We start from the raw sequence: 56,349 nt of genomic DNA, 5'->3' as shown, positions 1-56,349 counted from the left end.
ACGTCGCCTGCGACGACGACATGACCGCCAAGGCAATCGCCAACGGCATCAAGGCGGTCGATCCCAATTTGATATTCGTGGTGCTGGCGAATTCACGCCTGGTGAAGGCCGGCGAAGCCGCGAACCTGCCGATGGTGCATGAAGTGTTCGCCGACCGCGCCTATGAAGACGATGGTTCGCTGGTGTCGCGCCGCAAGCCGGGTGCCGTACTGCACGATGCCGGGCAAATCGCGCAACGGGTGCTCCGGATGGTGCAGGACGGCGCGGTGGTGTCGGTATCCGGCAAGGTGATCAAGATGCGCACCGACACCGTGTGCATTCACGGCGACACGCCCGGTGCCGTCGATATCGCTCGCGGCGTCCGTCAGGCCTTGAAGGATGGCGGTATCGAAGTGGCGCCGTTCAAGAAGGCGCGTTAGCAAACCGTTTCAGAACGGGTGATACGACAGCGTGCCGAACACGATGGCGGCGATCACGGCGAATGCGCCATAGAGCGCCGCCGCATGGAGCCGTCTCGTAGTTCGTCTGGACAGGGAACGCGCGTACAGGTGCAGACGGGCTTCCGCTGACAATTCGCGCATCATCGTTCTCCACCGCGCCATCAGGTGTAGTGGAACGCGGTTGGCGGTCGGACACAAGATGGTGGAAGAAATAACGATACGCGCGCTTCGTTTGACTCCCGCAGCAGATAAAAATTCTCCGCGATAGATTCAGACGAGAATTTTTTTCGTCCCAATTTGAACTGACTGGAACCGGGTCAGTACACGTCCTGCTGGAACCGCCCCTTCTTCTTGAGCTCCCCGACAAAGCTCACGGCCTCATCGGTCGACCTCGCCCCGAACTGCGCGACGATATCGACCAGCGCGCGCTCGACATCCTTTGCCATTCGTTTGGCATCGCCGCAGACATACACGTTCGCGCCCTCGGCCAGCCATGTCCACACTTCGCGGCCGACTTCGCGCATCCGGTCCTGCACATAGAATTTCTTGTCGCCGTCGCGGGACCACGCCAGCGACAGCCGCGTCAGTAGTCCCGCCGTTTTCATGGCATTGAGTTCGTCGGAATAGAAGAAATCAGAGCCGCTGCGCTGATGACCGAAGAACAGCCAGTTCTTGCCGGTTGCCCCGGTTGCCCGGCGGTCAAGCAGGAAGGCGCGGAACGGCGCGACACCGGTGCCGGGCCCGATCATGATGATCGGCGTTTTCGGATCCTGCGGCAGCGCAAAGCCATGGGCCTTCTGCACATAGACCTTCAATTCATCACCGGGATTGATGCGTTCGGCAAGGAAGGTCGAAGCAAGACCAAGCCGCTTGCGCTTGCCGATCACGTAGCGCACGCAATCGACCGTCAGCGACAGTTTTCCCGGCGTTGCATTGTGCGATGACGAAATCGAATAGAGCCGCGGCTGCAACGGCTCCAGCGCTTCAACGAAGGCTTCCGGATGCGGCCGCACGCCGGAGAATTTCTGTAACGCCGCCATTACGTCGAGGGTCGCGGCATCGCCGTCGGGATCCTCGCCCTGTGCCAGCGCACGGGCTTTTTCGCGCTGCGCGCCGCCCGATATGAACGAGATCAGTTCGAACAGCTTGTCCGGCGCCGGCGCCAGCGAAACGTCGTCGATCAATACGTCGCGCAGGGTCTTGCCGTTCACGTTGGTGGTGTGAGAGGCACCCAGCAAGGCAATGATCTGATCGACATGGCCCACTTCGTTCTTGGCGAAGATACCGAAGGAGTCACCGACGACATAGTCGAGGCCACAGCCGCTGAGGTCGAAATCGATATGCCAGGTTTCCTTTTCCGACCCGGTCTTGTTGAGCAGGCGACGCGACAGGAAGGTTGCCGCCACCGGATTATCGCGCGACCGTCCAGGTTCACCCAAGATCGCCGGCGCCGCCGCGGCCGTCGCCACGGCCGGAACGGAAGCGGCGGCGGGCGCCTTTTCCAGTTCCTCGTGCAGTGCCTTCAGCATGCGCGCGGTTTCCTTGCCGCCGGGCACGCAGAGATTGAGCCGCGCTTCGCTCTTGCTCGCGATCGCGTCGGAATAATCGTTGCAATTGTAGCCGCACTGGCCGCAATCCTGCTGCGCCATCGCCGCCATCATCCGCCGTCGCATCGGGCGGCCTTCCGCGAGCTTCATGCGATCGGCAATCGGCATGGTCTGGTCGTGCCAAGGCGCTTCGCCATCATCGCCATCGCCGGCCACGCCCTGCAACACGGCCGCCCCTTGCTCGGGCGACAACGGCACCGAGCCGTCGAGCTGCAAGAGCCCGACGAGGAATCCGTTGAGCCAGGAGCGCTGGGCCTCCGAGAACGGCGCGCTCTCCGGAATGACCTCAAGCCTTGGCGGCGAAGTGATCTGGTTCATGTGCTGCTCTCCGCTTCCGCCATCTTCCGCAAGGTTTCCCCGTCGTGGCGGCGTGAAAATGCGAGAAACGTCTCGTCGTCGGACGCACGATTGGCGACGTAGGCTTTCAGCAGCTTCTCCACGGTCTTCGGCGCATCCTCGGCCTTGACGTCGTGATAGACCTCCCGCCCGATATCGGCATCCGGACCAAAGCCGCCGCCGGCGAAGAGGTGATAACCCTCCACCGTGTCGTCATCGTTCCCGACCGGCACCTTCGCTGCGATCAGTCCGATATCCCCGATATAATGCTGCGCGCAGGAATGATGGCAGCCGGTGAGATGGATGTTGAGCGGCGTCTCGATTTTCACGCGCGTTTCGCACCAGTCGCCGATCTCGGCGGCATGCCGCTTGGTATCGGAGGCGGCGAACTTGCAGCCGGCATTGCCGGTGCATGCGACAAGCCCGGCGCGGATCGATGACGCCTCGACGTCGAGACCGAGTGCTTTGATCGCGGCCGTTGCGAGCGCGAGCTTGTCATCCGCGACGCCCGAAATCAGGAGATTCTGCCACACTGTCAGGCGAATATCGCCGTCGCCCAGATCGTGCGCGATCTTTGCAAGGCCGCGCATCTGGTCACCGGTCAGCTTGCCGATCGGCAGCACGACACCGATCCAGTTCAGGCCCGCCTGTTTCTGCGAATGTACGCCGACATGCGCCATGCGGTCGAACACAGGTCGCGGCTCCAGCGCTTCCGGCGGCACACGGGTGAAGGCCTTGCCGTATTTCGCTTCGACGGCGAGCAGGAATTTGTCCATTCCCATGTCGTCGATCACGTATTTCATCCGCGCCTTGAGGCGGTTGGTGCGATCGCCGGTTTCGATGAACACCCGCACGATGGCATCCGCGACCATGGTCGCGTCTTCCGGCTTGACGATAATCCCGGTTTGCTTGGCGAAATCCCTGTGGCCGGTGATGCCGCCGATCCCCAGACGAAACCAGACGCCGGGCGCCGCGCCAAAACCGTCCTTCACCTCGACCGCCGCGAAAGCGATGTCGTTGGTGTCTTCCAGCACGGCGATCCTGCCCGCGCCGTCAAACGCGACGTTGAACTTGCGCGGCAAGCCGGTCAGCGAGCGGTCGTTGAGGATGTGGTAATGCCATTCGCGGGCGTATTCGCGCGTATCGATCAATTCAACCGGATCGATCCCGGCGGTCGGCGTCCCCGTCACGTTGCGAATGTTGTCGGCGCCCGATCCGCGCGAGCACAATCCGATGTCCTGAATTCCCTCGATCAGTCCGACGGTGTGCTTCGGCGGAATCTCCCTGAGCTGGATATTGGCGCGGGTGGTGACATGCGAATAGCCGCCGGCATAGCGTTCGGCGAGATCGGCGACGCCGGCAAACTGCCAGTGCGTGAGGATGCCGTTGGGAATACGCAGCCGGCACATATACGAGTCCTGCGTCGGCGCGACATAGAACAGGCCGTAATAACGCCAGCGGAAATTGTCCGCAGGCGTCGGCGGCGTATTGCCTTTCGCCTGTTCCTTGAGGCGCTGATAGGCGTCGAACGGATGCTGTTCGCGTTTGAATTTTTCAGGGTCGGACAGCTTCTTGCCGTCGGCGAGAACCTTGTCCTGGGCCTTGAGGCCGGCCGCGTCCGGACCGACCGGCTCTGGATTTCCCTTGGCGGCAGGCGCACCTGATCCGGCGGCGAGACCGACGTTTCGGCCGACGCGCCCGACCTGCAGGCCTGACATGAAGCCTTCCAGATAGCGCTTTTGCTCGTCGCTGAAATCGGCTGAGGTTGTTTCAAGTTTCATGATGCGCAACGATGGCCATTATTCAGCGGGAATTTGCGGTGCGAGCTGCGCTGCGACCGGCGCCGATTGTTCCGCCGGCTTGAAGGTCGCGTAGAGTGCAAGGCCGGTGAAAACAAAGCCGCCGACGAGATTGCCGAGCGTCACCGGAATCTGGTTCCACACCCACCACTGATAGACACTCACCTTTGCGCCGAGCAGCATGCCGGTTGGGATGATGAACATGTTGACGACGGCGTGCTCAAACCCCAGGGCGAAGAACGTGAAGATCGGCAACCAGGTCGCGGCGATCTTTCCGATCGTCGAGGTGGACGTCATTGCCATGACGACGCCGAGGCAGACCAGCCAATTGCAGAGAATGGCCTTCACGAAAACGCTGACCATCCCGGCCATGCCGAGCGCCTCATTGGCGACGGTCTTGGCTTCGGCAATCTGGATGATACGCGCCGCGACACCTGCGGGTGCCGCGGTACCCATGTTGGTCAGGGCGATCGCGATCAGGATGCCATAGGCGATGCTGCCGAGAAGATTTCCGAGGAACACCCAGGACCAGTTTGCGGCGATGGCGCTCCAGGTCGCCTTGCCCTCGAGCCGCGCCAGCGGCAACAGCCCGAAACTTCCGGTCACGAGTTCGAGTCCAAGTAGGACGATCATCACCAGACTGACGGGAAAGATGATCGCTCCGACCAGCGGCTGGCCCGTCGTGAAGGCGCCGCTAAAGGCGAGAGTGGTCGCCGCGCCAAGCAGTGCACCGGAAAGCGCGCCGCGGATGAGCAGGTCCCGCGGGGCAAGCGCCAGTTTCTTGAGACTGGCATCGACCATCGAGGAGACGACGTCGGTGGGCTTGGCGTAATCCATGTCAAAGCTCCAGTCGCCACGGAGGCGGCTACAACGAGAAAAGGGTGTGATGCTCGGAAAGCCCGTCGAGGGGGCAGCGCCGTATCGGAAAATTTCTGAGCGGTCCGATCAGCTTCGTTGCTGCCGAAAATCCATCGTCGACGATGGTCAGCAGGCGACTGCGGCGGCTGACCACCACCTCTATTCAAGTCGTGTGCCACTGCAGCATTTTTTGGAAGTTCTTATAAATTCAGTGCCTTATGGGAGCCTTTGACTCCATACTGGCAACGCGGAATCTTGCGGTTCCTGCTTGTCGAGGCGGCAGCAGCCTAAAAATTATGCTTCGAATCGATTTGCTCGGAACTTAGTCAATCGCTCCTGAAGCTGAATTCAGGATCAAAACGAGCCGAGATATCCGGCAATATCGGCAGGGTCAAAACGCGGCCCGGCAAAGGCATCGACCGTACCCAGCCCTTCGCTGTAGGCGTCACTGCGCAGCCCCAGTGCGGCGTCGTAAAGATCGGGACGGAACACCGCCATGGCGGTGCTGAGGGCTTCTGGAGCAATCGAGGCCTGTCCCCCACGCACCATCTGGGCATAAAGCCAGGCGGCTTGGACAGGCTCCGGCCGTGATGCGCCTTCCCGCCCGACCAGCCAATAGCGACTGCTTTCGCGCATGGTTCCATCGGGAGAAATCTTGAGCCTGCCGTTCAGCGTGCGCAGGATCACATCCGCGTCGACGCCGATGCGGTCCGGCTGCGCCAGAATGCGCGCCGCCTCGGCACGGTTTTGCGGTTCTGCGATGAATTCAGCGGCACGATGCGAGGCCCGGATCAGGGCCGCAACGACCTGCGGATTTTTCTCCGACCAGCTCTGCCGCATCGCGAGCACCTTCTCCGCGGCGCGCGCCAGGATTTCTGAGACGAAATGCAGGATATGGCCAACACCAAGATCGACCGCGACCGAATTCCAGGGCGCGCCGACGCAGAACGCATCGACCTGGCCATTGGCCAGGCTATCCACCATGTACGGCGGCGGCAGCACCACCAGACGCACATCCTCGTCGGGATCGACGCCGCCGGCAGCCATCCAAAAGCGCAGCTGGTAATTGTGGGTGGAAAACGGAAAGGTCATGCCGAAGGTCAGGGGTTCGGCGCCTCTTTTGCGCCGCGCGGCGACAACGCGCGCCAGCGCCAGCGCCGTCGCCATCGGGTCCAGCCGATCGCCCTCGATCTCGCTGAGGATCGCCGCATGTAGCGCCGGCGACACCGTGATCGCGTTGCCGTTGAGACCGAGATTGAACGGCGCCACGATCGGCACCTTCACGTGCCCGAGCCCGAGGCTGGAAGCGATCGCGACCGGCGCCAGCAGATGCGCCGCATCGAACAGGCCGATATTGAGCTTGTCGCGGACATTCGACCACGACACCTCGCGCACCAAAGTGACATCGAGCCCTTCGGCGGCGGCAAAGCCCTTGTCGACGGCGACGATCAGGGCTCCGGCATCGACCAGCGGAATGAAGCCGATATGAAGCGGTGTGCTCATTTCAGCAACTCCGATGCGGTCAGGATCGATTGAGCGATCTCCCCGATTTTCTTTTTCTCACGCATTGCCGTCGACCGCAGCAGCACATAGGCCTCGTCTTCCGTCAGCCCCTTCAGCTTCATCAGGATGCCCTTGGCGCGATCGATGACCTTGCGATCCTCGAGCGCGGATTTGGCGCGGTCGAGTTCATCCTGGAGCTTCGCGAAGGCGTTGAACCTGGAAACGCAGAGGTCGAGGATCGGTTTGATGCGTTCCTTCTTCAGTCCGTCGACGATGTAGGCGGAGACGCCGGCGTCAACCGAGGCCTGGATCGACGCCGCGTCGCTCTGATCGACGAACATCGCGATCGGCCGGCGAACGGCGCGGCTGACCTGGAACATTTGTTCCAGAATATCGCGGCTCGGATTTTCCAGATCGATCAGAATGATATCCGGATCAAGCGCATAGATTCGGGCAAGCAGGCTCTGCATCTCGCTGATATGGACGACGCTCGTAAAACCCGCCTCCCGCAATCCTTCCTCGAGGATCGCGGCGCGGATCGGGCTTTCGTCGACAATGACGATTTTGGGAGACGTCTCAGCAACCATCCATCACTCGCATTTCGGACAAACTATCCATAGCACGCCTTAAGACCGCTCAAAGCCTTGTAATTATGAGCAATTGGGACTAGCTCCTGCGCATCAACCAGTGCGGTGGATTTGACATTCGCCCTGCCGGGGCCGCGAGTCCTCGTGGCGAATGTCAAATCCAGGGCCGCACTAGAGTCATTTTTGCTCGTGTCCCTTCGGCTCTAACATTCGCAAAGAGTCTGCCGCAACGGGATGCGAATGCCAGAGCCGGGACACGAGGCAGGTTTAGAGATGCAGCAGGCGGCCGCGCCCAAAGTCAGCTTTGTTTCGCTGGGATGCCCCAAGGCATTGGTGGATTCCGAGCGCATCATCACGCGGTTGCGGGCGGAAGGGTATGAACTGGCGCGCAAGCACGATGGCGCCGATCTCGTCATCGTCAACACCTGCGGCTTCCTCGACAGCGCCAAGCAGGAATCGCTCGGCGCCATTGGCGAGGCGATGGCCGAAAACGGCAAGGTCATCGTCACCGGCTGCATGGGCGCCGAGCCCGAGCAGATCGAAGCCGCCTATCCCGGCGTGCTGTCAATTACCGGGCCGCAGCAATATGAGAGCGTGCTCGATGCAGTGCATCGCGCGCTGCCGCCGGTCCATAATCCGCATCTCGATCTGGTCCCGCCACAGGGCATCAAGCTGACGCCGCGGCATTACGCCTATCTGAAAATATCCGAAGGCTGCAACAACCGCTGCAGCTTCTGTATCATCCCGAAGCTGCGCGGCGACCTGGTGTCCCGCTCCGCCAACGACGTGCTGCGCGAGGCCGAAAAGCTTGTTAACGCCGGCGTCAAGGAATTGCTGGTGATCTCGCAGGACACCTCGGCCTATGGCGTCGATCTGAAATATGCCGCGAGCCCCTGGCGGGATCGCGAAGTCCGCGCGAAATTCTATGACCTTGCGCAGGAGCTCGGCGAGTTCGGCGCCTGGGTTCGGTTGCAGTATGTCTACCCCTATCCGCATGTCGACGAAGTCATCGGCCTGATGACGCAAGGCAAGATCCTGCCCTATCTCGACATTCCCTTTCAGCACGCAAGCCCCGAGATCCTCAAGCAGATGAAGCGTCCCGCGGCGCAGGACAAGACGCTTGGGCGGATCAAGAAATGGCGCGAGGAGTGCCCGGAGCTGACGCTGCGTTCGACATTCATCGTCGGCTTCCCCGGCGAGACCGATTCCGATTTTGCCTATTTGCTCGACTGGCTTGAAGAAGCCGAAATCGATCGCGTCGGCTGCTTCAAATATGAGCCGGTTGCGGGCGCTTCCTCGAATGCGCTCGGCCATGCCGTGCCCGGCGAGGTCAAGCAGGAGCGCTGGAACGCGCTGATGGCGCGGCAGCAGAAGATCTCCGCGCGCCGGTTGAAGCGCAAGGTCGGCTCGCGGCAGCAGGTCATCATCGACGAAGTCGGCCCGACCGTATCGAAAGGCCGCTCCAAGGCCGACGCGCCGCAGATCGACGGCGCGGTCTATGTTTCGAGCCGCCGGCCGCTCCGCGTCGGCGAGATCGTTACGGCGAAAATCGAGCGTGCGGACGAATATGACCTGCACGGCAGCGTCGCCGGTTTCTAGATCTTAGCTCTACCAAAAAGCGCGATGCACCCTTGACAGCGCCCGCCCTTCGGCTGTATGGCCCCGTCATGACATTGAACCGGACCCAACTCCGCGCAGCTTTCCGTCGTCGCTCGTTCGACGATGATGGGTCGCGCCGTGTCCGACGACAACGCTGAACAGATAGATCAGCAAAGTTTTCGAGAAGGCCGCACCCGCAAAGTGCGGCCTTCTTTCGTTTCGGCCGACTTTTTCACCCAACCGCAGGAGAGTTTGACATGGGCATTGCCACACATCCGTTCGACGCGTTGATGGACATCACCGCCCGCCCCAAGACCGTATTCGTCAAAGGCGAAGGTTCATGGCTGTGGGATGACACCGGCAAGCGTTATCTCGACTTCATCCAGGGGTGGGCCGTCAACTGCCTTGGCCATTCACCTGATGTTGTCGCCGACGCGCTGGCGGCGCAGGCGAGGCTGTTGCTCTCGCCGAGTCCTGCCTTCTACAACGCGCCAAGCCTCAAACTCGCCAACGCGCTGGTCGAGCATAGCTGCTTCGATCAGGTCTTCTTTGCCAATTCCGGCGCGGAAGCCAACGAAGGCGCGATCAAACTCGCCCGCAAATACGGCGCGCTGCACCGTAACGGCGCTTATGAAATCATCACGTTCGAAGGCGGCTTCCATGGCCGCACGCTGGCAACGATGTCGGCCTCCGGCAAGAAAGCCTTCGAGCCGCTGTTCGAACCGAAAGTGCCAGGCTTTCGCAAAGCGTTGCTGAACGATCTCGCTTCCGTCCGGCGGCTGATCAACAGCAAGACCGTCGCCGTTATGCTGGAGCCTATCCAGGGCGAAGCCGGGGTCTGGCCTGCGACCGACCAATTCCTGAGCGAGTTGCGGGCGCTGACGAAAGAACATGGACTTCTGCTGATCGTCGATGAAATCCAGACCGGCATGGGCCGCACCGGCAAACTCTTCCACTACGAGCACGCCGATATCGAGCCTGACATCATGACGCTCGGGAAAGGCATCGGCGGTGGCGTGCCGCTGGCTGCGCTACTGGCCACGGAGCATGCTTCCTGCTTCGAACATGGCGACCAGGGCGGCACCTTCAACGGCAATCCACTGATGTGTGCCGCGGGGCTTGCTGTTCTCGAAAGCATCGCTGCGCCCGCGTTCCTGAAAGCGGCTGTCGATGCCGGGCTGTTTCTGGAAAGCGAGTTGCAACGGCTCTCCGCGCGGCACGGCCTCGGCGAAGTGCGCGGCCGAGGACTGCTGCTGGCGCTCGACCTGAAACTGCCCATGGGAGCGTCGATCCTGGCGCAGGCATTCGAGGCCGGCGTGTTGCTGAATTCGCCGCAGCCGGACGCGCTGCGTTTCATGCCGGCGCTCAACGTCACACGCGATGAGATCGGTGCGATGATCGACTGTCTCGATGCGATCCTGACAAAGGTAGGCGCTGCGAGACGGGTTGCGTAGGCTACTTCTTCCGTCATTGCGAGGAGCGCCAGCGACGAAGCAATCCAGATCTCGACGTGCATGCTGGATTGCTTCGCGGAGCCCGTCAACGGGCGCGCGTTCGCGCGACCCGTTGGCCTCGGAATGACGATGGAGACTAAGGCTTCAGGATCGACGCGCCCGTGGTGGCCCGGCCTTCCAGGTCGATATGGGCCTTGGCCGCATCTTTCAGCGCGTAGGCGTGGTTGATCGGGACGTGGATTTTGCCGTTGATGACGGCGGCAAACAACGTGTCGGCGCCTTCCAGTAATTCCGAGCGCTTGCCGATGTAATCGTTGAGCTTCGGCCGGGTCGCAAACAGCGAGCCGTGATTGTTGAGTTCGGCAATCGCAAAGGGCGGCACCGGCCCTGAAGCATTGCCGAAACTCACAAACAAGCCGCGCGGCCTCAGACAGGACAGCGAACCCGGAAACGTTGTCTTGCCAACGCCGTCATAGACGACATCGCAGAGTTCGTTGCGGCTGATCTGCTTCACGCGCGCCACGAAATCCTCTTCGTTGTATAGGATGACGTGATCGCAACCGTTGGAGAGCGCGAGGTCGGCTTTCGCTTTGCTGCCCGCCGTGCCGATGACATGCGCACCGAGCGCCTTCGCCCACTGACATGCGAGCAAGCCGATGCCACCTGCCGCAGCATGGATCAGCACCCGATGCCCCGGCTCGACCTTGAAGGTCTTGTGCAGCAAGTACCAGACCGTCAGCCCCTTCAACATCAGCACGGCGCCCTGCTCGTAGGTGATGTGGTCGGGCAGCTTGACCAGCTTCTCCCAGGGAATGTTCCGTTCGGAGGCGTAGGCGCCAAGGTTGTGATAATAGGCAACGCGATCGCCGGGGTGAAAATTGGTCACACCAGGTCCGACCGCCACGACTTCGCCCGCCGCCTCGTTGCCGGGGACGAACGGCAGTCCCGGCGCCTTATAGAGGCCGGTGCGGAAGTACACGTCAATGAAGTTGAGGCCGACCGCATGCTGGCGGATACGCACCTCACCGTGTCCCGGCTCGGGTACATCCACAGCCTCATAGACCAGAGCTTCGGGCCCCCCCACCTTGTGCACGCGCACAGCCTTGGTCATCGCGGGTTCTCCTTCAATATATCCTGGCCTGCTCTCGGGACGAAGCGAAAGCCATCGAGGCTGCGTTGTCAACTCGATGGTTCCGGGAACGTCTCCAATCGATTAACGGCCGGCTTTTTTACGGTTGCGTTTGGCGAGCACATTGAAGAGTTCGACGACGGCCGAAAACGCGATGGCAAAATAGATATAGCCGCGCGGGATATGGAATTTAAACCCGTCGGCGACCAGCGCCACGCCGATCAGCACCAGGAATGCCAGCGCCAGCATTTTGGTGGTGGGATGCTCGGCCACGAATTTCGCGACCGGGCCGGACGATGCGTACATGATGACACAGGCGATAACGACGGCTGCAATCATGATTTGCAAATCCTGCGCCATGCCGATCGCGGTGATGATTGAATCCAGCGAAAACACCATGTCGATGACGATGATCTGGACAATGACCCAGAAGAACGCGCTGGCTCTCGGCTCAACGTCATCAGCCCCGTCATTCGCCTCGACTTCAGTGTGAATTTCGTGCGTTGCCTTCGCGATCAGGAACAATCCGCCGCCGATCAGAATGATGTCGCGCCAGGAAAAGGCGAAGCCTTTTAGCGTGAGCACGTCCTGGGTCAGGCCGATCAGCCACACCAGCAGGCTGAGCAGCAGGATGCGGAATATCAGTGCGAGCGCCAACCCGATCTGCCGCGCTCGTTTCGCCTGCCGTGGCGGAATGCGCGAGACGATCACCGAGATGAAAATGACGTTATCGATGCCGAGAACGATCTCAAGCGCCGTCAGGGTCAGCAACGCCGCCCATGCCTCCGGACTGGTCCACAGTGCAATCATATGCCGAACGCCCGTGCGAGGCGGATCGCCGCATCGCTTCCCCCGATGTAGATGGCGATCGCACACAGCGCGATGGTGACAGGCATGCCGACGTCGAAATCGCTCGCCAGGGCGTAGATGGCAAGCGCCGCCCAAACTCCGATCAACGACAGGGTCAAGGTGCGCAGCCGGGCCACGCGCACGGGGTGCAGCACATAGAAGGGAATGAACGTGAGCACGATGAGAATGGCAACCGCCAGGCTCGAAAGGCCGGGCGGCCAGTGCAGCAGGAATAGATAGAATGCCGCGGCGTTCCACAGCGCTGGAAACCCGCGAAAATGATTGTCCTCGGCCTTCATGCGCCGATCGGCGAAATAGAGCGCGCTCGATACGACGATGCCGATGCCGAGCAGCGGCGCCGCCAGCGGCAGCAATAAGCCGCTCGCCGTAATGGCGTAGGCTGGCACAAAGACGTAAGTGACAAAATCGACGACGAGGTCGAGCACCTCGCCCGACCAGTTCGGCTGCACATTGGTGACGTCCAGCCGTCGCGCGATCGGACCGTCGATCGCGTCGATTACTAGCGCGATCCCAAGCCAGGCGAACATCGCCGCCCAGTGCTCGCGGACCGCCTCTAGCTGTGCGATCAGAGCGATACCCGCCCCCAGTGCCGTGAAGACATGCACCGAAAACGCGGCGGCCCGCCTTCGCGACGACGCTGACAACGAATCCTGCTGATTTTCCTGGTCCATCTAGCCGGCAGTGCTATCAGGAATCGGACGCCTTTGCATATCGGCGCTTGCGGCGTTCGGCCGCGCAAATCGGTGGGAAACGGAGATGCGGCACGGGCTTGAAAATGCCGCCGGGAACGTCAATTGTCCTGATATGAACGATGTCTCGGCACCATTCGATGTGGTCGTTATCGGCGGCGGACCTGCGGGCGTTGCAACTGCAATCGCGCTGGCGCAGACCGGCGCGAAGACGGCCCTGATCGCCCGGCGCGCACCTTATGCCGACAATCGCACCACGGCTCTGCTCGGTGATTCCGTTGGTTTTTTGCAAGGACTGAACGTCTGGTCCCGCTGCAAAGACAAGGCGGCCCCGTTGCGAACCATGCGGCTGGTCGATGACACCGGCCGGCTGATCCGCGCGCCCGAGGTCAGGTTTTCGTCCGACGAAATCGGCCTCGAGGAATTCGGCCACAATATCGAGAACCGGGCGCTGATGTCCGCATTGGAAGATCGCGCCGCGGAGCTTCCGCGGCTGACCCGGCTCGACGACGAAGCGGATGCGATCGGTCCGGAAGATACAATTGTCGCCATTCGCACCGCTGGCGGACAATCGCTCTCGGCGCGTCTTGTGGTCGGCGCCGACGGACGGCAGTCGCGCTCCAGGAGCGCGGCCGGCATCGAGGTCAGGCGGCGCGAACTCGATCAGGCGGCCCTCACCTTCAACGTCAATCACTCGCGGCCGCATCGAAATATCTCCACTGAGTTTCACACGCCGCAAGGTCCATGCGTCTTCGTACCGCTGCCGGGCAGCCGCTGCAGCGTGGTGTGGGTTGCGGCGCGCAAGGAAGCCGAGCGGCTGATGGCGCTTACGGATGACGAATTATCCGAGGCCACTGAGGTGCGATCGCATTCCATTCTCGGCCGCGTCCATATCGAGCCGGGGCGTCATTTGTTTCCGCTCGCGATCGAACAGTCCCACCGATTTGCGCAGCACCGCATCGCGCTGGTCGGCGAAGCCGCCCATGTGCTGCCGCCGATCGGTGCGCAGGGGCTGAATATGGGGCTCCGCGACGCCGCTGATATCGCCGATATCGTGCGCGACGCGATGGCGGCCGGCGGCGATCCCGGCGCAGCGCCCGTGCTGGATCGCTACCATTCGGCCCGGCGGGCTGATGTTGCAAGCCGGACGCTGGCGATCGATCTGGCGAACCGTTCGCTGCTCAGCGATTTCCTGCCGGTCCAGTCGCTGCGCGCGGCCGGTCTGCATCTGATCGGCTCGATCGGGCCGCTTCGCCGTATCGCCATGCGCGAGGGTCTGGCGCCTTCATGGCGGCCGACGCGTCGGGTGAGCTAGCCGTTCTCAGGGAAATACAAGCCTTCCCGTCTGCAGCAGCCACATCACGCTGGTGAGCGTGACGACAGAGGCGAACGTTCCGATCAGCACCGCAACCGATGCCGGTTCAATCCAGGTGTCGTTCTGCCGGGCGATCACAAACACATTCAGCGCCGGCGGCAGTGACGCCATCAGGACGGCCGTTGCTGCCCAAGGCTGCGCGAAGGGACCCACCAGGAACATCAATCCGAACACGACCAGCGGATGGATCAGGAGTTTAACCGCGATGACGCCGGGAACCTCCCACGGCACGCGGCCGAATGGCCGCAGTGCAACGGTCACGCCAAGCGCAAACAGCGCCACGGGGGCCGCGGCGTTCTGGAGAAACAGCAAGGTATTATCGATCGCTACCGGAGGCCGAAGGTGGAGCGATGCCGCCAGCGCGCCGGCACAGGCCGACATGATCAGCGGATTGAAAACGATCTGCCGGGCCACGATCCCCAGCGTGTGCAGCAAGGATGGATGCTGGCGATCCGTGAGCGCGATCAGTAGTGGCACGATCGAAAACAGGAAGATGCTGTCGCAGCAGAAAATCAGCGCGGTCGGCGCCGCGGCCTTCGTTCCCAGCACGGCCAGCGCTAGCCCGGGGCCCATATAGCCGATATTGCCATAGCCGCCGGAAAGGCCCGCCAGCGTGGCCTCGCGAAAGGTCAGCCGCCCGATGAACCGTCCCGCCAACAGCGCGAGGGCGAAAGCGCTCGCCGTACCGAGCGTGGTTGCGACCAGAAATGGCGGGTTATTGAGTTCCGCAAACGGCGTCTTGGACATGATGCCGTACAGCAGCGCGGGCAGCGAGACATAGAGCAGAAAGAAATTCATCCAGGCGAGGCCCGCCTCCGGGATAGCCTTGGCCTTGCCGCAGGCAAAGCCAATGAAGATCAAGCCGAAATACGGCAGCGCCAGATTGAGAACGTCGATCATCGGGAAGCGTTTTCTTCATCATGATAGCCCCGGTCGACGCGCCGGACAGGCGGCCACAGCAAGGGTTAATTCGCCCGTTTGCCTCTAGCATCGGCCACAATCATGGTCTATTCGACGAGACATGATAAAAGCGCGTACCGCCAAATTTCAGATCGGGCAGATCGTCCGCCATCGGATCTTTTCGTTCCGGGGCGTGATCTTCGATATCGATCCGGAATTCAACAATACCGAGGAATGGTGGCTGTCGATCCCTGAAGAGAATCGACCGCACAAGGATCAGCCGTTCTATCATTTGCTCGCCGAGAATTCGGAATCGGAATACATCGCCTATGTTTCCGAACAGAACCTGTTGCCCGATGACTCGGGCGAGCCGATCCGGCATTCGCAGGTGGCCGAGATTTTCGTGAAGGACAAGTCGGGCGGTTACCGGCCCCGGAACCCTTCATTGAATTAGACTTTCCGCTGAACCAACCCAATAGCCTGGCCAAGAACTGGCCAAGAACAAGAAAAAAGGCGCCCGATCGGGCGCCTTTTGTTTGCTGGTGATGGCCCTTATTTCGCGGCCGGAGCCGGAGTGGCCGGAGCCGCACCCGCGGGCGAGTTCGCCTGCAGCTTGGCGCGGGCTTCTTCAGCACGCTTCTGCAGTTCTTCCTGCAGCTTCTTCTGGGTCTCTTCGAATACCTTCGGGTCGGTCGGCGGCCCGTCATAGGCTTTGGCGAATTCCGCCAGCGGCAGCGGCAAGGTGAGCGGTGCGCCGTTGGAATTGATGGCCTGCACCACCAGATTCTGACCCTTCTTCATGTTGGCCAGCAATTCCGGGGTCACCTCGTAATCCGACATGCAACCATTGGCGAAGCAGATCACATAAGGGGACTGCATCGGCGGGTTGCTGTCGACGATCACGCGCGTGCCATGAATGAGCTGCATGCCGAGCGGCAGCGTGACGCGCAGGATCTTCTTCGGTTCGCCTTCCGGCTCGATGATAACGGCGGCAATCACCGGTTGCCCGGACTCGATGCGACCATCCTTGCCGGTGAAGCAGACCTGCTTGGCATTGGCATCCTGACCCTTCAGGCAGAATTTGGTCCAGGGCGCATAGATCAGCTGAACTTGCTGGTCCTGCGGCTGAGCCCCTGCGGCCGGGGCACCCGCGGCGGGCGCGCCTGCCGCTGGCGGCGGTGCTGCCTGCTGAGCGGTCGGAGCCGGCGCTGCCGGTGCAGCTTTCGGCGCGGCCTTGGGCTTGGCCTTGGGAGCGGCGGGTGCCGGAGCCGGGGCTTGGGCCTGCACCTCGGAAGCAAGAAACGAAGTGGCCAGAGCGGTCGCCGCCAACAAGGCAAAAACCCGCCCACGCGGCCAGATCGGCGCGGCCAAGATACGGAAATTCATTGCGGAAAACCCTTTCTGAACGGGAGCGCCCGAAACCGCTGCAGGGCACCGAGACCTGACCGTTTGCGCGGCTGTCTCCCTGCCAATTGAGGCGGATACGTGACAGGCTCTTTCGCCTCGGTCAATTGCACGCCTTCATACAGCGGCGTGCGAAAAGATCAATGCCAACGGGCACCTTTGATGCATGCGGGGCCTGATGCGAACGGCTGTGATAAAGCTCCGATGTGAGCGATATCGAATCAAATCGACACGATGCACGGCGGGCTTGGAGACGCTGCTGCGTTCGCGCTTTTCTCTGCGGTTTCCTCGCGCTTGGCGCGTGGCTGACGACGGACTGCCACGCAGCATCGGCAGACCCAAGCTATGCCCTCGCCATGCACGGGGTGCCGGCGTTATCAGCCAACTACGGCCACATGCCCTATGCCAATCCCGACGCACCGAAAGGTGGCCGGCTGGTGCAAGGTCTTTTGGGAACCTTCGACAGCCTGAACCCGCTGATCGTCAGGGGTCTCGCGGTGCAGCAGATCAGGGGTTATGGGTTCGAGCGGGGCTATGTCTACGAAAGTCTGATGGCGCGTGGCGATGATGAGGCCTTCACGTTTTACGGCCTGCTGGCCAGGAGCGTGGAAACCGACGACGTCAGGAGTTACGTCACCTTTCATCTCGACCCTTTGGCGCGTTTCTCGGACGGGCAACCCGTGCGCGCCGAGGACGTGCTGTTTTCCTGGGCCCTGCTGCGCGACCACGGCCGTCCCAACCACCGTCAGTATTATTCCAAGGTCGCAAAGGCCGAAGCACTCGACCCGCTGACGGTGAGGTTCGATTTCGGCGGCGTGCAGGACCGTGAACTGCCGCTGATCCTCGGCCTGATGCCGATCCTGCCGAAACACGCGACCGATGTCGCGACCTTCGAGGAAACCTCGTTGTCGCCGCCGATCGGTTCCGGCCCTTATCGCGTTACCGAAGTCAAACCCGGCGCCAGTGTTACCTTCATCCGCAATCCCGATTATTGGGGCCGCGACCTGCCGGTGAACAGGGGCTTATGGAACTTCGACGAGATCCGGCTCGATTTCTACCGGGAGGCGAACGGCCAGTTTGAGGCCTTCAAACGCGGCCTCTACGACTTTCGTGTCGAAACCGAACCGCTGCGTTGGCACGACGGATATGATTTTCCCGCCGTCCGCGACGGCGAGGTGGTTCGTGACACCATCAAGACCGGGCTGCCGCAGCCATCGGAATTCCTGGTGTTCAACACCCGGCGCGAGGTGTTTTCCGATATCCGTGTGCGCCAGGCCCTGACGCTGCTGTTCGATTTCGAATGGATCAACCGCAATTACTTTTTCGGGCTTTACACCCGCTCGGCAAGTTTCTTTGCCGGGTCCGAATTATCGGCCTATGGCCGCCCGGAGGATGCGCGTGAGCGCGAACTACTGAAACCGTTCACATCGCACATAGCGCCGGATATTCTGGATGGCAGCTATCGCCTCCCCGTCAGCGACGCTTCGGGCCGCGATCGCACGACGTTGCGCCGTGCATTGAATTTGCTGTCCGAGGCCGGCTACGACCTCGAAGGCACGGTGTTGCGGAAGCGTTCGACCAAAGTGCCCCTCACCTTCGAGATTCTGGTGACGACGCGCGATCAGGAGCGCATCGCGCTGGCCTATGCGCGAGACCTGAAGCGAGCCGGCATCGAGGCGACCGTGCGGTCGGTCGACGCCGTCCAATTCGACCAGCGGCGGCTCGGCTATGACTTCGACATGATCCAAAACCGTTGGGACCAGTCGCTGTCGCCGGGCAACGAGCAGTGGTTTTACTGGGGAAGCGCAGCCGCGGACAGCCAGGGCACCCGCAATTACATGGGAGCAAAGGATCCCGCGATCGACGCCATGATCGCAGCCATGCTGGCGGCACGCGAACGTCCCGACTTTGTCTCGGCCGTGCGGGCGCTTGATCGGGCCTTGATGTCCGGCTTCTACGCTATTCCGCTGTTTAACGTCGGAGAGCAATGGATTGCGCGCTGGAATCGGATAGAACGGCCCACGGCCACCGCGTTGACGGGATATCTCCCGGAGACCTGGTGGCAAAGACCGGCGGCCCCAGCAAAGTGAATCCGTGATCCAGACCAATCCATCGCCAACACTTGAGGCACTGTTTCGACGGGTTCTGACACGTCAGCCGGACGCGCTGGCGCTGCTCGATCCGGTCAACAAGGCGCGCGTCACGGGCCTTCCGCCAAAACGCCTGACCTTCGCGCAAGCCGATCGTGCAATCACGGCGCTGGCGGCGCATTTCATCGAGGCAGGCCTGCCCGCGAATTCCGTGATCGCGATTCATTTGCCCAACACCGTCGAGTTCATGCTGACGGTGCTTGCGGCGCATCGTGCCGGGCTGATCGTGGCATTGCTCCCGATGCTTTGGCGTCAGGCGGAATTGACGGTCGCGCTCAATCGCACCGGAGCCCGGGCGATTGTGACGATGAGCAAGATCGATGGCGTCAGCCATGCCGATCTCGCCATGAACGCGGCTGCCGAAGCATTTTCAATCCGTCATGTCTGCGGCTTCGGCAATGACCTGCCCGAGGGCATGGCGTCGCTCGATCAGGCACTCATCAGTGGATCCGAAACCAGCCGCGCGATCATGCATGATGGCCGCAAGGCCGCGATCGTTTCCTTTGACGTGACCGCGGATGGCTTTTGCGCAGTCCCGCGCACGCATCTGAACCTGATCGCCGGCGGCCTCGCGGTGTTCCTCGAAAGCAACGTGCCGCAGGGCGCGAAAATAATGTCGGCCTTCGCGCCGTCATCGTTCGCGGGCCTGACCTCGTCACTCCTGGTCTGGCTGCTGTCCGGGGGAACACTTGCGTTGCATCATCCGTTCGACGGCGACGCGCTCGAACAACAGATCAACGAGAATGGCTGCGATACGCTGGTCGCGCCCGCCCAACTGGTGCAGCGACTGGCCGAAGCCGACATGCCGTCACGGCTGCCGACCTTGCGCAACGTGATCGGCCTTTGGCGCGCGCCGGAGCAGATCACGTCGTCACCGCCCTGGACGATCGCGAGTGCGACCCTGACGGACGTTTATCTGTTCGGAGAAGCCGGACTGTTCGGCGCCCGTCGCGCGGCCGACGGCACGCCGGCACCGATCCTTCCGGGATCGCACGGTGCGCCGCGTGATGTGCCGGGCTCGTCGATCGCGGGCGAAACCCTGATCACGCCAAAAGGTACGCTCGGATTGCGGGGACCGATGGTGAGCGTGGCGGCCTATGCCCCCCCCGCCCCGCCAAGCGACTCGTTGATGGCACCGCCGCCTCGCGACTATGTCGATACCGGCTACGCCGTGCGGCTCGACCGTTCGACCGGCGCGGTCTGCATCACGGCACCGCCATCCGGTATCATGGCCGTCGGCGGCTACCGCTTCCTGTCGCAGGATTTACAGGAATGGGCCAAGCGGCTCGGACAAGGCGCGCTGCTGACGGCGCTGCCCGATCGGCTCAGTGGCTACCGTCTCGCCGGCCGCGCCCAGGATAACGCCCGGGCGCGCGACGCGCTTGGAGAACTCGGGCTTAACCCCTTGATGGTAGAAGCATTTCGAGATCGGGCCGGTCGCGTCTAATTCATATCGAACGACGTCGTTGACGCGCCATTAAGGCTGGCCAACTAGGGTCGGGCTTTCCATTGATCGCTTTGGCCCGAATACCCCGATGTCGCAGCAAGGTCCGATCCTCATCGTATCGACCGCCGAACGGCCCTCGTTCGCGACGGCGCTTGACGATGCGAAGTTGTTCCCGGTCATCGAAACCCGCTGGGCCGACGCGCCGCGTGCCATCGAGCAATTACACCCGGCTGCGGTTCTGGCCGCAATCTCAGAGACATCGGAGCAAGACCTCGATGTCCTGGCCAAGCAGATCGCCGGCACAAAACCCTATCTTCCCCTGATCGCCGTCGATCCGCAGATCCTGCTGCCGGGAAACGCTATTCCGTTCTCGCACGTCGGCGGCAATTTCGATCGCCTCATCGCGCGCCTGCGCGCGGCGCTGCGTGTCAGGACGCTGCATGCCACCGTACTGCGGCGGCTGAGCGACGCCCCGGCGGCGCCGACACCATCGGACACCGATCCCGTGCGTGACGCCACCGTTCTCTTGATCGGACGCGGCGCAGCCTATCCTGCGCTGTCCGTGGCGCTCGGCGAGCGGATGGGAATTGTCGGCGCGCTCAGCATTGAAGCGGCGGCAAAACATCTCAACGATCGAGACATCGACGGCATCGTGCTTGGCGAAGGTTTCAGCCCGCGGGTGGTGGACGCTTTCCTCACGGTGCTGTCGGAGGATTCCCGTTTTCGTCATCTGCCTGTCGTCGTGACATCGGACGGGCTGGCGCCAAGCTATGACCTGTCGAACCTCGAAATCATAACCGGTGAACCCGCCTATATCGCGGCCAACGCCGTGCCGCTGATCCGCCAGCATGCGTTTGAGGTGTATCTGGGCCGTACACTTCAGTCGATCGATGAAGGCGGCCTGCTCGATCCGCAAACCGGCCTGCTGACGCCGGTTGCCTTCAACCGCGATTTTGCGACGACGGTTTATCAGACGCTGTCGCGTGGTGGCGGGCTTTCGGTCGCGCGCTTTGCCTTCGATCCCGCGCATGCACGTGCGCAGCGCGACGGCGCGCGAATCATCAGCCGCCTGAAACGAAAAATGGATTTCGGCGCGGTCCTGCAAGACGGATCCGTCATCGTGGCGTTCGCTGAAACCGATTTACGGACCGCACACGCAATTGCGCGGCGTCTGTCCAGCGTGATGCGGCACACCAGCCACGGCAAACGCGAGACGCGGTCCGAGCCGGTGATCACAGTTGCAACCATGCTGCCAACGGACTCGGCGAGATCGTTGCTCGCGCGACTCTATGAGGAAGGCCAACGCGCCGCCTCGTGAATGTTTCCGCCACGCTTCGGAACAACCATTCCAGCCCTGCATTGTAGATCAGCAATTCTGCACTGGAGGACGAGGACGACATGAAAAAGATTGCACTGATCGCTGCTTCGCTGGCCGTTTTGGCTGCACCCGCATTCGCTGAAGACGCCAAAACCGTCGGCACCGCTCCTGCCGAAGCTAAATTCTCAACGGTACAAAAGGACGAGATGTTCAGCTCGAAACTGAAGGGCTTGAACGTCTACAACCAGAAAGATGAATCGATTGGCGAGATCACCGATCTTGCGATCAAGAACCATCAGGTCGATGCACTGATCCTGTCAGTCGGCGGCTTCCTCGGCATGGGCGAGCACTATGTCGCGGTATCGCCGTCGTCGGTTAACGTTCGCTATGACAGCAAGGACGATAAATGGCTGGCGTCGATGAACACGACCAAGGAAGCGTTGAAGGCCGCGCCTGAGTTCAAATATCCAAAATAAGCCGCCTTTATTGGAACAAAAACAGCCGTCCGCAACGATGCGGGCGGCTGTTCGTTATCAGCTACTCGCTACGCCGCTTTCTTGTTCTCGGCGAGATTGGCGAGCTGGCGCAGGATTTCGGTCGTGCCCATCAGCCGTTCTTCCGGCGTCTCCCATTCCTGAAAGAACACCACCTTCATGTCCGGCCGCACCTTTGCAGCCTGGCCATGCTGGCGGATGAAATAGACCAGCCGGTCCGGCTGCGCGAACTTGTTGTCGCGGAACGTAATGACCGCGCCCTTCGGCCCGGCATCGACCTTCTCGACATTGGCTCTGCGGCAATAGGCTTTGATCGCCGCGACCTTGAACAGATAGCGCACCTCATCCGGCAACACGCCGAAACGGTCGCGCATTTCGGCGGCAAAATTGTCGATCTCCTCGTCGGTATCGAGATCGGCGAGCCGCCGGTACAGTGAGAGCCGCACCGCGAGGTCGGCGACGTAATCTTCTGGGATCAGCACCGGCATGCCGATGGTGATCTGTGGCGACCAGCGATCCGCGGCGGGTTCGACGACGCCTGCCTTGAGGTTGAGGATCGCCTCCTCGAGCATCGATTGATACAGCTCGAAGCCGACTTCCTTGATATGTCCGGACTGTTCCTCGCCAAGCAAATTGCCGGCGCCGCGGATATCCAGATCGTGCGACGCGAGCTGGAAGCCGGCGCCCAGATTCTCCAGCGACTGCAGCACCTTCAACCGCCGCTCGGCCTGCGCCGTGATCTTGTGCTGTGCCGGCAGCGTGAACAATGCATAGGCGCGCAGCTTGGAGCGGCCGACCCGGCCGCGCAACTGATAGAGCTGCGCCAGGCCGAACATGTCGGCGCGATGCACGATCAGCGTGTTGGCGTTGGGAATATCGAGGCCGGACTCGACGATCGTCGTCGAAAGCAGGATATCGTACTTGCCGTCATAGAATGCCGACATGATGTCTTCGATGACGGTCGGCGCCATCTGCCCATGCGCGACCGCGACCTTCATCTCCGGCACATTCTTGTCGAGGAAATCCTTTACGCTCGCGAGATCCTCGATGCGCGGCACCACGTAGAAGGCCTGTCCGCCGCGATAACGTTCACGCAACAATGCTTCGCGGATCATCAGGGGATCGTGGGGCGCAACGAACGTGCGAACCGCCAGACGATCGACCGGGGGCGAAGCGATGATGGAGAGATCGCGCACGCCGGTCAGAGCCAGTTGCAGCGTGCGCGGGATCGGCGTCGCGCTTAGCGTCAGCACGTGGACCTGGGCGCGCAACTGCTTCAGCCGCTCTTTGTGGCCAACACCGAAATGCTGCTCCTCGTCGACGATCAGAAGCCCGAGATCCCTGAACTTGATCGATTTGCCGAGCAGGGCGTGGGTGCCGACCACGATGTCGACCCCGCCTTCGGTCAATCCCTTCTTGACCTGTGTCAGTTCTTTCGGCGCGATCAGGCGCGAGGCCTGCGCGACATTGACCGGAAAGCCGCGAAAGCGCTCGGTAAAGGTCCGGGTGTGCTGCCGCGCCAGCAGCGTCGTCGGCACCACGATGGCGACTTGCTTGCCATCCAGCGCGACAGCGAACGCCGCGCGCAGCGCCACCTCGGTCTTGCCGAAGCCAACGTCGCCGCAGATCAGCCGATCCATCGGCCGGCCGCTTTCGAGGTCCTTCAAGGTGGCATTGATGGCGCCAAGCTGGTCCTCGGTTTCCTCGTAAGGGAAACGCGCGCAGAACTCGTCATAGACATGCGGCTGCACCGGCGTTTTCGGCGCCTCATGCAGATGCCGTTCGGCGGCGATCTTGATCAACTCGCCGGCGATCTCGCGGATGCGGTTTTTGAGCTTGGCCTTGCGCGCCTGCCAGCCGCTGCCGCCCAACCGGTCCAGTTCGACATGGGCATGGTCGGAGCCGTAGCGCGACAGCAGTTCGATATTTTCGACCGGGAGAAACAGTTTTGTTTCGGCGGCATAATGCAGTTCGAGACAGTCGTGCGGCGCGCCGGCGACTTCGAGCGTCTGCAAGCCGATGAAGCGGCCGATGCCGTGCTCGACGTGAACCACCAGATCGCCGGCGGCCAGGCTCGTGACCTCGGAGATGAAATTGTCGAGCTTGCGGCTGGATTTGCGCGGCCGCACCAGCCGGTCGCCGAGAATGTCCTGCTCGCTGATGACGGCGACCTGGTCGGTCTCGAAGCCGGACTCCATGCCGACCACCGCCAGCATCGCCTCGTTGCGCGGCGTCGCCTGCACCGTGCGCCAGCTGTTGACGCTGGTCAGGTTGAGCAGCTTGTGATCACGCAGCATGCTGCTCATGCGGTCGCGCGAGCCTTCGCTCCACAGCGCGATCACCACCTTCTTGCGCTGCGCCTGCAGCGCCTGCACATGCGCCACGACAGCCTCAAACACGTTGACCGAGCTGTCGGTCCGTTCCGGCGTGAAGTTGCGCCCTTGCCGGGCGCCGGCATCGACGACGCCAGTGCTGCCGTCGGGCACGGCGAAAGGCGTGAGCCTCGCCAGCGCGGATTCATCGAGACGCTTCGTCCATTCGTCCTCGGTCAAATAGAGTCGGTCAGGCGGCAACGGCTTGTAGATGGCGCCGCCGCCGGGATGCTCCAGCGCCTCGCGCCGCGCTTCATAATAATCTGAGATCTGCTTGAAGCGCTCGCGTGCGGCGTCTTCGCTCTGCGGCTCGATCGCGACCGGCGCATTGCCGAGATAATCGAACAGCGTGTCCATTCGCTCGGAAAACAGCGGCAGCCAATGTTCCATGCCGGGATGGCGGCGGCCTTCGCTGACCGCTTCATAAAGCTGATCGTCGCGTTCCGGCGCGCCGAACGCTGCAACATAGCCCATCCGGAAGCGGCGGATGGTCTCGGTGGTCAGTTGAAACTCGGATATCGGAACCAGATCAAGCGCGCGCATATCCAGAAGCGTGCGCTGGGTCTCGGCGTCGAAGGTGCGGATCGATTCAAGGGAATCGCCGAAGAAATCGAAGCGTACGGGTTGATCGAGGCCCGCCGGAAACAGATCGAGGATGCCGCCGCGAACCGCATATTCGCCGGGCTCGCGCACCGTCGAGGAACGATTATAGCCGTTGTGCTCGAGCCAGGACACGATGGAGTCCATCGGCACGACATGTCCGGGCGCGACCGACAGCGCCTGGGCGGCGACGCCTTCGCGTGCCGGCACCCGCTGCACGATGGCGTTGACGGTCGTCAAAACGATCAGCGGCTTGTCGCTGCCTTGAATACGCGCCAGCCGCGCCAGCGTGGTCAGCCGTTGCGCCAGGACGCCGCCATGCGGCGACACGCGGTCATAGGGCTGGCAATCCCAGGCCGGAAACTGCATGACCGGCAAATCCGGCGCGAAGAATTCCAGCGCGCGCGCCAGTTGCTGCATCCGCGGGCCGTCGCGGCAGACCACCGCGAGGCTGATCGCAGGCGGCTTCGGCCGGGCCGCGATCGCGCGCGCCAGATCCGAGACGACCAGACCTTCGGCACCCTCGGCGACATTGGCGAAGGTCAGCGCACGACCGGGCGCGAGCAGTTGCGCGGGCGATTGTACCGGCGCCTTCATGCCTCGTGATCCACGGCTCGAAATGCTTTGATGTGCTCAAACAGCGGGCCCGCATATTCAGGTGCAAGTGGCTTGTCGCCGGTCAGCGCGGCGTAGAGATCGGGATCAGGCACCTCGATCAGACGCTCCAACTCGGCCAACTCAAGGTCGTCGAGGTGCGTAATCTCGGCGTCCGCGAACCGGCCGAGGATCAGATCCATCTCGCGGGTACCGCGGTGCCAACAGCGAAACAGCAGCCGCTTGCGGCGGTCATCGAGGCCGCCGCTCGATCGTGTCGATCCGGTCATTCTTTCATTTCCATCCGAACGCCAAAAGCCCGGACGTGCCGGGCGGGGTTGGTATAGCGTCGGGATCGGGCAATGTCAGTAGCTGATCGCCCTGCAAAATCGGCTGACTGGCCTGTTGACACAGCTTTGCGTTCCCGCGGCGCGAGGCGCCCGAGCTTTGACGATCGTTTCACCCGGCAGAGGGCGTGGGGAATGCCGGGTGCCCGCCGCACCCGCAGCCTCGTGTGTAAAAGTAGAAAACACACGAGTTAGTCACCACAGGTTCACCGGAATCACCCGGCATTCCCGCACGCAATGGTTTTAACGGCTTATTTCGCGCTCTCCCCGGTGACCGGGCTTTGTTGCCACCGTCATCGGCGGAAAACCGCCGACTTGACGCCAGCATCGGGGCGTCAGGACCACACGACTTCGTCGTCCGCGTCAGCGCCGCTCGTCTGCAACGCTATCAGCGTCCATCGCATCCCGCCCCGCGTCCGTGACGATCGCGAGCCGCCCCTCATGTGGGACGAGACGGCGGCGGATATGGAGGTGATTTGAGGCAGGCGTGAACAGGAATATTTTTGAAAATGGGGGTGGACAGGCCGCATTGGTGGGAGCCCGTCGGGCAAATCACGTCCGACGAAAGCAGCGGCAGCGGCATCGATCGAAACCGCCGTCGCGGGTTTGACCCCGTATTCCAGCGCTTACGCCTGGTGGTCTCGCCGCCGCAACGCGCAGGGACGCCCGGGGCCTTCGGTCAGATGCCCTCTCCGCAAGGGGGCATTGTATGTCACAAAACCAGCGGGATAGACTTCCCGTTGCAAGGGAGCGGAAATGATCCGCAATTCGCCGTCCCTTGAGCATCAGCGGTCAGCCGTTGAAGGGACATACGTTCATGCAACTGGTCTATTTGGACGAAGCCGGGATTTCGAATGAGGCTCAGGAGCCATTTATAGTCGTGGCCGGCGTAATCGTGAACCCCGACCGTCGTTGGCGCGATTTGGAGTCTCATTTTGCTCAACTATCGAAGAAGTATTTTCGCAAGCATTCCGGTCCGCCAATCGTCTTTCACGCCAAGGATATTTGGCACGGTCACGGGCTTTTTCCCCGCGCGACATGGCCTCTAAAGAAAAGGCTGACGTTGCTCGGCGAACTTGCCGAAATACCCGCACTGTTCGGCCTGCCAATCGTAGTTGGCTATGAAAACCGAGGCGCGGTGCGTCAATGGCTTCTCCACGTCAACCCCGGCCTGAAGGAAAAGGACATTAGAGTGATGACCTTTGCCGGCGCGTTTTTCGCCGCGATCCGTCGCGTGGAACGCTGGATGCTAGAAAATACCGATGAAGTCGCAATGCTTATTGCCGAAGATACAGCCGAAGTTAAGTCCTACATCCATCGTCGATATCAAGCTCATGAGCGGTTTGCCGGAACCGCGCGCCATTATGTTGTGATCGGATCGTAAGCGCGGCTTGACCGGTAAACATGTCATGGCCGCCGGTTATTCCAAATCGATGTCCTCCAGCTTCAGCCCGCGTCCGGCAAGCAGACTGCTGCGCGCTTGATCGATCCGATGCAAGAAGCGGGGATCGTTTTGCAGTCGATACTCGAACCAGTCTTCCTCCGATTCGAAACCGATCAGCACGCCAGCCGGCTTGCCGTGGCGTGTGATGACGATCTCCTGCGTTTCGGCTTGGCGAAGATACCAGGATAAATCATCCTTGATCTCGGACAGTGCAACTTCCTTGGTCGCTTTCACTCCGGATTTGCGAATTGTGCGAGCCATACGCTTGCCTCCTGTTTGGAAACGATCGCCAAAACCTGGACGGTCGTGTCTGTCACATCATAGAATATTCTTACATCGCCGACGCGAAGCCGATATTGGGGCTGACGGAGTCCACGCAATCGCTTGATCCGGCTTCGGCTCAGTTTTTCCGGCTCGTGCCGCAGATGCGTTTCCAGCGCGGCCCGTATCTCGGCCCGTACGCGCGCGCTCAGCCGCTTATAGTCCTCGACAGCCTCCGGGGCCAAGACGATCACGAAAGCCATTCTGGCTATAATATAGCCAGAATTTCGAGATCGTCAAACTGCTGTTCCGCGGCCAACTGCAGACCTAGTTCGCTCAGCGATCGAAAAAAAAACGTGGATGCCCGACGTAAAGCCGGGCATGACGAGCGGAAACGGTCTTAGGCTTTTGTGATGCGCCCTCCTCTGCTCAACCCGCTGTTTGCACCGGTCACGAGCCTTACTGGCGTCGGGCCGAAGCAGGACAAGCTATTCCGCTATCTGCTCGGCCGCGATGAGACGCCTCGGCTGGTCGATCTCTTGCTGCATCTGCCTTCGAGCGTGATCGATCGCCGTGCGCGGCCGAAAATCCGCGAGGCCGTGGCCGGAACCATCGTGACGCTGGAAGTCACTGTGGACCGCCATCGGCCGGCGCCGCCCGGACGCTCGCGCGCGCCGCATCTGGTCTATGCCAGCGATGATACCGGCGATGTGGTGCTGACCTACTTCCGGGCGCAGCCGGGCTATGTCGAGAAACTGCTGCCGGTCGGCGCCAAGCGCTACGTCTCCGGCACCTTGCAGATGTTCGACGGAGTGCCGCAAATCGTGCATCCGGATCGCGTCGTGGACGAGGCCGCTTTCGCACAACTCTCCGGCATCGATCCCGTCTATCCGCTCACCGAGGGACTGGCGCTGGGCTCGTTGCGGCGGGCGATGGCGCAGGCGCTGCAAAAGCTGCCCAGTCTTCCCGAGTGGATAAGTCCGGAGATTGTCCGGCGCTGCAAATTTCCTGACATCGCCGAGGCGCTGAACCGCGTCCATATCCCGATTGAGATGACCGATATCCTGCCCGACGGTCGGTTCTGGTCGCGGCTGGCCTTCGATGAACTGCTGGCCGGCCAATTGGCGCTGGCGCTGGTGCGCGCGCAGTTGCGCCGCCCTGCGGGAGACCGCCATGCCGGCGACGGCCATTTGCGCAACAAGATCATCGACGCGCTGCCCTATGCGTTGACGCTGTCACAGCAACAGGCGGCAGCCGCGATCTCTGACGATCTGCGCCAGCCGATCCGCATGCTCAGGCTGCTGCAAGGCGACGTCGGATCGGGCAAGACCGTGGTGGCGCTGCTTGCGGCCGCCGCCGTCGCCGAAGTCGGCAAGCAGGCCGCGCTCATGGCGCCGACCGAGATTTTGGCGCGCCAGCACATCAAGACAATCACGCCGCTGGCCGAACGCGCCGGGTTTCGCGTGGCGATCCTCACCGGCCGCGAAAAGGGCAAGGAGCGGCGCGAGATATTGGCACAGCTTGCGGCCGGCGAGATCGATTTTCTGGTCGGCACACATGCGCTGATCCAGGATGATGTGGTGTTCAAGGCGCTCGCGCTGGCCGTTGTCGATGAACAGCACCGTTTCGGCGTGCGCGAACGGCTGGCGCTGACCGGCAAAGGCGAAGCCGTCGACGTGCTGGTGCTCAGCGCGACGCCGATTCCGCGCACGCTGGTGCTGACCTATTTCGGCGATATGGACGTCTCGGAACTGCGTGAAAAGCCGGCAGGACGGCAGCCGATCGACACCCGCACAGTACCGAATAGCCGCCTCGAGGAAGTCATCGATGCCGTCGGCCGCGCGCTGTCGGCCGGCAAGCTGGTCTACTGGATCTGTCCGCTCGTGGAAGAGTCCGAGGCGGAAGGCACAGATCATTTGACCAACGCCAACGAGCGATTCGAAAGCCTGCAAAAGCGCTTCGGCGATCGCGTCGGTCTGGTGCACGGCCAGATGAAGGGCACCGAGAAGGACCGCGTGATGGCGCAGTTCGCGGCCCATGATATCGGCCTGCTGGTGGCGACCACCGTGGTCGAAGTCGGCGTCGACGTTCCCGCGGCAACCATCATGGTGATCGAAAACGCCGAGCGCTTCGGGCTGGCGCAATTGCATCAATTGCGCGGCCGCATCGGCCGCGGTTCCGAGGCCTCGACCTGTCTGCTGCTCTACAGCGAACCGCTGAACGAGATGTCCACGGCGCGGCTGAAAGTCATCCGGGAGACCACCGATGGCTTTCGAATTGCGGAGGAAGATCTGAGGCTGCGCGGCGAAGGCGATGTGCTCGGCGTCCGCCAGAGCGGCCTGCCCGGTTATCGCATCGCGCGCCCCGACGTTCACGGCCAGCTCATCACGCAAGCGCGCGACGAAGCGCTGCGCATCATGAAAGACGATCCGAAACTGAAGGGCGAACGTGGTGAAGCGCTACGATGCCTGCTCTATCTGTTCGAGCGGGACGAAGCGTTGCCGTTGATCGGAGCGGGGTAATAGCCTCTGTCATTCCGGGATGCGCGAAGCGCAGACCTCAGGCGGGCAATTGCGCATCGGGGAATCTCGAGGTTCCGGGTTCGCTCATTTCATTCGCGCCCCGGAACGACAATCTTACGTCAATCCACCTTCGCCGATACCGGCTGCAGCGTCGACGCGTTCGCGACCCGCGCAGCATTCGCCATCCCGGCTAGCGCGGCGACCTTCTTCTGTTGATCGGAGCCGGGCTGCACCACGCCCGCGGACATGATCAGGGTCGCGGCGTCTTCGGCGCTCATCTCGACCTCGATGATCTTGCTCTTGGGCACATAGAAGAAAAAGCCCGTGGTCGGGTTCGGAGCACACGGCAGGAACACCGAGATGTGCTCCTCCTGGCCCGGAAGGCTGTTGGCGATCTCCACGCTTGGCGCCTGCGAAATCAGCACTATCGACCACATGCCCGGCGAGGGAAATTCGACGAGGCCAACCCGGCGAAAGCTCGACCCTTGCCCCGAAAACAGCGTCTCGAACACCTGTTTCAGGCCGCGATAGATCGCGCGCACCACCGGCATGCGGCCGAGTAATTTCTCGCCGAGATCGACCAGCGTCCGCCCGATCAAATTGTGGGTCAGAAAGCCCAGCAGGGTCAGCGCAATCACGGCGACGACGAGCCCGGAACCCGGCAGACCAAACGGCAGATAGGTTTCCGGGCGATAGGCGACGGGAACAAAGGGCCGCACCAAACCATCGACCCAGGTCACAAACCACCAGGTCAGGTAGAAGGTGATCGCGATCGGACCGGCCACGATCAGCCCGGTCAGGAAGTAGTTCCGGAATCGGGCGGTGAAGCCCCGCGGGGCAGCCGGTGGGAGTTCCGCCGGTGGCACGGTCGGGGTTAGATCGTCGCGGTTCATCGGGTTCCCAGGGGTCAATCGGAGCGGCAACTACTCAGCTAAGCCATTCTAGCTGACTTTTGAAGACCCAGCGTAGCCGCAGCGCCGGTCTTAATCCGGATTCGCTGGATCAGACTCCCGGCTTATCTATCTGTTTAGCCGTGATCTTTGCCAAAAAATCGGCTCCCGATTTCTTGGGATCATGCCCTCCTTCGCGGACAGGCTTATTCGACCGTTACCGATTTAGCGAGGTTTCTGGGCTGATCGACGTCGGTGCCCATGACGACAGCGGTATGATAGGCCAGCAATTGCACCGGTACGGCATAGACCATCGGCGCAAATGTCGCGGCCATGTCCGGCAATACAATCGTCACCAGCGACTCCACGGTCGCTTCCGCCGCGCCCTTGGCGTCGGTCATCAGAATGATGTTGCCGCCGCGCGCCGCAACCTCCTGCATGTTGGAGACGGTCTTCTCGAACACCCGGTCATACGGCGCGATCACCACGACCGGCATGTTCTCGTCGATCAGCGCGATCGGCCCGTGCTTGAGTTCGCCCGCCGCATAGCCCTCCGCGTGGATGTAGGAAATTTCCTTCAGCTTCAGCGCGCCTTCGAGCGCCAAAGGATAGCTGGTGCCGCGGCCGAGATAGAGCACGTCGCGGCATTTCGCGATCTCGCGCGCCAGTTTTTCGATCTGCGGTTCGGTTGCGAGCGCCGCGGCCATCAAGCGAGGAATTTCCACCAGGCCGTGCACGAGTTTAGCTTCCTCGGCGTCGGTCAATTCGCCGCGCGCCTTTCCTGCGGCAACCGCGATCGAGGCGAGCACCATCAGCTGGCATGTGAACGCCTTGGTCGAAGCGACCCCGATCTCGGGTCCGGCCAGCGTCGGCAGCACGGTCTCGCTTTCGCGCGCGATCGTCGACGTCGGCACGTTGACCACGGACAGCGTGTGCACGCCCTGCGACTTCGCGTAGCGAAGTGCGGCGAGGGTATCGGCGGTTTCGCCGGACTGCGAAATGAAGATCGCCAGATCGCCCTTGCGCAAGGGAGCCTCGCGGTAGCGGAATTCGGAGGCGACGTCGAGTTCGACCGGCATCCGGCCGAGCCGCTCGAACCAGTATTTGGCGACGTATCCCGCATAACTCGCGGTGCCGCAGGCAACGATCGAAATGCGCTGGATGTCCTTGAAATCGAACGGCAGCTCGAGCGGCAGTTTCACGCGTTCGCTCGCCATGTCGATATAACGCGCCAGCGTGTGCCCAACCACCTCGGGCTGCTCGTGAATTTCCTTGGCCATGAAGTGGCGATAATTCGCCTTGTCGACCAGAAATGACGAGGCGCCGGATTTCAGCACGTCGCGATTCACCACCGCACCATGCTCGTCATAGATCACGCCGACTTCACGCGTCAGCACCACCCAGTCGCCGTCTTCGAGATAGCTGATGGTGTCGGTGAAGGGCGCCAGCGCGATCGCGTCGGAGCCGAGATACATCTCGCCGTCGCCATGACCGATCGCCAATGGCGAGCCCTTGCGGGCGCCGATCATCAGATCACTGTGCCCCCTGAACAGGAACGCGAGTGCGAACGCGCCGCGCAATTGCGGCAGCGACGCTTTTACTGCCTCCTGCGGCGAGGCTCCCTTGAGGATGTAGGAATTGACGAGATGCGCGACGACTTCGGTGTCGGTTTCGCTGGTGAATTTCGCACCCTGCTTTTCGAGCTTCTCGCGCAGTTCGCGGAAATTCTCGATGATGCCGTTGTGGACCACGGCGACATTGTCGGTCGCGTGCGGATGCGCGTTGCTCTCGTTCGGCTTGCCATGGGTGGCCCAGCGCGTATGACCGATGCCACTATGGCCGGAGAGCGGCTCGGCTCTCAGCCGGGCTTCGAGATTCCTGAGCTTGCCTTCGGCGCGCCGCCGGTCGAGATGATCGCCCTCCAGCGTTGCGACGCCAGCGGAATCATAGCCGCGATATTCAAGGCGCTTGAGCGAATCCACCAGTTGCTCCGCCACTGGAGCGCGTCCCAGAATGCCGACAATGCCGCACATGCGGATCAATATCTCCAAATCGAACGAAAATTGCCGAAACGGCGCCAGCTTCTCTTAACGAGAATCGCAAAGGCCCAGATACTCAATAATTATTGCGGATTGAGACAGCGTTAAGCGGAAGGCTTAACAAGACTGCCGTTAACCGCCCTTCGGCTTCTTGTTGCGCGTTTTCAGCTCGCGGTAGCGCTTGGCCCCGCCCTCGCGATTGTTCTGCTGATTGCGTTCCACGGCCAGCGCATCGTCGGGGACATCGCGGGTGATCACCGAGCCCGATCCGATATAGGCGCCGCGGCCGATTTTCACCGGCGCCACCAGCGACGAATTGGTGCCCACGAACGCGCCGGCGCCGATTTCCGTCTTGTGCTTGCTGATGCCGTCATAGTTGCAGGTGATGGTGCCCGCGCCGATGTTGGCGTTAGCGCCGATATGGGTATCGCCGATGTAAGAGAGGTGATTGACCTTGACGCCTGCTTCGAGCTCTACGGCCTTGGTCTCGACGAAATTACCGATCCGCACGCCCTCGCCCAGCGATGTCCCGGGCCTCAAGCGCGCGTAGGGACCGATCGAGGCGTTCTTGCCGATCGACGCCTGCACGATATGGGAAAATGAATGGATCACCGCGCCGTCGGCGATCGAGACGCCTCGACCGATCACCACAAACGGCTCGATGGTCACGTCGCGCCCGAATGTGGTGTCGGCGGCGAGGTAAACCGTCTCGGGCGCAATGATCGTGACGCCGGCCTCGAGCGCAGCCTTGCGTAACCGCGTTTGCATGACCTGCTCGGCTTCGGCGAGCTGGGTTTTGGTGTTGATGCCGCGCACTTCATCCTCGCTGGTTTCGATCACAACGGCCTCCAATCCCAAGCTTCGAACGATCGTTACGGCATCGGTCAGATAATACTCGCGCTTGCTGTTGGCGTTACCGATCTTTTCAATGATTTCCAGCGCCCTGCGGCCGTCGAAGGCCATGACACCGGCATTGCAGAGCGTGATCTTGCGCTCCTCGGCGCTGGCGTCGGCTTGTTCGCGGATCGCCACCAACTGATCGCCCTCGACCACCAACCGGCCGTAACCGGTGGGATCGGCGGCGCGAAAGCCCAGCACGGCAAGCGCCGCGCCGTTTTTCAATGGTGCGCGCAGACGCGCGAACGTCTCCGCCGAAATCAGCGGCGTATCGCCGAATGCGACCAGGAGATCGTCTGCGCCGCGCGCAATGGCGTCGCGGGCCGCCAGCACCGCATGCGCGGTGCCGAGCCGCTCACGCTGAACGAATGTCACGGCATCGCCGCGCGCACGTCTCGCTTCCAGCGCCACCGCCTCATGATCCGGCCCCACCACCACGGCCAGCGAGGCGCCGGCTCCGTCAGGGGCGGCACTAAGCACATGCGCCAGCAGCGACTGGCCGGCGACCGGATGCAGGACCTTCGGTATCGCGGATCGCATGCGCGTGCCCTCACCGGCGGCGAGCACGACAGTCAGGCTGGATCGAGCGGTCATCCGAATCCTTGCATTTCGGGCCAAGAGTTACGCCGCCGTCATAAAGCGTTTTGGCGCGGAGGGGAAACCGGCTCACCCGAAAAACGCCGGAATTCAGGATCGCGGCGCATTTCCTGTTAATCTCCATCTGTGATTCGGCGGGGGCCCCGGGAGGGCCGAATAAGTCGTATGGCGAAAAATAGCGACAAGCCGGCTGGCGGCCGCGGTACGCAAAACACGGGCGGCATGCTGACCGGTTTTTTGGCCGAGGAGGAACATCTCGACCGGCGCGCGCTATTACGGCTGGGGACGTGGGGCGCTGCCTCGGTCGGCGCCGTGATCATCGCTGTGCTCGCCAACCAGTCATCCATAAGATTGCGGCACGACGAGACCGCAGCCGTGGACATGGCGCGCCAGTCGCAGCAAATCCAGTCGGTCGCCAAGGAAAGCCAGAACGAGACGCGACGGCTCGCCTCCGCCATCGACACGCTCAACGGCGATCGGGACCGGCTCTACGCCCGCGTCACCGTTCTGGAACAGGGGCTCGATTCGGTAACCGGATCGATCGCGCGGCAAAATGTGGTCGCAGCCGCTCCGCAGGCTACGCCGCCAGTTGCACCACCCGCTCCCGCAGCGGCCCCCTCGCCGCCAGCGGTCGCGCAGAACCCTGCACCCGCGCCTGCCCCTGTGACGGCTCCGGTAGCGGCGCCGGCCGCCGCACCGGAAAAGCCGCTAGCTGAGGTCAAGCCTCCTCAGCCTCCCGCCATGACGGTCGCAGCCGCGACACCTGCGACATCAGAGAAACAGCAACCGACGCAAAATCCGTCGCAACCGACAACTACGGCAAATACGCAGCCATCGACAAATGCCGCGCCGCCGGCGCCGCTGATGGCATCGAAATCGATGATGGGTCCGCCCGATCCAGCAGCCCCAAAGCTGATCGAACCGCCGACGCCTGAGAAGACCGCTGCAAAACCGATCGACCAGACGCCAGCGAAGACCGCTGCGGTCAAACCCGCGCCGGAAGTGGTTGCCTCAGCGGCTCCCGACGAGAAGGAAAAGAAAGCGCCGGATGCAGCGCACTCGGCGCCTCCTCAAATTGCCGTCAACCGGACTGAATTTGGGGTGGATGTCGGCGGCGCGAATTCGGTCGGCGGTTTGCGCGCATTGTGGCGGGGATTGCTCAAATCGCGATCGAACGCGCCGCTGGCGGCGTTGCAACCGATCATCATGATCAAGGAAAGCAATAACGGTCTTGGCATGCAGCTCAGACTGGTCGCCGGACCGCTCAACGATGCCGCTGCTGCAGCCAAGATCTGCGCCACCATTTCAGAACATGAGCGGCCCTGCGAGACCACGGTATATGACGGCCAGCGCCTTGCCATGAAGGCTGAGGATGCGTCCGCTTCTGCAGATGCTGGTTCGGCCAGATCTGATTCCGGGAAATCCGATTCTGCACAGTCGGAGCTGGCCCAACCCGATTCCGACAAGCCGCCGGCAGCGAAGCCCGGTTCAACCAGGCGTTATTACTCACGCCATCGGGACTATCCGAAGAAGCCGGCCCCAGTCGTCGAAGTGGCTCCCCCGAAACCTGAACCCAGCACGCTGTCATCATTCTTCAGCAGGCGATAGCCGCAATCTGATAAGGGGTGTTACTGCAACGCCTTGCCGCGGATTTTTGATGTGATTTCGTGGAAATCGTGAGCGCCGCGATCGGAGCCGGGTTGTCCCTTGGCGCATTCCCGATCATAGTCACCCGATGAAAAAAACGCCCTTCCGGCTGACGCCCTATCAGGTCCAATGGCTATTGGTCGTCGGTTTCGTCACCATCGGCTACGCGTTGTATTTGCGCTATCTCGCGATCGAATTCTCGACCGTGGCGCTGGCATGCGATGCCGGTTTGCAGACCATGCTGTGCAAGACGCGCGTGCTGGCGACGTCGCTGTTCCGCAATTCGGTGTTCGGGATCGTGGCGCTCGTCATCGCGACGCTGCACGTCATCCGGCCATCGATCGTTTTGCTCACGGGCGGTCTGATCGCGGCCGGATTTGGCATCGTGCTCTACAATATCGCCCTGTCGGGTCTGGCGATCGGTCTGCTTATTTTGGGATTTGCACGGCCCGCGCCTGCCACAGCGTAAGCGCCAGCAGGAAATACACCGCGCAGGTCCACAGCGACTGCCAATTGTCCGGCCCTTCGTTGAACGCCGTATAGAGCACCGATACCGCCAGCAGGCCGGCAAAGACGGCCTCCGCGATCGGGCGCACGCCCTGCTGCGGGCGATTGAGCAGTGTCAGGGTCAGGAACGGCACCACGGCCATGGTCAGCGCGGCAAACGGAAAATCCTGGTAACGCGGGTCGAACACAAACCCGAGGGCGGTTTCCGCCGCGATCAACGTGGTCACGACGAGCACCACTCCCAGGATAATCGGCAATGCCGACCTGATCCTGCCATCACGCGGGCCAAGCAGTTCGAGAAAGGTCGGCAGCGGCCGCCCCGACATCAGCGCATTGGTGCAAAGCATGGGCGAGGCGATCCCTGCGGCGAGCAGCGCGCCCCATCGAAGCCAGCCGCCGAAGCCATAGCTTTCGTAGAACATCTTGTCAGAGGCGACGCCGAGCAGAATTCCGGCCGTGGTGGCGGAGATTGCGACCGCGATCCAGGACGCAAGGCGCGGCGTCCAGGGCCGCCGGCGCAGGGTGAGCCAGCCCGCGCAGAACACGAAGACGGCCAACGCCATTCCGCATCCCATTTGCCATTTCCAGAACGGATAATTGCTGATGGCTTCACCAGGCGGGTATTTCAGCGCGCGCTGCACCGAATCGATCAGGCCCCAATATCCGCCGACCGTTCCTTCGAGCTGGCGTTTCCAGGGCTGGTCGTAGGCTTCGATCAGATTGACGCGGAAATTCTCCTGCTTCGCCATCGCGAGAATCTCGGAAACAACCCGCGCCTGATTGGTCCGCGATGGCAGCGCGCCGGCGCGCATCCGTCCCTCGCTCGGCCAGCCGGTTTCCCCGATCAGGATTTCCTTGCCGGGGAACGCCACCGCCACCTGCTTGCGGATGGCGTCGACATGGGCGGCCGCGTATTTGGCGCGGATCGGGAAGTCCTCCCAATACGGCAGGATATGGATCGTGACGAAATCGACGGCGTCATAGATCTCCCGATTACGCAGCCAATACTCCCAGACGTCGGCATAGGTGACGGGAACGGTCACCTGCGATTTGACCGAACGAATGATGGCCGCCAGATCGGATGCGGTCATCTCGCCCCGCAGCAGCACTTCATTGCCGACCACGACGGCGGTGATGACATCGGGGTATTGCTTGGTCAGGCCGATCACGGTCGAAACCTGCGCCAGGTTTTTGAAACGGTCGCTGCCGAGCCAGATTCCCTGAATGACTTTGAGACCGACTTTCGCGGCAAGCCCCGGAACCTGATCGAGCCCGTTTTCGATCGAATAGGTTCGCACGCAATCGCTTATTTTGGCGAGTTGCGCCAAATCCTGCGCAATCTGCTCGGCCGGAACGCGCGTGGTCGACTGCAGCGGCGTCTGCAGGCCACGGAACGGCGCGTAGGACACGCATTGGAGCTTGGCGGCGGGATCGATCGGCGCGCGCGCCAAGGTAATCGGCGTGGCCAGCCACCACCACACCGCGGCAATCGCACCTAGGGATATCAGGAGAAGCGCCAGCGGCGTACGAAGAGAAATCGGTTCCATCCTCCGGGCGAGGCCCGTCGATTAGCCGGTCACGGCCGGGGTGCGCAAGACCACGATGTGTGGAAATCGTGCCGCGGCTTTACCACAACGCGATAAAGTTGTGAGTTTGCTGGACAAAATCCGAAATGTCCGTCATGGGAATCCGGGCGTGTCTCCGCCGCATTGGGGACCTATTTGGACGGCATCAAAAACCAGCCAGAGCTGACCACCGGCAGGCAACAAATCGGGGAATTTATGCGTCGACGGGTGCTTCAGCTTCAGAATGCGGTTTTACGTCACCTCGCCGTCGCCGGACTCGCACTGCTTATTGGCGCTGGAAGTGCTGCCGCCCAGAGCGGTGATGCCCATCCGCAGGATCAACAGGGCAAAGCGGCTCCGAACGCGACCCAGCCCGCTGATGCCGCCAAGGACAATAATCAGCACAAGACCGACGAATTCGCCGAAGCGGCGCAGGTCATCAACGGTCCGGCCGGAAATCCGGAATGCGTCTGGCTCGGCCGCCGCGTCGTGCGACTGATGTGGCTCGACGATCTCGATACGGCCTTTCGCCACCTCGATCTTTACGACCGTTTTGGTTGTCCCGGCGGGCATATTCAGGCGGCATTCCGTTGCCTGACCCGGTTCGGCGGTCAGATCGATTCCAAGGTTCCGGACTCCCTTAACATCCACGTCCATGGCTGCTGGATCAATCCGGCTGCACAGCCTCAGGCGGCTGCGGCCGCTACACCCGCCGCGCCCACGACGGCGGGTGCCGCGACCGCTACCCCGGCTGCGCCAGCTCCCGCCGCGCCGCCGCCGGCCGCCACACCCGCGCCAGCGCCTGCGCCGGCGAAATAGATCGGGCCACCGTCGAACCCTTTGAAAATTTGTCGGTTTGAGGCTTCCGGCCCTCAAAACGCCATGCCGTCATAAGAGTTGTTAAATCGCGTGGCAGAGATATGTTTGGTTTGCCGCTGACTCGGTCGGATCTCGGGGACGGATCCGTGTCCGTGGCATATTGGCCCCGTATGGTTTAGTCCCGATGCGCGCCGTCGTCGCCGTTCTGTTGTTCGTGACCGCCGTCCACGCGGGCCTATGGGGCATTTTCAGGGACAAGGAACAGGCCCCCGACTTCACGGGTCTGCTGCCGAGCGTGTCCTACGCCCCGTTCGAGGGAACGGCGCATCCCGACGTCGACAACATTCCCAACGCCGACAAAATCCGCGCCGACATGAAAAAGCTGTCGACGATGACGCGGGCGATCCGGCTTTACTCGTCGACCGGCGGCGTCGAAATGGTGCCGCCGATCGCAGCCGAATTCGGGCTCAAGGTCACTGTCGGCGCGTGGATCGACAAGAACGCCGACCGCAACGAACGCGAGATCCAGTCGGCCATCAACCTCGCCAAGCGCAACAGCAACGTCATCGGTATCGTGGTCGGCAACGAGACCATTTATCGCGGCGAGCAAAAGGTCGATGACCTCATCGAGTTGATCAAGCGGGTCAAGAAATCCGTCAATGTGCCGGTCACGACGGGTGAGATCTGGAATATCTGGCGTGACAATCCACAGCTCGCATATTCGGTCGACTTCATCGCCGCGCACGTGCTGCCCTATTGGGAAAATTTCTCCGACACGCAGGCGGTCGATCAGGCCGTCTATATCTACCAGCTGCTGCGCGACAAGTTTCCCGGCAAGCGGATCATGATCGCCGAGTTCGGCTGGCCAAGCCAGGGTTACAACCTGCGCAACGCCGATCCTGGCCCGTTCGAGCAGGCCGTGGTGTTGCGCAACTTCGTATCCCGCGCCGAGGCGATCGGCATGGAATACAACATCGTCGAAGCGATCGATCAGCCCTGGAAATTCTTTGAAGGTGGCGTCGGTCCCTATTGGGGCATTCTGAATGCCGCGCGCGAACCGAAATTTTCCTGGACCGGCCCGGTCGTCAACGAGAACTACTGGAAGCTTGCGGCCGTAGCGCTCCTTGTCGGCATCCTGCTGTCACTGCCGATTCTTCGCCTCAACCGTCCGACGGTGATGCAGTCGCTGGTGCTGTCGGCGGCGGCGAACGGCGTCGGCGCCTGGGTTGCGACGGTGTTCGCCTACTGGACCGACCATTATTTCGTATTCGGCTCGGCCTTTGCCTTGACGCTGGGCTTGATCCTGCTGGTTCCGCTGGTGCTGATCGCGATGGCGCGGATCGAGGAAATCGCCGCCATTGCCCTTGGCCGCAGCCCGCGCCGCCTGCTCGTCAACGGACACTCCGAAGGGCTGGCCGTTGCAGGCAACGCCACCACCTTCCCTAAAGTCTCGATCCATATCCCGGCGTATTTCGAGCCGCCGGAAATGCTGAAGCAAACGCTTGATGCGATTTCCCGGCTGGATTACCCGAACTTCGAATGCGTCGTGATCATCAACAACACGCCGGATCCCGAATTCTGGCAGCCGATCCAGGATCACTGCCGCGCGCTCGGCGAACGCTTCAAGTTCATCAACGCCGAGCAGGTCAAGGGCTTCAAGGCTGGCGCCTTGCGCATCGCCATGGATCGCACCGCCGCTGACGCGGAGATCATCGGCATCATCGACGCGGATTATGTCGTGCAGCCGAATTGGCTAAAGGAGCTGGTGCCGGTTTTCGCCGATCCGCGCGTCGGCCTGATGCAGGCGCCGCAGGATCATCGCGACGGCGACCGTTCGCTGATGCACTACATCATGAACGGCGAATATGCCGGGTTCTTCGATATCGGCATGGTCCAGCGCAACGAGGCCAACGCCATCATCGTCCACGGCACGATGTGCCTGATCCGGCGCGCGGCGATGGACATGGCCGGCGGCTGGGCCGGCGATACCATCTGCGAGGACACCGACCTCGGGCTTGCGATCATCGAGCACGGCTGGCTGACGCATTACACCAACACCCGCTACGGCCACGGCCTGCTGCCCGATACCTACGAGGCCTACAAGAAGCAGCGCCATCGCTGGGCCTACGGCGGCTTCCAGATCGTCAAGAAGCACTGGCGCCGCTTCCTGCCGGGCGCAAGCCGGCTGTCGCCCGATCAGCGCCGCGAATTCACGCTGGGCTGGCTGAACTGGCTGGGGGCCGAAAGCCTGGGCGTGCTGGTCGCCATCCTGAACCTGATCTGGGTGCCGATCGTCGCTTTTGCCGACATTGCCATCCCCGACAAGATCCTGACCCTGCCGATTATCGCTGCGTTCGTGGTCTCGCTGGTGCACTTCCTGGTGCTGTATCGGCTGCGGGTACACATCAAAGCCGGGCAGATGCTGGGCGCCATGATCGCGGCGATGTCGGTGCAGTGGACGGTATCCCGCGCCGTGGCTCAAGGCCTCATCACCGAGCATTTGCCATTTGCCCGCACCTCCAAGGGCGGCTTGTCGCGGATGTCGATCGAGTTCCAGGCGTTCTGGGAAGCCGTCATCGGCGTGCTGTTGCTGGTTGGCGCCGTGGTGCTGGTGGTCATGAACAATTCCAAGCAGGTCCGCGAAATCTATGTGTTCGCCGCCGTGCTGGTGCTGGAAAGCCTGCCCTTCCTGTCCGCGGTCGCGATCGCCACGCTGGAAACCTCGCGGCTCAACGCGTTTGCGTTCTGGCGCAACAGCGCGGTGCGTACGGCGGAACTGATCGGGCTGCGGCCCGTTACGATGCCGACGGCGATCGGCGCCTCCCCGCCGGTCACTTCTGACATTCATCGCGAGGTCAATTGATTGGCCGTGGATTTGTCGGCCCGACCGGCTTGAAGATTCGCCGCTAAATGCCTGCGATATCTTGAAAACCGGGTTGTTCCTGCCGCGGAATTGCAGTGCGGTCAGCTATTGACCCGCAACCGCCGCGCCCCTACACAGCGCGGCGAGTGAGCGCGTAGCTCAGGCGGTAGAGCACGTGACTTTTAATCATGGGGTCGAGGGTTCGAGTCCCTCCGCGCTCACCATGTAAATCAAGCATTTAGCCAGTGGTGTTCGTGTCATTCCGACACTACGTCACCTGCTCATTCCGACGTTTGCCCACCTTTCGTTCTGGCGCTTCGTCTCAGTCGTGCTCCGATGCGGCGCTGCTGCGTGGAGGTTTGCGCGTATCTCAGCAGTGCCGAGGTGGTCCGGTGTCCGCTCAACGCGCGCATCTAGGCGTCGCTTAGGTTCTCCGCGGCCTTGGGCGCTAAATAATCAGCGACCGTCGGAGCCGTAGGTTTGCGTCTTGCCGACTTGGCGCTGATCGCCGCTAGAACTCGCTTGACGGTGCTCGCCATGCGAATGAGCGAGTCGGAGTCGACGGGCTCGCCGCGTACTACGGCTTCCTGCATCTGTTCCGACTTGAGCAGCAAGGTCGCCGCTTGCCGGATCAGAGAACGATCCGCCTCAAAGATCGCCGTCAAATTCGGCTTCGAAGCTTTGAACCAGATCCCGGAAACGACGGGCCGAACGCGAGCGCGCGTCTGCATTAACAAATAGACGCGTGCCATTGCTAACTTTGCTGCGAGTGGTAGCGCAAACGGCTGCTTTGTTGGTGCGAACGGCATGCATTCATCGCTTATGCCGTAGCGATTGCAAATGTTAGGTCAATGCAGGTTCCGGCGTCGGATTCCGTCTATCGCCGATCCTCGGCCTTACCGTCCGCCCCGCACTTCTTAATTACGGTGACTGGGCCGCCGATTAGCACCTCCTTCAGTCCGGCAGGTGGGTCGCGCCAATAGCTTGCTGAGCCGACCACCCACACATCAATCATTGTGCCAGGCCGTCCAACCGAAATTAGGCTGAAGTCGCCGACATGGACCGGTGTGCCGTCCGGTGCTTCGATCTCGTAGATCGCAGCGCCCTGCCGATATCCATCGCGAAATGTGACGGCATCCTCCATCTGTCCACATGCAAAAACGCAATTTAGACGGCTCGGCGCCGCGGTGTTTGCGAGCAAGCGAGTGGCTTCAAGTGTCGCCTCCCAAGTTAAAATAAGAGCATCTTTGACAGTGCCTGGGGAGCGACCATCGATGAAGTGGCGTGTTCGATCACCCCAATTGCCGGGCTGAAGAACCGTACCGGCAACGAGATCGGTCGTTGAGACGTGGAAATAGGTTGCCATCCGTTGTCCTATGCTATGCTGCCCCGTTCAGCTCAGGCGTCATGAGCGGAATGCGAAGTAGGCAACTATCAAACCAACAATGAGGACGATCGCCAAACAGCCAGGCGTACGCTCCACGGCCACGCTGAAAACGACATAAAGCACGATCAAGGCCAACGCGACCGCGGGATAAATCAAGATCGCTGCGTGTGGAACCATAGGCGGCCCGAGCACGGCGGTTCACCTTTCGATTCGAGTGAGGGCGCTGGAGGGAGAGTCGCACCAAATGCCTCACCCGGCCGCCCCCTGGCGCTTCTATCGCTTGAAAAGGAGCCGTGCGACGCCCTGCCAAGGCAGAACACGCCGAGCATACATTGCTTCCGTCTGCGGCGCTTCGCGCTTCTCCATCGCGACGATCGCTGCTTGGATGATACGAGGATCCTCGCCCGCAGCCTCGTTGAGCCAGACGATCATTCTGCCGTTGTTGAGACGTTGATAGGCAGTCCGCGCATCGTCGACGAAATTCTGCCGGTTGTAGTAGCCGGGAGTGAGATATTCCTTGAGCCAACCGATCCACTGATGCCTGAAGCTGGCATGACCTGCAGCCAAAGGCAGCTGGTCAGACTGTGGCGTCAGTTCCGACAAGCCGTCAACGGCGACAATGAACTGTGCGACGGTGTAGCTGGATTTAGCTTGATCCGGCATCAGAGGCGCTCTAGCACGCGCGCCACCTGCACCGCGGACCATGTCCCGCCGCCGCGCGCTGTCGGAATGCCTTGCTCGTTGAGACCATTTGCAATGGCCCGCAGGCTCGTTTTCCCGGCCGCCTGTAGGGCTTTCACGGTCGGCGCGACATCCGCCGCCCTGACGTCCGCGCGCTTCTGTATGGCCGCCGTGGATAACGCGCGCATCTTTGCGGTTGGTTTGACGCCGCGGTTGCCGCCCAGCTTCTTCCCGCGCTTTTTGGCCGCCGCTAACGCGGCCTTCGTGCGTGCCGAGATCATGCCGGCCTCGAGCTCAGCCACCGCAACCATCTGCTGAAGCAGGAATCGTCCCGTAGCGCCTTCGATCTGCGGAAGATCTGCGAAACGGACATCGACACCAGCCTCAAGCAATCGCGACAGGAACGCTACCGATCGGGTCAGGCGGTCGATCTTGGAAACGACCAGTGAGGCACGGTGCAGCCTGGCGGCAGCCAGGGCCTTGTCCAGCGCCGGCCGATCGGAGTTCTTGCCGCTCTCGACCTCGGTGAATTCGTCGACGATCTGCCAGGCACCGCCGTTGAGATACGTTGCCACCGCTGCGCGCTGCGCATCGAGGCCAAGCCCAGATCTGCCTTGGCGGCCAGTGCTTGCCCGGTAATAGCAGACGAACTTTCCATCGTTTGTAGCCAAGGCAGCCTCCGTTACAAACACGTCAACTGTCGTTGAGGTATTCGTAACGGACATTTCCCCGCTGTCAATCGGGCTTCCTGCTATAATTACGAGCGGCAGAGGGGAAGGCCAGCCCCGCAAGGGGCACCAGAGGGTAATGCTGACCGCGCCCAGGGTCTTGGGCACCGCGTGAGAAAAGGGCAGCTCACGCCTTGCCTCTGCCGCGCCCCACTCAAGACGACCGGCCCGGCGCCATCTGCCGGGATGATGCGCCGGGCCATACCCCCACCCCGGTCGAAGCGGTGCAAACCGCGTGCCGGATTTTTATTTCGGCGCGCATCTGTCTTGATTGGCTGGCTCAGAGGTGTGGTTGGCGGTGCGGAAGGCCAGCTCTGATTAGCCATTGGCTCGCAATGACGCTTGGATCAGGTTCTGAGAGTTCCGCGGCATCGAAAGCGTCGAAGGCGACGCTTTTATAGCGCGCTCGTTCATGACCAAGTGTCCGGCCAATCGATAAGGCCGCAGCGAAGTACAGATTCCAGTCAGGGGTACCTTCGTCGGCTGGGGAGATCAGGTAAGATATTTCGGCGACCTTTTCGTCCGCCAAATGGGCGGCGCGATGCATATGGTTCTCGCTTTGCGTGATTGGTCGCTTCCACTCGTCGAGGCGTTTTTTTCGATAGTGGCGGCTTTCCGGCATGTAATACGGCTGCGGCGGCCGGGTCATCTGAAGGGAACGATGCACCTCGCGCCAATGCTCTACGGAGTGACAGAGCATTACCAGATCTTTGAAAGCCCGCCACATGCGATCGGACACCGCGCCTTGAGCAAAACGGCTCCAATCAATCCTTGGTGCCCAATATTCGAGGACATCCATATTCTTCACCCTGTCAGTGCCCGTCAGGCAGACAGCTTATGCCAAAAATAAGAGCCGGCGCCGACCCACAGCGCGAGGGCTTGGCATATGGCCGCGACAGCCGCCCAGGCCGCCGCAAGTTTATTCTTTTGAGAGGCTTGAACGAGCGAATCCCTGAATGGCCCCTGTCCACCGTAACTATCAGAGGTTGAGGGCGGGATTTTGATCATGGATGCCTCAAGCCAGATTTTGGCGGCCAGCATCGCGGCGACCGCCGAAACGACATTGATGATCATCTGGATTTCTTCGACGTTCGACATTCGCACTTCCCCCCGCTTGGTTCCCGTCGCTTCGCACCACGTCAGGTTGACGGAGTCAATCTGTAAACTTCGGTTCAGATCCGGGAGTGGGCACAGCTTCGCCTACTAGGGGCGAAGCCATGGGTCCGTAAACTTTCGGACGTATCCTCTCGAGACACAGACGGATCGAAGCAACCTCAATTGAGGGAGGCCGGGGTCATGCTGTCGGCCTTTACGCTCGCTTAATGGCGCGGAAACACTGCACCACCGATCCGTCGGCGGGCAGCTATCTGCAGGTCGACGCTAGCCGTTGCCTGCTCCTGCGGGACCTCGTGAGCCGCCGCTTTTATGTTGCCGCACGGTGTCCCGCAGCCCTGGTTAGGCTCGCGGACCGTGCCCGATGGACGAGATGGGCCTTGTGGCCTCCCGCGGTCGTCAGTTTCGAAACGGCTGCCTTTGTGCGCTTTGGCAGGCGGCCAGCATCCCGTAACCGACGATCGCGAGAGATCGTCGGCGCTGGGCGCCGAACGGAAGTGGGTTTCGAACGGGCCGCCGGCGTCATCGGTCCAGCCGATCGACCAGAGCCCATCGTCACGTTCGACCACAAAGCGGTCCGGCCAGGCAGGGCTGGCTGGCCAGTAGTTGCATTCCGACACGGTCATTTTCTCCTTTCGGTTCAATGCGGGATCGAAAGGGGGTTATGTCGGAATGCCGATTGATATCGCTGGCGGGACGCCAGCCTTTTAATCATGGGGTCGAGGGTTCGAGTCCCTCCCGCTCACCATGTAAATCAAGCACTTAGCTGGTTCTTCTTCGAAAACGGCCCGTGTGGGCAAATCAATTGCCGCTGCCCTCCGCGCCGCAGGGGCATTTCGCCTTCCTCAACGCCGCCATCTTTTCGCACCGGATTTCTGTCAGCTTGTTACTGACGACTGTGTAGTGTTGCGTGGAGCAGCGTGATGACTGATCTCGAAACAAAGGTCGAGAAATACGAAAGCAAGACCGCCCAATGCAAAGAGTGGGCGCGACAGGCGACCGACGGCTACCAGCGAAACTTCTATGAGGAGCTTGCTGGTTACTACGGCCAGGTCGCGGCGGATTTCCGGAAAGTTATTGCGAAGCAAAGGAACGGCCAATCGCCGACCTACTTCGGAACGACGGTAAGGTCGGAAACGCCCCTCCCCTGACTCCAGGGAGGGCGCTGGCGAGGGTTTGGATTCCGGGCTGTCAGATGCCGGTCGTTCCGGGCCATCACATTGGGCGATTCCAGCCCCGCGCTGGGCGCGAGGGAACTTCAGTCCCCCTTAATCGTTGTCTTCCAAGGTGGGGGCTGGAGTCCAGCGTATGTCAGTCCTCAGCACCATTGGGATTTGTTGGTTAGGCTTGAACGGCGCATTGTTCACCGTGCTCGCGACACGCAAGCCGCGCCCCGGCCTGAAAGCGCGCTTGTTCCATTGGGTTATTCGGAACGAGCCCAGGCACCGGAACCATCGCCGTAGACGACATTCCCACGCGTAGATAGCCGACACGGGACCTGCGTCCCCTCACCTCTCAAAGGGCAGGTCGGGCTGACCGCTTGACCAGTCGATGGCGCCGAAAAACATTCCCCGTTTGAGCATCTCCGCTTCAAGCGCACTGGCGTGCAGTTTCCATTCCGGCGTTTCCCGAACGCGAAATCGAGGCTCTTCGCCTTCGCCCCTCAACGCATCATCGGCCGCCAGCGCACCACGGACGGCCTCGTACATCATGGTCAGGCTGTCGTTGGTGAATTCCGCATAATTCATCGGGCCGCCTCACGGAAAAGCCGCCGCCGGGTTGAGACAGCGACGGCTCTCCAATAACGCACACACGTGACCAAAGAAGGTCGCAAAGATGGTGCGCCCGATCCGTTAAGCGAGCGTTACGGGTGCAAGCGCGGCCGCCCCTCGACCGCGCGGACGTCCTATCCGCCTTCGCCAATAGTTCATGCCAGCGGCGCTTTTCTGCCTTGGCCCCGCCATCGTGCCGGCGGGATAGCGGATGAGGGTGGCCCGATGAGTTACTATCGGTTTGCCGAGTTGGCGATCGCGCTCAGCTTTGGTCTTATCTTTGCGCTCGTCGGCTGGTGGGAGATCGTAGGACAAATCTGGCGCGCTCTTGGGTGACGCAAGAGCACTGCGCCATGACGCGGGACAGAAGCCCAGATCCCCGTGTTTGGCCGCTTTAACCGCCTTGTGCAGCCGCCAGGCATTGCCGCTTGCGCCTCCTTGTCGATCGGCGCCGACGCTTCACGACCTCCGTAACGCCTTCGATTCACCTATAACCTCCTTCGAGATCGTCGAAACCGCAGGCGCCTCGCGCCGATCGCGGTTGTTCCCCAAAGGATTTACGTTGATAACGCTTCCCCCTTTCCCGGCGCACTTCATTTTCAATTCCCCGACTCGGCAGAAAATGGTCATCTGGCTTTGGGGTAGGTCAGAGCGAGTTAGCGCGATGACCCACAAAGTGATCACCTTTGAATTTGTTGTCCCGACCGTGTTAGCCGCGGTCCTGGGGATCGTATTGTCAATCGGCGCCGTCCATTTGACGAACCACTACCTTGGCCCTGTCGATCAGCTCGAAGCCAACGGCTCTGAGGCCGGCGGGGTCACTGATTTGCGCTAAAGCTATCGCCTTTCGCGCGGCCGATTCCCGCGCTACTAATGGCGACGGGTGGCGAAGGGGAGCGCAATGATTTCAGTTTTGATCGGTGTTTTGATTATCGTCGTCATTGGGGCCATCTGTTTTTGGGCGATCGACAGATTTGCCAATGATCGCAGACTGGCTCAGCTTTTGAAGTTGCTCGTCGTCCTCATCTGTCTCGGCGCCATCCTGCAAAGGGTGCTGCCACTGGTGGGGATGTATTAGCTCGCTGACAAATCCGCGGTCAGCACAACGAAGTCCCTGAGCCCGCAAAGTCGAGCTCGGGCTAAAGGGAAAAGCAATGATCAAGCCGAAGCGGTCTGCCGAGCAACAGGTTGCGGACGAACTCGAGCGAAAGGCTCTCAATCCGCTGGCGTCGAGGCAGACGATATCGGACAGCCAAGCCGAGCCAGAATTCCATGAAAACCACAAACGCCTCAAAGCAGACAGGCTGGCGCGAGAGGCGGCGGAGCTGAAGGCGAAGAAATGACAAAGGCACCGGGCGAGTATGAACCACCCAAGCCGATGACCAAAGCGGAGCGCGACGCGCGCAAGGCGTTTCGCCAGGTCGATGCCGAAAAGGCAATGACTGAGCACGAGGTTGCAAAGAAGGCATTTTCCAAGAACCACGAGCGCCTCAAGGCCGAGCGACTTGCTCGGGAGGCCGCCGGGACGCCGGGCGCAACGACGAAGGCCAAGCCGAAGAAAAAAGCAAAATAGCGACGCGATGGCCGGCACGGAACGATTTCGTCCGCCTTCTTCCTGCTAGTCGCCGCTTGGGATGCGGTGCGGCACAAGTCTGACGAAAGACTCGACCTTCGATTGGGCCTGCATGCCAGCGGGTCTGGGCGCGGTCAGCCGCTTTTCGGTCAGCTTGATCATTGCGCCCATGGGCTACCGAGCTCCCTACGTCGTCTGACTATTGGATAACAACTCGATAGCTGCGCAATTTTTGCGGTGAGCCAGCATGCAGTCCCCTTGACGCGAAATATCAACCATTTTGTTGAGGAACAGGTAACCGAGCACAAGCACTGCTGCGAGAACAACCAGGAAAAGGGCCAGCACTGCATCAGAAATGGGCGGTGAGCCATGATCCCCGTGTTTGGAGGAGTCCACCCTTCGCGGCCTGTCAAGTTTCATTGCGGAGCGGCGCCAACGCCTCGTTTCAACGATGCCATGCTGCGCCTCCGGTCACCGCGAATGCTATCACTCTATGCACGGATTTCGTCCGCGGTTTTCCAATCACCTCGCATCTAAAAACTCCTGGTTCAGTCAGCTGGACTCGCGTTTCCGTTAGGCCGTTACAACGGCGGAGCGTTTTAGCCCCTCCATTTCAGTATGGAAATCCCCGATCAGTCTATTCGCTGAGCATGGGTTCGATCGGAGCGAAGGTCGTTCAGCACAGTGCAACTAATTCATCTCCGAACTTAGGCACGATGGTGGTCATGGAAACAACCGCGCATTGGTTCTTTCGAGCGGTTCCCCTCACCTCGCCTCGTCCGTGAGGTGTAATCTCGCAGGTGGCCTGTTTCCAGCCTCGGTGGCCTAGATCACCCGATGCCGATCGCAAAGAACTGGAACGGCGGCTTGAACAGGCGCGCCGATGGCTAAAGACCATGATGACCCGCTTACCAAAGAGCGGCTTACGCAGTTAACCCGCGATCTGGAAGAGCAGCTACGGCAATTGCAGCAAAGGGCGTCTCAGTTGGTGGAGGCTGCCATAACCCGTCCCTTACCCCCGCATTCCTTGCACCGCGCGGGATAAATTCTCCGGCCCGGCTGCACGGGCTGCATGACAGCTTGGCCTCCGGTGCCATTGCAGGCCGGACATTCATGTTCGTCTAGATTCACGGAAAGCTTTTTCATTTGGGCCTCTACGGAGAAATGGCACGGCAGGGTGCAGGCTTGTTCTCAGCGCGGATTTCAGATTCCAGCCGCTATCCGCTGTCGGCCGGGAGTCGTCATCCGGAGCCTGCCGGACAGATCCACCATGTAACCAAGTGCGATCAGCCTGGCGCTATGTTCGGCGGGGATCACGGCTGGCGGATCAGTTACGGCGAACGCGTTGCCGACAGTAAGCAGGGAGGTGAACTCTTCGCGGGTAAGGATTTTCGATTTGGGGGCCATGATCAGAGTATGGCCCCTTTCGGCCATTGGAGCGTGGTCAATTTTGCTCACCCGGCGAAGGAACCGTGTACCATCTGCCGGGCAAGAAAAATGTCGCCGCGATTTGTCTGGCTATCGCCGCCCAACTGGCGCAAGCCCTCCAATCGGGGATTCGACAGGAGCCAGTCATGAGCAGCAACATCGTCAACAGCAAAGGAATCCACGTCGGCATCGTCAACGGCGAGGCAATTTTCGACCTCACTGGCAAGAAGCTCTACGATTTTAAAGGAATCAATATTTATCGCCTGTCCGGTGAACTGGTTGGACATCTGAGCGAGGGGCGAGGCTCCGAGAAGCGTCTTGATCGCTCTACCGACAAATTATTCCCCGGCCACGCCAATTAAAGTGGGATGAGGGCGCGCCTTCAAGGTCGTCTATCTCGCCACCATCAGCATCGTGACGCTCAGTTGGCTATGGCTCCTATTCGAGCGGGGTGCGTGGACCATCACTTATTCGATCGTTCAACGTCCCAATCACCAGCGCCGGCCGGTTCGGCCCGGCGGGCTGCCACCGCTCGTCGCCTGAACTGGCCGCCACGAAGCAATTCCGGCTCCGACGAAACCGTTTTCGTGGCTCCGCGAAGGTGTTCTGAAACGAACGCCTGATACTGAAGTTCCATTGAAGCGGAATGGAGCTTGCCATGAATGTGATCGTTGCAAACGTTCTTATGCGCGAGGCCGCCAAAGCGAACGCCGACCGTCCGTTCACAATCGTACTGTTTTTCTGCGCCGTCGGGCTGCTCGCTTCACTCAGCATGGCCGCGCTCGGCTTTGACGTAAGCGGCGGGTTTTTCTGAGAGGACACGAAGCATGCCAAAGTCAGAACATGTTCGATGCCCTGAGTGCGACACCGTGATGATTGCGGCGCCAACACCGCTGATGCGCATTTTTGGCGACATCCGCGCATTGGAGTGTCCTGCGTGCGATTACATGCTGCTGTCATATTCCTTCCGGCCAGCGCCAGCCGAACCAGCGATCGTTTTGCGGCTTGACGCTGCGGAGTAGGCTAGCCCCTTCCGCAAATGAAAAGCCCGCCGGCTTGGACCGGCGGGCCAAGGAAAAATTGCCGCTCTCAGCCAACCCTTAGATTTTCGGCGGATGTCTTGCCCCGGTTTTCCGTCTCTTCATAGCTCACCTTGGCGCCCTCGTTGAGGCTACTCAAGCCAGCTTTTTCCACGGCTGAGATGTGCACGAATACATCCTTGCCGCCTTTGTCGGGTTGAATAAATCCGTATCCCTTGGTCGCGTTAAACCACTTCACAGTACCTGTCGCCACTTCCTCACTCCCTTTTAAAACCACGCGGCGACAGCTTAGGTCGGTCACCCCCTACATCGCAAGCAAAAGCCGCCGGGACCAGCCCGGCGGCTTCGCAGCGGCGAGCTGCCGCTCGACTTCGTTACCGATGAATGTGACGCGATGGATATTCCGTTGCTCGCTGAGCCCGTCGCTATCGGCGATGCCCCGAGACCTCTCCTAGTTCGGCGGCGGCCCGATTTTCTACTTCCCCGGATCGGCAGAAGGTGGTCATCTGGCTCGAGATAGGTCAGAGCGCATTAGCGATGACCCGCAAGGTGATCACATTTGAATTTATCGTCCCGACGGTGTTAGCCGTCGTGCTGGGAATTGTATTGTCAGTCGGTGCCGTCTATTTGACAAACCACTATCTGGGTTCCGTCGATCAGCCAGAGGCTTATCGCTCTACCGCCAGCAGCCGCTGATCGGCTAACGCCCCCTTCCCTGGGAAAGCCTCTCCCTGGGAAAGCCGCCGTGGATAGCGGGCTTTGCGGGGACAGCCGCGCTGCCGTGCTGGCAATTGTCCTTGGGACAGCGTTTGATCCGCGATCTCAAGCCAGTTTGGGTGCAGTTCCAGAATTAACCGGAAACGCTGGTATTTAGCTTAATAAACGACTTTCGTTGCAGCTTTAAGCGCGCCAGCTAAGTTCCGGCGCCGGACTTTGCAACGTTCACTTCTGTCTTCGCAAGGCCGCCAAAGCGCCGCGGAGCTAAGAAGCCAAATGGATCGAAAACCCCTATCTGAACGCGGTCAGATGGCCATGCAGTTCACCCGTGTCGTTAATCCCGTCGAGGATATGGAGATCTGGAACGCGAGCGACGACGGCTTTTCGTTCGTGATCAGTTATGAGAGCCGCAGCGGTCCCGGCTTCCACGGACGAACCGGATTCGTGGCGTCGTGGCGCCCGATCCATCAGAACAAGTGCGCCATCAGGGTTGGCGGCTCGCCCTTTAGAACGCTCACTGAGGCCGAAGAAGCCTGCAAGGCTATGCTGGACCACCTGACGAGATAGTTATTGCTACGGCCGGTAGCAGAGCCCTCTCAGCCCGCTTTCGTGCGTTCTCCCCCGCGATCGACCGAAGGCGACGGTTGGATATTGCGCGACTGGCCGCGAGGTCATTGCGCCAGAAAGACAGCCGAATCCATTCGACGATGATGCGCCCGGCGGCCAAAGCGCCTGTGCCAAATGCCTCTTGCCGACTATAGGAAAGTCGCCCGCGCTGGTTCAGTCCAGAGGAGCGAATGCCGGGTCACAGCCGCTTACAGGACAGAACCGGAAGACCTGAGCTGAGAATTTCTATTCGGAGCGCGGCGCGTGGGATTGTCTCGACGGCGCCGGAACTCGGCGGCGCGCCGTCTCTTGGGTCCCTCGATCTTGACGAAAAACTCGAGCCAGACATCGAGCAGAGCCGGAGCGCTTCTTGCGCGCGCTCGCAGCGCTGTCTTTCCTGAATGGTCGGTCCGAGTCCCCATGGCTGCCAGGATAGTCCAAGATGGTTGAAAACTGGTTGCTAACGAAGCACCGTCGCTCTGGAATCAGCGGAATTAACGCCGTCTCCGCGCATTCCGCACTTAAATAGAAGTCCCTGACTGCTCTACCTGAGGAGGAATGGCACGGTTCGGGAGACCTCTCATTTGCTGCCGGAGCGTCCGGTTGCCAAATACGCATAATACCGGTCGACGGTTCTGGACCTGCCCCCGGGGGCTAAAACCTTCCCGATGCCCGAGGTGCGGACGTCTCGCTTGCCCGGGAAAACAGGACCCGCGCCAAGCCTGCCGAATAGTTCGCCGCGATCAGGATTCCGGTCGCAAGTCGTACCGATGCCGCAGCCTCTTCCGCGTCGTGTTAATTGCGAACTGGATGCGCGCCATGTTCGCGCCCTCTCCGGTGAAGACGTGCAACGTCCAGTTGGTCTGAAGCACCTTGTCGATCTGATGCTCCACCTCCACGGTGGTCACGTGCTCGCTTCCCGGAAACCTTCGGATTTCCTGCAGCGCGATAAGGGCCAGTTCTTGCTTGGTAACGAGTGCCTTCGCCACGGCAGAACTCCGCGATCTGCCGGTCTAAACTGCCGCATTGGCTAATCGTTCCTATGTCCGAACCTGACTGAAACCAAGCCCCGCGATATCGACGGAGGCCAGTCTCCTTCGAAAGCTCGTTCATGCACGTGCTCGTGAATGGCCTTTTTCTTACGATAAATGTACGAAGCCTCGGCACGGAATTATTTGCTTGATGATATTTAATTGATGAAATGTACGCTGTGTGACGACTGCGGCTGGATCTGTGAGCGTCATCCTCACAAGCCGTGGGACGGTTTGCACGCCTGCCCGTGCGGTGGCACTGGAACTCCGTGCCGATGGTGTAGCGCGCCGGAGAACGGCGTGACGCCGAGGCTGCCGTCAGGTTTTGCGAGATTGCGGCGTCCCCAAAAAACCGATCGGAGGTAATCCTTCGGGCGCACATGCCCAGAGCGATTTGCGATTCGGTTCTCAATCTAATCGGCGTGCCCTATAGCGACACCCTGCACCCGACCCTCGTGAGACTTCTGTTGGCCCACGATTTTTATTGCACTCGCCGGCTTGATTCATCATTTCGTTGAGCACCCTCTGATCGCGCCTTTGACGGCTCTGCCAAGCGGCAATCAACGACGCGTAAGCACCGTTGCGGTCCCCACGCCGATTTCGTGAAATCTTCAGAGGTTTTCAGAGCTGCCCGGTCTGAAGCGAGAATCGTCAGACAATCGCCGGTTTCGTGCCGCGAGCAGTGCTCACTGCTTCGGGTTTCGCTGCTCGCTGACGGGATCAGCCGACGGGAATATGCTCTCATAGATCGCGCGGGCTTCGCGAATTAAACGGGCCCGCTCAAGGTCAGATTTCGGGATAAATCGTACAACTTCACCCATGTGCGCTCCAAAGCTAAAGACGATGTGTCAGGATGCGAACATCGTGCCAGAGCATCCTCCCCAATAGAGATTTGGGGCCCTCGCCGATTTGCACCCCCACGGTGTGGCCGGAGCAATAAAAAACTTGTGACCGCCCCTCCTCTTGCAAACAGAGTTTTGGAAGCAGGATCGATCGGTATCCTGACCCGCTGCAAGCGCTGAATCCGCGTGAGCTATCGAGTTCGCTCGCGCGTTCATCATCCTGAAAAGGGCCGCGCGCATCGCCCGCTTTCCACTCAAACCGATCGCCCTCAAGCCGCCCGAATCACACTCGAACTTTGCGTTCGTCGGCTGCGGCGGCGCCGATTACGACCCTTGACTCACCGCCTCATCCTGTCTGCCCCACAGCCAAAGGATGAGGCGGTCTCTTGCACGCTCTGTGACTTCCAAACCTCAAGCATATCCCTTGTTCCCATACGCGGGCGGTCGATTGAAGTTGGACGCTACGCTTTCACGGAACCAGCGCCGCCATCCGCAGCACTGTGCCGCGATGGCGCGGGCCCGGAAAGCCGGTCTCATCGGTCATGCCTTGACGTGCAGTTCGTAGTGACCGGGCGCGCATTTATAGCGCTGGAGCGTCCAATCGGCATGGTAGATCGGATGCTCCGACATCCATTTGGCGATGCCAATCTGGCCTTGGATCATGCAACTCTGGAGAGTGATATCGCTCTTTGAGCTGTCGGTGACGATTTCTTCCACACACGCGCCGGGAGTTCCCGACAGACCATGGCAGAGAACGGCAATAAGCGTAACGAACATCAGGCCCTTTCCTAGCTCCGGCAATGACCACATGCAAAGTGGATGCCAGCCACGGTTCTGGCCGACCCGGTGCCAGGCTGACACAGCCAGCGGAAGCGGCCTCCGCAGGCTTGCTTGGCCGGGAAGCAAATTGGCCGGAAAACAAAAAGCCGCGCCACTCCCGAAGGAATGACGCGGCGATGGCCGTTCTGTTGCTAGGTGGACCTACCCCGAACGGTTACGCCGCGAGGCGCACTTCGTTCAATGCAACGTTATCGTTTGCATTTAGGTTTTTGACCCGATAACGGCGGTATCATGCCGAGCACAATTCAGAGCTTCTTCGCGACCATCGATCCTAGTTCGCCCCCGCCTTAGCAGCTTTGGAATTCGGCCTTCCGGCAAAATCAATCTCACCGAAATGAGACCTTTAAGCTCAAGCTGCTAAGGTGGAGGCGCCGGGTACTGCCCCCGGGTCTGCCCGCAGTCCGCTCAGAGTTTCAGCGCCATCGTCTTGCGACACGAGGTCTTTACGCGCGATTGCGGGAGAAAGCTAGGCTTGATCCAAACCACAAGACGCCCCTGGGCGGAACAGATTTCCCGCCTGTGGAGAGCGCCGAGCTTTCAGGTTTCGAGAGCCATCGCGCGAAACCGGAAACGCACGGCTGGATGGTTTGGGGATCGCGAGGGAGCTGGCCGCACGAGGCTTGGGAGCGCTCGCTTGACGCAGGACTAAAGCCCATTGCTTTCCCGAA

54 protein-coding genes, 1 tRNA gene and 1 other RNA gene (1 of these 56 only partly in view) are annotated in these 56,349 nt (G+C 61.2%); 25 read left to right on the top strand and 31 right to left on the bottom strand.

Annotation, left to right across the window (positions count from 1 at the left end; all coding sequences use genetic code 11):
• Window positions 1–419, top strand: partial view of a LamB/YcsF family protein gene (locus tag BLV09_RS06415; protein WP_146686682.1) — the 3' portion only. 352 nt of this gene lie to the left of the window's left edge; 419 of the gene's 771 nt are visible here — the last part of the coding sequence; its start codon lies off the left edge, out of view; the stop codon is at window positions 417–419.
• A gap of 9 nt (window positions 420–428) precedes the next feature.
• Here the strand turns inward: BLV09_RS06415 and BLV09_RS06410 are convergent, their stop codons facing one another.
• From BLV09_RS06410 to BLV09_RS06385, 6 genes are all read right to left on the bottom strand, one after another.
• The gene (locus BLV09_RS06410) at window positions 429–581 is read right to left on the bottom strand and encodes a hypothetical protein (RefSeq protein ID WP_167558638.1); all 153 of its coding nucleotides are present in this window, start codon (window positions 579–581) and stop codon (window positions 429–431) included.
• A gap of 176 nt (window positions 582–757) precedes the next feature.
• Window positions 758–2,365 carry a sulfite reductase subunit alpha gene (locus BLV09_RS06405; RefSeq protein WP_146686681.1) on the bottom strand — a complete coding sequence of 536 codons (1,608 nt, stop codon included), beginning with the start codon at window positions 2,363–2,365 and terminating at the stop codon, window positions 758–760.
• Window positions 2,362–4,164 carry a NirA family protein gene (locus BLV09_RS06400; RefSeq protein ID WP_146686680.1) on the bottom strand — a complete coding sequence of 601 codons (1,803 nt, stop codon included), beginning with the start codon at window positions 4,162–4,164 and terminating at the stop codon, window positions 2,362–2,364. Before BLV09_RS06400 ends, BLV09_RS06405 begins: the two co-directional genes overlap by 4 nt.
• An 18-nt stretch (window positions 4,165–4,182) precedes the next feature.
• Complete coding sequence (locus BLV09_RS06395; RefSeq protein ID WP_146686679.1) at window positions 4,183–5,019, bottom strand: formate/nitrite transporter family protein; 837 nt, start codon at window positions 5,017–5,019, stop codon at window positions 4,183–4,185.
• Between the two features lie 375 nt (window positions 5,020–5,394).
• Complete coding sequence (locus BLV09_RS06390; RefSeq protein ID WP_146686678.1) at window positions 5,395–6,543, bottom strand: CmpA/NrtA family ABC transporter substrate-binding protein; 1,149 nt, start codon at window positions 6,541–6,543, stop codon at window positions 5,395–5,397.
• On the bottom strand, window positions 6,540–7,130 hold the full coding sequence (locus BLV09_RS06385; RefSeq protein WP_146686677.1) for an ANTAR domain-containing response regulator: 591 nt from the start codon (window positions 7,128–7,130) through the stop codon (window positions 6,540–6,542). The genes BLV09_RS06390 and BLV09_RS06385 overlap by 4 nt, the downstream gene beginning before the upstream one ends.
• Window positions 7,131–7,403: 273 nt before the next feature.
• Here BLV09_RS06385 and rimO point away from each other — a divergent pair, with 273 nt between their 5' ends.
• Window positions 7,404–8,729 carry a 30S ribosomal protein S12 methylthiotransferase RimO gene (gene rimO, locus BLV09_RS06380; RefSeq protein WP_146691003.1) on the top strand — a complete coding sequence of 442 codons (1,326 nt, stop codon included), beginning with the start codon at window positions 7,404–7,406 and terminating at the stop codon, window positions 8,727–8,729.
• A gap of 257 nt (window positions 8,730–8,986) precedes the next feature.
• The gene (locus BLV09_RS06375) at window positions 8,987–10,183 is read left to right on the top strand and encodes an acetylornithine transaminase (protein WP_146686676.1); all 1,197 of its coding nucleotides are present in this window, start codon (window positions 8,987–8,989) and stop codon (window positions 10,181–10,183) included.
• Between the two features lie 136 nt (window positions 10,184–10,319).
• On the opposite strand, the gene BLV09_RS06370 is transcribed toward BLV09_RS06375, so the two are convergent.
• From BLV09_RS06370 to pcsA, 3 genes are all read right to left on the bottom strand, one after another.
• Window positions 10,320–11,294 carry a quinone oxidoreductase family protein gene (locus tag BLV09_RS06370; RefSeq protein WP_146686675.1) on the bottom strand — a complete coding sequence of 325 codons (975 nt, stop codon included), beginning with the start codon at window positions 11,292–11,294 and terminating at the stop codon, window positions 10,320–10,322.
• Between the two features lie 102 nt (window positions 11,295–11,396).
• A complete protein-coding gene (locus BLV09_RS06365; RefSeq protein ID WP_146686674.1) occupies window positions 11,397–12,122 on the bottom strand; it encodes a TerC family protein in 726 nt (241 codons plus the stop codon).
• Window positions 12,119–12,853, bottom strand: a complete 735-nt coding sequence (gene pcsA / locus BLV09_RS06360) for a phosphatidylcholine synthase (RefSeq protein ID WP_146686673.1) — start codon at window positions 12,851–12,853, stop codon at window positions 12,119–12,121. Before pcsA ends, BLV09_RS06365 begins: the two co-directional genes overlap by 4 nt.
• A gap of 133 nt (window positions 12,854–12,986) precedes the next feature.
• Here pcsA and BLV09_RS06355 point away from each other — a divergent pair, with 133 nt between their 5' ends.
• The gene (locus BLV09_RS06355; protein ID WP_146691002.1) at window positions 12,987–14,186 is read left to right on the top strand and encodes a UbiH/UbiF family hydroxylase; all 1,200 of its coding nucleotides are present in this window, start codon (window positions 12,987–12,989) and stop codon (window positions 14,184–14,186) included.
• A 6-nt stretch (window positions 14,187–14,192) separates the two neighbouring features.
• On the opposite strand, the gene BLV09_RS06350 is transcribed toward BLV09_RS06355, so the two are convergent.
• Complete coding sequence (locus tag BLV09_RS06350; RefSeq protein ID WP_146686672.1) at window positions 14,193–15,146, bottom strand: AEC family transporter; 954 nt, start codon at window positions 15,144–15,146, stop codon at window positions 14,193–14,195.
• A gap of 121 nt (window positions 15,147–15,267) precedes the next feature.
• Here BLV09_RS06350 and hspQ point away from each other — a divergent pair, with 121 nt between their 5' ends.
• The gene (hspQ, locus tag BLV09_RS06345; protein WP_100381875.1) at window positions 15,268–15,600 is read left to right on the top strand and encodes a heat shock protein HspQ; all 333 of its coding nucleotides are present in this window, start codon (window positions 15,268–15,270) and stop codon (window positions 15,598–15,600) included.
• 98 nt (window positions 15,601–15,698) lie between these two features.
• Here the strand turns inward: hspQ and BLV09_RS06340 are convergent, their stop codons facing one another.
• Window positions 15,699–16,532 carry an invasion associated locus B family protein gene (locus BLV09_RS06340; protein ID WP_100381876.1) on the bottom strand — a complete coding sequence of 278 codons (834 nt, stop codon included), beginning with the start codon at window positions 16,530–16,532 and terminating at the stop codon, window positions 15,699–15,701.
• Window positions 16,533–16,906: 374 nt separating this feature from the next.
• On the opposite strand from BLV09_RS06340, the gene BLV09_RS06335 reads away from it, so the two are divergent.
• The 4 genes from BLV09_RS06335 (at window position 16,907) to BLV09_RS06320 (ending at window position 21,941) form a co-directional block, all read left to right on the top strand.
• Window positions 16,907–18,640 (top strand): extracellular solute-binding protein, encoded by a 1,734-nt coding sequence (locus tag BLV09_RS06335; protein ID WP_146686671.1) that lies wholly within the window; start codon window positions 16,907–16,909, stop codon window positions 18,638–18,640.
• A gap of 4 nt (window positions 18,641–18,644) precedes the next feature.
• Window positions 18,645–20,147 carry an AMP-binding protein gene (locus BLV09_RS06330; RefSeq protein WP_146686670.1) on the top strand — a complete coding sequence of 501 codons (1,503 nt, stop codon included), beginning with the start codon at window positions 18,645–18,647 and terminating at the stop codon, window positions 20,145–20,147.
• Window positions 20,148–20,235: 88 nt separating this feature from the next.
• Window positions 20,236–21,465: a GGDEF domain-containing protein gene (locus BLV09_RS06325; protein WP_146686669.1), complete on the top strand. Its 1,230-nt coding sequence runs from the start codon at window positions 20,236–20,238 to the stop codon at window positions 21,463–21,465.
• A gap of 80 nt (window positions 21,466–21,545) precedes the next feature.
• On the top strand, window positions 21,546–21,941 hold the full coding sequence (locus tag BLV09_RS06320) for a PRC-barrel domain-containing protein (RefSeq protein WP_100381880.1): 396 nt from the start codon (window positions 21,546–21,548) through the stop codon (window positions 21,939–21,941).
• Window positions 21,942–22,009: 68 nt separating this feature from the next.
• Here BLV09_RS06320 and mfd read toward each other — a convergent pair whose 3' ends face one another.
• The gene (gene mfd / locus BLV09_RS06315; RefSeq protein WP_146686668.1) at window positions 22,010–25,528 is read right to left on the bottom strand and encodes a transcription-repair coupling factor; all 3,519 of its coding nucleotides are present in this window, start codon (window positions 25,526–25,528) and stop codon (window positions 22,010–22,012) included.
• The gene (locus BLV09_RS06310) at window positions 25,525–25,815 is read right to left on the bottom strand and encodes a succinate dehydrogenase assembly factor 2 (RefSeq protein ID WP_100381882.1); all 291 of its coding nucleotides are present in this window, start codon (window positions 25,813–25,815) and stop codon (window positions 25,525–25,527) included. Before BLV09_RS06310 ends, mfd begins: the two co-directional genes overlap by 4 nt.
• An 874-nt stretch (window positions 25,816–26,689) precedes the next feature.
• Here BLV09_RS06310 and BLV09_RS06305 point away from each other — a divergent pair.
• Window positions 26,690–27,256 carry a DUF3800 domain-containing protein gene (locus BLV09_RS06305; RefSeq protein ID WP_146686667.1) on the top strand — a complete coding sequence of 189 codons (567 nt, stop codon included), beginning with the start codon at window positions 26,690–26,692 and terminating at the stop codon, window positions 27,254–27,256.
• Window positions 27,257–27,292: 36 nt separating this feature from the next.
• On the opposite strand, the gene BLV09_RS06300 is transcribed toward BLV09_RS06305, so the two are convergent.
• Window positions 27,293–27,550 carry a type II toxin-antitoxin system Phd/YefM family antitoxin gene (locus BLV09_RS06300; RefSeq protein ID WP_244548978.1) on the bottom strand — a complete coding sequence of 86 codons (258 nt, stop codon included), beginning with the start codon at window positions 27,548–27,550 and terminating at the stop codon, window positions 27,293–27,295.
• Window positions 27,547–27,831, bottom strand: a complete 285-nt coding sequence (locus BLV09_RS06295) for a type II toxin-antitoxin system RelE family toxin (RefSeq protein WP_197685027.1) — start codon at window positions 27,829–27,831, stop codon at window positions 27,547–27,549. The genes BLV09_RS06300 and BLV09_RS06295 overlap by 4 nt, the downstream gene beginning before the upstream one ends.
• Before the next feature lie 159 nt (window positions 27,832–27,990).
• On the opposite strand from BLV09_RS06295, the gene recG reads away from it, so the two are divergent.
• Window positions 27,991–30,099, top strand: a complete 2,109-nt coding sequence (gene recG, locus BLV09_RS06290) for an ATP-dependent DNA helicase RecG (protein ID WP_146686666.1) — start codon at window positions 27,991–27,993, stop codon at window positions 30,097–30,099.
• Between the two features lie 119 nt (window positions 30,100–30,218).
• Here the strand turns inward: recG and BLV09_RS06285 are convergent, their stop codons facing one another.
• The 3 genes from BLV09_RS06285 to glmU all read right to left on the bottom strand — a co-directional run bounded on the left by BLV09_RS06285 (window position 30,219) and on the right by glmU (window position 34,519).
• On the bottom strand, window positions 30,219–30,992 hold the full coding sequence (locus BLV09_RS06285) for a DUF502 domain-containing protein (protein WP_146686665.1): 774 nt from the start codon (window positions 30,990–30,992) through the stop codon (window positions 30,219–30,221).
• Window positions 30,993–31,195: 203 nt separating this feature from the next.
• Window positions 31,196–33,022, bottom strand: coding sequence for a glutamine--fructose-6-phosphate transaminase (isomerizing) (glmS, locus tag BLV09_RS06280; RefSeq protein WP_100381889.1), 1,827 nt, complete (start codon window positions 33,020–33,022; stop codon window positions 31,196–31,198).
• A gap of 138 nt (window positions 33,023–33,160) precedes the next feature.
• Window positions 33,161–34,519, bottom strand: a complete 1,359-nt coding sequence (gene glmU / locus BLV09_RS06275) for a bifunctional UDP-N-acetylglucosamine diphosphorylase/glucosamine-1-phosphate N-acetyltransferase GlmU (protein WP_146686664.1) — start codon at window positions 34,517–34,519, stop codon at window positions 33,161–33,163.
• A 168-nt stretch (window positions 34,520–34,687) separates the two neighbouring features.
• Here glmU and BLV09_RS06270 point away from each other — a divergent pair, with 168 nt between their 5' ends.
• Window positions 34,688–36,130, top strand: a complete 1,443-nt coding sequence (locus BLV09_RS06270) for a hypothetical protein (RefSeq protein ID WP_146686663.1) — start codon at window positions 34,688–34,690, stop codon at window positions 36,128–36,130.
• 127 nt (window positions 36,131–36,257) lie between these two features.
• On the top strand, window positions 36,258–36,638 hold the full coding sequence (locus BLV09_RS06265; RefSeq protein ID WP_100381892.1) for a hypothetical protein: 381 nt from the start codon (window positions 36,258–36,260) through the stop codon (window positions 36,636–36,638).
• Here the strand turns inward: BLV09_RS06265 and BLV09_RS06260 are convergent.
• On the bottom strand, window positions 36,598–38,223 hold the full coding sequence (locus BLV09_RS06260; RefSeq protein ID WP_100381893.1) for a beta-(1-6) glucans synthase: 1,626 nt from the start codon (window positions 38,221–38,223) through the stop codon (window positions 36,598–36,600). The two genes, BLV09_RS06265 and BLV09_RS06260, sit on opposite strands and share 41 nt — an antisense overlap.
• 234 nt (window positions 38,224–38,457) lie before the next feature.
• Between BLV09_RS06260 and BLV09_RS37915 the strand changes: the two genes are divergently transcribed.
• The 3 genes from BLV09_RS37915 (at window position 38,458) to BLV09_RS06245 (ending at window position 42,147) form a co-directional block, all read left to right on the top strand.
• Window positions 38,458–39,060, top strand: a complete 603-nt coding sequence (locus tag BLV09_RS37915; RefSeq protein ID WP_146686662.1) for a beta-1-3, beta-1-6-glucan biosynthesis protein — start codon at window positions 38,458–38,460, stop codon at window positions 39,058–39,060.
• Between the two features lie 184 nt (window positions 39,061–39,244).
• On the top strand, window positions 39,245–41,923 hold the full coding sequence (locus tag BLV09_RS06250) for a glycosyltransferase (protein WP_146686661.1): 2,679 nt from the start codon (window positions 39,245–39,247) through the stop codon (window positions 41,921–41,923).
• A 148-nt stretch (window positions 41,924–42,071) separates the two neighbouring features.
• Window positions 42,072–42,147: transfer RNA gene (locus tag BLV09_RS06245), tRNA-Lys, on the top strand.
• Between the two features lie 189 nt (window positions 42,148–42,336).
• On the opposite strand, the gene BLV09_RS06240 is transcribed toward BLV09_RS06245, so the two are convergent.
• The 6 genes from BLV09_RS06240 to BLV09_RS06215 form a co-directional block, all read right to left on the bottom strand.
• Window positions 42,337–42,675 (bottom strand): hypothetical protein, encoded by a 339-nt coding sequence (locus BLV09_RS06240; protein WP_146686660.1) that lies wholly within the window; start codon window positions 42,673–42,675, stop codon window positions 42,337–42,339.
• A gap of 125 nt (window positions 42,676–42,800) precedes the next feature.
• Complete coding sequence (locus BLV09_RS06235; RefSeq protein WP_146686659.1) at window positions 42,801–43,289, bottom strand: hypothetical protein; 489 nt, start codon at window positions 43,287–43,289, stop codon at window positions 42,801–42,803.
• Window positions 43,290–43,583: 294 nt separating this feature from the next.
• Window positions 43,584–43,973, bottom strand: coding sequence for a hypothetical protein (locus BLV09_RS06230; RefSeq protein WP_146686658.1), 390 nt, complete (start codon window positions 43,971–43,973; stop codon window positions 43,584–43,586).
• Window positions 43,973–44,662: a recombinase family protein gene (locus BLV09_RS06225; RefSeq protein WP_244548977.1), complete on the bottom strand. Its 690-nt coding sequence runs from the start codon at window positions 44,660–44,662 to the stop codon at window positions 43,973–43,975. Before BLV09_RS06225 ends, BLV09_RS06230 begins: the two co-directional genes overlap by 1 nt.
• Window positions 44,663–44,999: 337 nt before the next feature.
• Entirely contained in the window at window positions 45,000–45,518 is a 519-nt protein-coding gene (locus tag BLV09_RS06220; RefSeq protein WP_146686656.1) for a hypothetical protein, read from the bottom strand.
• A gap of 23 nt (window positions 45,519–45,541) precedes the next feature.
• Window positions 45,542–45,817 carry a hypothetical protein gene (locus tag BLV09_RS06215; protein ID WP_146686655.1) on the bottom strand — a complete coding sequence of 92 codons (276 nt, stop codon included), beginning with the start codon at window positions 45,815–45,817 and terminating at the stop codon, window positions 45,542–45,544.
• Window positions 45,818–46,755: 938 nt separating this feature from the next.
• On the opposite strand from BLV09_RS06215, the gene BLV09_RS06210 reads away from it, so the two are divergent.
• The gene (locus BLV09_RS06210; RefSeq protein WP_100381895.1) at window positions 46,756–46,983 is read left to right on the top strand and encodes a hypothetical protein; all 228 of its coding nucleotides are present in this window, start codon (window positions 46,756–46,758) and stop codon (window positions 46,981–46,983) included.
• A 357-nt stretch (window positions 46,984–47,340) separates the two neighbouring features.
• On the opposite strand, the gene BLV09_RS06205 is transcribed toward BLV09_RS06210, so the two are convergent.
• Window positions 47,341–47,580, bottom strand: coding sequence for a hypothetical protein (locus BLV09_RS06205; protein ID WP_100381896.1), 240 nt, complete (start codon window positions 47,578–47,580; stop codon window positions 47,341–47,343).
• A 688-nt stretch (window positions 47,581–48,268) separates the two neighbouring features.
• Here BLV09_RS06205 and BLV09_RS37025 point away from each other — a divergent pair.
• From BLV09_RS37025 to BLV09_RS06195, 4 genes are all read left to right on the top strand, one after another.
• Window positions 48,269–48,439 carry a hypothetical protein gene (locus BLV09_RS37025; protein ID WP_157809914.1) on the top strand — a complete coding sequence of 57 codons (171 nt, stop codon included), beginning with the start codon at window positions 48,269–48,271 and terminating at the stop codon, window positions 48,437–48,439.
• 66 nt (window positions 48,440–48,505) lie between these two features.
• On the top strand, window positions 48,506–48,682 hold the full coding sequence (locus tag BLV09_RS37020; RefSeq protein WP_157809915.1) for a hypothetical protein: 177 nt from the start codon (window positions 48,506–48,508) through the stop codon (window positions 48,680–48,682).
• A gap of 76 nt (window positions 48,683–48,758) precedes the next feature.
• On the top strand, window positions 48,759–48,947 hold the full coding sequence (locus tag BLV09_RS06200; RefSeq protein WP_100381899.1) for a hypothetical protein: 189 nt from the start codon (window positions 48,759–48,761) through the stop codon (window positions 48,945–48,947).
• Window positions 48,944–49,177: a hypothetical protein gene (locus BLV09_RS06195; protein ID WP_100381900.1), complete on the top strand. Its 234-nt coding sequence runs from the start codon at window positions 48,944–48,946 to the stop codon at window positions 49,175–49,177. Before BLV09_RS06200 ends, BLV09_RS06195 begins: the two co-directional genes overlap by 4 nt.
• 1,203 nt (window positions 49,178–50,380) lie before the next feature.
• On the opposite strand, the gene BLV09_RS06190 is transcribed toward BLV09_RS06195, so the two are convergent.
• Window positions 50,381–50,584 carry a hypothetical protein gene (locus tag BLV09_RS06190; RefSeq protein WP_100381901.1) on the bottom strand — a complete coding sequence of 68 codons (204 nt, stop codon included), beginning with the start codon at window positions 50,582–50,584 and terminating at the stop codon, window positions 50,381–50,383.
• Window positions 50,585–50,649: 65 nt separating this feature from the next.
• Between BLV09_RS06190 and BLV09_RS06185 the strand changes: the two genes are divergently transcribed.
• Both BLV09_RS06185 and BLV09_RS37015 read left to right on the top strand, forming a co-directional pair.
• Complete coding sequence (locus BLV09_RS06185) at window positions 50,650–50,967, top strand: hypothetical protein (RefSeq protein WP_244548976.1); 318 nt, start codon at window positions 50,650–50,652, stop codon at window positions 50,965–50,967.
• Between the two features lie 296 nt (window positions 50,968–51,263).
• Window positions 51,264–51,419: a hypothetical protein gene (locus BLV09_RS37015; RefSeq protein ID WP_167558637.1), complete on the top strand. Its 156-nt coding sequence runs from the start codon at window positions 51,264–51,266 to the stop codon at window positions 51,417–51,419.
• 275 nt (window positions 51,420–51,694) lie between these two features.
• Here the strand turns inward: BLV09_RS37015 and BLV09_RS06180 are convergent, their stop codons facing one another.
• Window positions 51,695–51,898, bottom strand: a complete 204-nt coding sequence (locus BLV09_RS06180; protein ID WP_100386880.1) for a cold-shock protein — start codon at window positions 51,896–51,898, stop codon at window positions 51,695–51,697.
• Window positions 51,899–52,143: 245 nt separating this feature from the next.
• Between BLV09_RS06180 and BLV09_RS06175 the strand changes: the two genes are divergently transcribed.
• Both BLV09_RS06175 and BLV09_RS06170 read left to right on the top strand, forming a co-directional pair.
• On the top strand, window positions 52,144–52,341 hold the full coding sequence (locus BLV09_RS06175; RefSeq protein WP_146686654.1) for a hypothetical protein: 198 nt from the start codon (window positions 52,144–52,146) through the stop codon (window positions 52,339–52,341).
• 336 nt (window positions 52,342–52,677) lie between these two features.
• The gene (locus tag BLV09_RS06170; RefSeq protein ID WP_349536742.1) at window positions 52,678–52,929 is read left to right on the top strand and encodes a hypothetical protein; all 252 of its coding nucleotides are present in this window, start codon (window positions 52,678–52,680) and stop codon (window positions 52,927–52,929) included.
• A gap of 782 nt (window positions 52,930–53,711) precedes the next feature.
• Here the strand turns inward: BLV09_RS06170 and BLV09_RS06165 are convergent.
• The 3 genes from BLV09_RS06165 to ssrA all read right to left on the bottom strand — a co-directional run bounded on the left by BLV09_RS06165 (window position 53,712) and on the right by ssrA (window position 56,154).
• Entirely contained in the window at window positions 53,712–53,957 is a 246-nt protein-coding gene (locus BLV09_RS06165) for a hypothetical protein (RefSeq protein ID WP_100381905.1), read from the bottom strand.
• 1,424 nt (window positions 53,958–55,381) lie between these two features.
• Window positions 55,382–55,618, bottom strand: coding sequence for a hypothetical protein (locus tag BLV09_RS06155; RefSeq protein WP_146686652.1), 237 nt, complete (start codon window positions 55,616–55,618; stop codon window positions 55,382–55,384).
• Window positions 55,619–55,793: 175 nt separating this feature from the next.
• Window positions 55,794–56,154: a transfer-messenger RNA gene (ssrA, locus tag BLV09_RS06150) on the bottom strand.
• Between the last annotated feature and the right edge of the window lie 195 nt (window positions 56,155–56,349).

It is taken from the genome of Bradyrhizobium canariense, from assembly GCF_900105125.1.
Lineage (GTDB): Bacteria > Pseudomonadota > Alphaproteobacteria > Rhizobiales > Xanthobacteraceae > Bradyrhizobium > Bradyrhizobium canariense_A.
This window is presented reverse-complemented; position numbering and strand designations above follow the sequence as displayed.

Coding starts and splice junctions, on each gene's coding strand:
- BLV09_RS06410 (WP_167558638.1), bottom strand. CDS start 581: ATGCGCGAATTGTCAGCGGAAGCCCGTCTGCACCTGTACGCGCGTTCC.
- BLV09_RS06405 (WP_146686681.1), bottom strand. CDS start 2,365: ATGAACCAGATCACTTCGCCGCCAAGGCTTGAGGTCATTCCGGAGAGC.
- BLV09_RS06400 (WP_146686680.1), bottom strand. CDS start 4,164: ATGAAACTTGAAACAACCTCAGCCGATTTCAGCGACGAGCAAAAGCGC.
- BLV09_RS06395 (WP_146686679.1), bottom strand. CDS start 5,019: ATGGATTACGCCAAGCCCACCGACGTCGTCTCCTCGATGGTCGATGCC.
- BLV09_RS06390 (WP_146686678.1), bottom strand. CDS start 6,543: ATGAGCACACCGCTTCATATCGGCTTCATTCCGCTGGTCGATGCCGGA.
- BLV09_RS06385 (WP_146686677.1), bottom strand. CDS start 7,130: ATGGTTGCTGAGACGTCTCCCAAAATCGTCATTGTCGACGAAAGCCCG.
- rimO (WP_146691003.1), top strand. CDS start 7,404: ATGCAGCAGGCGGCCGCGCCCAAAGTCAGCTTTGTTTCGCTGGGATGC.
- BLV09_RS06375 (WP_146686676.1), top strand. CDS start 8,987: ATGGGCATTGCCACACATCCGTTCGACGCGTTGATGGACATCACCGCC.
- BLV09_RS06370 (WP_146686675.1), bottom strand. CDS start 11,294: ATGACCAAGGCTGTGCGCGTGCACAAGGTGGGGGGGCCCGAAGCTCTG.
- BLV09_RS06365 (WP_146686674.1), bottom strand. CDS start 12,122: ATGATTGCACTGTGGACCAGTCCGGAGGCATGGGCGGCGTTGCTGACC.
- pcsA (WP_146686673.1), bottom strand. CDS start 12,853: ATGGACCAGGAAAATCAGCAGGATTCGTTGTCAGCGTCGTCGCGAAGG.
- BLV09_RS06355 (WP_146691002.1), top strand. CDS start 12,987: ATGAACGATGTCTCGGCACCATTCGATGTGGTCGTTATCGGCGGCGGA.
- BLV09_RS06350 (WP_146686672.1), bottom strand. CDS start 15,146: ATGATCGACGTTCTCAATCTGGCGCTGCCGTATTTCGGCTTGATCTTC.
- hspQ (WP_100381875.1), top strand. CDS start 15,268: ATGATAAAAGCGCGTACCGCCAAATTTCAGATCGGGCAGATCGTCCGC.
- BLV09_RS06340 (WP_100381876.1), bottom strand. CDS start 16,532: ATGAATTTCCGTATCTTGGCCGCGCCGATCTGGCCGCGTGGGCGGGTT.
- BLV09_RS06335 (WP_146686671.1), top strand. CDS start 16,907: ATGCACGGGGTGCCGGCGTTATCAGCCAACTACGGCCACATGCCCTAT.
- BLV09_RS06325 (WP_146686669.1), top strand. CDS start 20,236: ATGTCGCAGCAAGGTCCGATCCTCATCGTATCGACCGCCGAACGGCCC.
- BLV09_RS06320 (WP_100381880.1), top strand. CDS start 21,546: ATGAAAAAGATTGCACTGATCGCTGCTTCGCTGGCCGTTTTGGCTGCA.
- mfd (WP_146686668.1), bottom strand. CDS start 25,528: ATGAAGGCGCCGGTACAATCGCCCGCGCAACTGCTCGCGCCCGGTCGT.
- BLV09_RS06310 (WP_100381882.1), bottom strand. CDS start 25,815: ATGACCGGATCGACACGATCGAGCGGCGGCCTCGATGACCGCCGCAAG.
- BLV09_RS06305 (WP_146686667.1), top strand. CDS start 26,690: ATGCAACTGGTCTATTTGGACGAAGCCGGGATTTCGAATGAGGCTCAG.
- recG (WP_146686666.1), top strand. CDS start 27,991: ATGCGCCCTCCTCTGCTCAACCCGCTGTTTGCACCGGTCACGAGCCTT.
- BLV09_RS06285 (WP_146686665.1), bottom strand. CDS start 30,992: ATGAACCGCGACGATCTAACCCCGACCGTGCCACCGGCGGAACTCCCA.
- glmS (WP_100381889.1), bottom strand. CDS start 33,022: ATGTGCGGCATTGTCGGCATTCTGGGACGCGCTCCAGTGGCGGAGCAA.
- glmU (WP_146686664.1), bottom strand. CDS start 34,519: ATGACCGCTCGATCCAGCCTGACTGTCGTGCTCGCCGCCGGTGAGGGC.
- BLV09_RS06270 (WP_146686663.1), top strand. CDS start 34,688: ATGGCGAAAAATAGCGACAAGCCGGCTGGCGGCCGCGGTACGCAAAAC.
- BLV09_RS06265 (WP_100381892.1), top strand. CDS start 36,258: ATGAAAAAAACGCCCTTCCGGCTGACGCCCTATCAGGTCCAATGGCTA.
- BLV09_RS06260 (WP_100381893.1), bottom strand. CDS start 38,223: ATGGAACCGATTTCTCTTCGTACGCCGCTGGCGCTTCTCCTGATATCC.
- BLV09_RS37915 (WP_146686662.1), top strand. CDS start 38,458: ATGCGTCGACGGGTGCTTCAGCTTCAGAATGCGGTTTTACGTCACCTC.
- BLV09_RS06250 (WP_146686661.1), top strand. CDS start 39,245: ATGCGCGCCGTCGTCGCCGTTCTGTTGTTCGTGACCGCCGTCCACGCG.
- BLV09_RS06240 (WP_146686660.1), bottom strand. CDS start 42,675: ATGGCACGCGTCTATTTGTTAATGCAGACGCGCGCTCGCGTTCGGCCC.
- BLV09_RS06235 (WP_146686659.1), bottom strand. CDS start 43,289: ATGGCAACCTATTTCCACGTCTCAACGACCGATCTCGTTGCCGGTACG.
- BLV09_RS06230 (WP_146686658.1), bottom strand. CDS start 43,973: ATGCCGGATCAAGCTAAATCCAGCTACACCGTCGCACAGTTCATTGTC.
- BLV09_RS06220 (WP_146686656.1), bottom strand. CDS start 45,518: ATGGATGTCCTCGAATATTGGGCACCAAGGATTGATTGGAGCCGTTTT.
- BLV09_RS06215 (WP_146686655.1), bottom strand. CDS start 45,817: ATGTCGAACGTCGAAGAAATCCAGATGATCATCAATGTCGTTTCGGCG.
- BLV09_RS06210 (WP_100381895.1), top strand. CDS start 46,756: ATGACTGATCTCGAAACAAAGGTCGAGAAATACGAAAGCAAGACCGCC.
- BLV09_RS06205 (WP_100381896.1), bottom strand. CDS start 47,580: ATGAATTATGCGGAATTCACCAACGACAGCCTGACCATGATGTACGAG.
- BLV09_RS37025 (WP_157809914.1), top strand. CDS start 48,269: ATGACCCACAAAGTGATCACCTTTGAATTTGTTGTCCCGACCGTGTTA.
- BLV09_RS37020 (WP_157809915.1), top strand. CDS start 48,506: ATGATTTCAGTTTTGATCGGTGTTTTGATTATCGTCGTCATTGGGGCC.
- BLV09_RS06200 (WP_100381899.1), top strand. CDS start 48,759: ATGATCAAGCCGAAGCGGTCTGCCGAGCAACAGGTTGCGGACGAACTC.
- BLV09_RS06195 (WP_100381900.1), top strand. CDS start 48,944: ATGACAAAGGCACCGGGCGAGTATGAACCACCCAAGCCGATGACCAAA.
- BLV09_RS06190 (WP_100381901.1), bottom strand. CDS start 50,584: ATGGCCCCCAAATCGAAAATCCTTACCCGCGAAGAGTTCACCTCCCTG.
- BLV09_RS37015 (WP_167558637.1), top strand. CDS start 51,264: ATGAATGTGATCGTTGCAAACGTTCTTATGCGCGAGGCCGCCAAAGCG.
- BLV09_RS06170 (WP_349536742.1), top strand. CDS start 52,678: ATGCAGTTCACCCGTGTCGTTAATCCCGTCGAGGATATGGAGATCTGG.
- BLV09_RS06155 (WP_146686652.1), bottom strand. CDS start 55,618: ATGTTCGTTACGCTTATTGCCGTTCTCTGCCATGGTCTGTCGGGAACT.